The sequence below is a fragment of the Amycolatopsis sp. NPDC004772 genome (assembly GCF_053601215.1).
This window is the reverse complement of record NZ_JBSGBK010000023.1, coordinates 1-55333: the sequence shown is the minus strand read 5'-3', so window position 1 is coordinate 55333 and position 55333 is coordinate 1. Positions and strand designations below refer to the sequence as shown.

57 protein-coding genes (1 of these 57 cut by a window edge) are annotated in these 55333 nt (G+C 71.6%); 32 read left to right on the top strand and 25 right to left on the bottom strand.

The window, feature by feature from the left end:
- The 3 genes from ACWEF6_RS16580 to ACWEF6_RS16570 form a co-directional block, all read right to left on the bottom strand.
- On the bottom strand, positions 1–942 hold the 5' portion of the coding sequence (locus ACWEF6_RS16580) for a DUF2786 domain-containing protein (protein ID WP_449683706.1). It extends 213 nt beyond the left edge of the window; only the first 942 of its 1155 coding nucleotides appear in the window; the start codon lies at positions 940–942; its stop codon lies off the left edge, out of view.
- A 94-nt stretch (positions 943–1036) separates the two neighbouring features.
- On the bottom strand, positions 1037–1525 hold the full coding sequence (locus ACWEF6_RS16575; protein WP_449678024.1) for a MarR family winged helix-turn-helix transcriptional regulator: 489 nt from the start codon (positions 1523–1525) through the stop codon (positions 1037–1039).
- 97 nt (positions 1526–1622) lie between these two features.
- Positions 1623–2942 carry a PucR family transcriptional regulator gene (locus tag ACWEF6_RS16570; RefSeq protein ID WP_449683705.1) on the bottom strand — a complete coding sequence of 440 codons (1320 nt, stop codon included), beginning with the start codon at positions 2940–2942 and terminating at the stop codon, positions 1623–1625.
- A 122-nt stretch (positions 2943–3064) separates the two neighbouring features.
- Between ACWEF6_RS16570 and ACWEF6_RS16565 the strand changes: the two genes are divergently transcribed.
- Genes ACWEF6_RS16565 through pucD form a run of 4 tightly spaced genes read left to right on the top strand, consistent with a single transcriptional unit; the run spans position 3065 to position 7981 of the window.
- Positions 3065–3928: an FAD binding domain-containing protein gene (locus ACWEF6_RS16565; protein WP_449683704.1), complete on the top strand. Its 864-nt coding sequence runs from the start codon at positions 3065–3067 to the stop codon at positions 3926–3928.
- A complete protein-coding gene (locus ACWEF6_RS16560) occupies positions 3919–4386 on the top strand; it encodes a (2Fe-2S)-binding protein (RefSeq protein WP_003102989.1) in 468 nt (155 codons plus the stop codon). The genes ACWEF6_RS16565 and ACWEF6_RS16560 overlap by 10 nt, the downstream gene beginning before the upstream one ends.
- Positions 4383–5723, top strand: coding sequence for an 8-oxoguanine deaminase (locus ACWEF6_RS16555; RefSeq protein WP_449683703.1), 1341 nt, complete (start codon positions 4383–4385; stop codon positions 5721–5723). Before ACWEF6_RS16560 ends, ACWEF6_RS16555 begins: the two co-directional genes overlap by 4 nt.
- Complete coding sequence (gene pucD / locus ACWEF6_RS16550) at positions 5720–7981, top strand: xanthine dehydrogenase subunit D (RefSeq protein WP_449683702.1); 2262 nt, start codon at positions 5720–5722, stop codon at positions 7979–7981. Before ACWEF6_RS16555 ends, pucD begins: the two co-directional genes overlap by 4 nt.
- On the opposite strand, the gene ACWEF6_RS16545 is transcribed toward pucD, so the two are convergent.
- The 6 genes from ACWEF6_RS16545 to ACWEF6_RS16520 all read right to left on the bottom strand — a co-directional run bounded on the left by ACWEF6_RS16545 (position 7968) and on the right by ACWEF6_RS16520 (position 12628).
- A complete protein-coding gene (locus tag ACWEF6_RS16545) occupies positions 7968–9521 on the bottom strand; it encodes a glycoside hydrolase family 27 protein (RefSeq protein ID WP_449683701.1) in 1554 nt (517 codons plus the stop codon). The genes pucD and ACWEF6_RS16545 overlap by 14 nt on opposite strands.
- 105 nt (positions 9522–9626) lie before the next feature.
- Entirely contained in the window at positions 9627–10211 is a 585-nt protein-coding gene (locus tag ACWEF6_RS16540; protein ID WP_449683700.1) for a TetR/AcrR family transcriptional regulator, read from the bottom strand.
- Between the two features lie 237 nt (positions 10212–10448).
- Positions 10449–11330, bottom strand: a complete 882-nt coding sequence (gene pucL / locus ACWEF6_RS16535) for a factor-independent urate hydroxylase (RefSeq protein ID WP_449683699.1) — start codon at positions 11328–11330, stop codon at positions 10449–10451.
- Between the two features lie 2 nt (positions 11331–11332).
- Positions 11333–11650, bottom strand: coding sequence for a hydroxyisourate hydrolase (gene uraH / locus ACWEF6_RS16530; protein WP_449683698.1), 318 nt, complete (start codon positions 11648–11650; stop codon positions 11333–11335).
- Positions 11647–12096 (bottom strand): 2-oxo-4-hydroxy-4-carboxy-5-ureidoimidazoline decarboxylase, encoded by a 450-nt coding sequence (gene uraD, locus ACWEF6_RS16525; protein WP_449683697.1) that lies wholly within the window; start codon positions 12094–12096, stop codon positions 11647–11649. The genes uraH and uraD overlap by 4 nt, the downstream gene beginning before the upstream one ends.
- Positions 12097–12151: 55 nt before the next feature.
- Positions 12152–12628, bottom strand: a complete 477-nt coding sequence (locus tag ACWEF6_RS16520) for a helix-turn-helix domain-containing protein (RefSeq protein WP_086837781.1) — start codon at positions 12626–12628, stop codon at positions 12152–12154.
- Positions 12629–12755: 127 nt separating this feature from the next.
- Here ACWEF6_RS16520 and allB point away from each other — a divergent pair, with 127 nt between their 5' ends.
- Entirely contained in the window at positions 12756–14084 is a 1329-nt protein-coding gene (allB, locus tag ACWEF6_RS16515) for an allantoinase AllB (protein WP_449683696.1), read from the top strand.
- Between the two features lies 1 nt (position 14085).
- Entirely contained in the window at positions 14086–15099 is a 1014-nt protein-coding gene (gene alc / locus ACWEF6_RS16510; protein ID WP_310974467.1) for an allantoicase, read from the top strand.
- A 39-nt stretch (positions 15100–15138) separates the two neighbouring features.
- Here the strand turns inward: alc and ACWEF6_RS16505 are convergent, their stop codons facing one another.
- The 7 genes from ACWEF6_RS16505 to ACWEF6_RS16475 all read right to left on the bottom strand — a co-directional run bounded on the left by ACWEF6_RS16505 (position 15139) and on the right by ACWEF6_RS16475 (position 21071).
- Positions 15139–15312 (bottom strand): hypothetical protein, encoded by a 174-nt coding sequence (locus ACWEF6_RS16505; RefSeq protein ID WP_310974466.1) that lies wholly within the window; start codon positions 15310–15312, stop codon positions 15139–15141.
- Positions 15313–15413: 101 nt separating this feature from the next.
- The gene (locus ACWEF6_RS16500) at positions 15414–16163 is read right to left on the bottom strand and encodes an MBL fold metallo-hydrolase (protein WP_449683695.1); all 750 of its coding nucleotides are present in this window, start codon (positions 16161–16163) and stop codon (positions 15414–15416) included.
- 35 nt (positions 16164–16198) lie between these two features.
- The gene (locus ACWEF6_RS16495; RefSeq protein ID WP_449683694.1) at positions 16199–16675 is read right to left on the bottom strand and encodes a CoA-binding protein; all 477 of its coding nucleotides are present in this window, start codon (positions 16673–16675) and stop codon (positions 16199–16201) included.
- Positions 16672–17958: an O-acetylhomoserine aminocarboxypropyltransferase/cysteine synthase family protein gene (locus ACWEF6_RS16490; protein ID WP_449683693.1), complete on the bottom strand. Its 1287-nt coding sequence runs from the start codon at positions 17956–17958 to the stop codon at positions 16672–16674. The genes ACWEF6_RS16495 and ACWEF6_RS16490 overlap by 4 nt, the downstream gene beginning before the upstream one ends.
- Positions 17959–18014: 56 nt before the next feature.
- Positions 18015–19391 carry a Clp protease N-terminal domain-containing protein gene (locus ACWEF6_RS16485; RefSeq protein ID WP_449683692.1) on the bottom strand — a complete coding sequence of 459 codons (1377 nt, stop codon included), beginning with the start codon at positions 19389–19391 and terminating at the stop codon, positions 18015–18017.
- Positions 19384–20718, bottom strand: coding sequence for a caspase, EACC1-associated type (locus tag ACWEF6_RS16480; RefSeq protein WP_449683691.1), 1335 nt, complete (start codon positions 20716–20718; stop codon positions 19384–19386). The genes ACWEF6_RS16485 and ACWEF6_RS16480 overlap by 8 nt, the downstream gene beginning before the upstream one ends.
- Positions 20715–21071 (bottom strand): effector-associated constant component EACC1, encoded by a 357-nt coding sequence (locus ACWEF6_RS16475; protein ID WP_449683690.1) that lies wholly within the window; start codon positions 21069–21071, stop codon positions 20715–20717. Before ACWEF6_RS16475 ends, ACWEF6_RS16480 begins: the two co-directional genes overlap by 4 nt.
- Before the next feature lie 111 nt (positions 21072–21182).
- Between ACWEF6_RS16475 and ACWEF6_RS16470 the strand changes: the two genes are divergently transcribed.
- Positions 21183–21620, top strand: coding sequence for a VOC family protein (locus ACWEF6_RS16470; RefSeq protein WP_449683689.1), 438 nt, complete (start codon positions 21183–21185; stop codon positions 21618–21620).
- Between the two features lies 1 nt (position 21621).
- Here ACWEF6_RS16470 and ACWEF6_RS16465 read toward each other — a convergent pair whose 3' ends face one another.
- The gene (locus ACWEF6_RS16465; protein WP_449683688.1) at positions 21622–22440 is read right to left on the bottom strand and encodes an SDR family NAD(P)-dependent oxidoreductase; all 819 of its coding nucleotides are present in this window, start codon (positions 22438–22440) and stop codon (positions 21622–21624) included.
- A 70-nt stretch (positions 22441–22510) separates the two neighbouring features.
- Between ACWEF6_RS16465 and ACWEF6_RS16460 the strand changes: the two genes are divergently transcribed.
- Both ACWEF6_RS16460 and ACWEF6_RS16455 read left to right on the top strand, forming a co-directional pair.
- Positions 22511–23416: a LysR family transcriptional regulator gene (locus tag ACWEF6_RS16460; RefSeq protein WP_449683751.1), complete on the top strand. Its 906-nt coding sequence runs from the start codon at positions 22511–22513 to the stop codon at positions 23414–23416.
- A gap of 82 nt (positions 23417–23498) precedes the next feature.
- On the top strand, positions 23499–24353 hold the full coding sequence (locus tag ACWEF6_RS16455) for a sigma-70 family RNA polymerase sigma factor (RefSeq protein ID WP_449683687.1): 855 nt from the start codon (positions 23499–23501) through the stop codon (positions 24351–24353).
- Here the strand turns inward: ACWEF6_RS16455 and ACWEF6_RS16450 are convergent.
- Positions 24350–24976 carry a (2Fe-2S)-binding protein gene (locus ACWEF6_RS16450; protein ID WP_449683686.1) on the bottom strand — a complete coding sequence of 209 codons (627 nt, stop codon included), beginning with the start codon at positions 24974–24976 and terminating at the stop codon, positions 24350–24352. The genes ACWEF6_RS16455 and ACWEF6_RS16450 overlap by 4 nt on opposite strands.
- An 18-nt stretch (positions 24977–24994) precedes the next feature.
- A complete protein-coding gene (locus tag ACWEF6_RS16445) occupies positions 24995–25843 on the bottom strand; it encodes a putative RNA methyltransferase (protein ID WP_449683685.1) in 849 nt (282 codons plus the stop codon).
- Positions 25844–26016: 173 nt separating this feature from the next.
- Between ACWEF6_RS16445 and ACWEF6_RS16440 the strand changes: the two genes are divergently transcribed.
- From ACWEF6_RS16440 to ACWEF6_RS16430, 3 genes are read left to right on the top strand one after another with little or no spacing between them, the layout of a single operon-like run.
- Positions 26017–27405, top strand: coding sequence for an ammonium transporter (locus tag ACWEF6_RS16440; RefSeq protein WP_449683684.1), 1389 nt, complete (start codon positions 26017–26019; stop codon positions 27403–27405).
- Positions 27402–27740 (top strand): P-II family nitrogen regulator, encoded by a 339-nt coding sequence (locus ACWEF6_RS16435; protein WP_013223833.1) that lies wholly within the window; start codon positions 27402–27404, stop codon positions 27738–27740. Before ACWEF6_RS16440 ends, ACWEF6_RS16435 begins: the two co-directional genes overlap by 4 nt.
- Before the next feature lie 10 nt (positions 27741–27750).
- Positions 27751–30060 (top strand): [protein-PII] uridylyltransferase, encoded by a 2310-nt coding sequence (locus tag ACWEF6_RS16430; RefSeq protein WP_449683683.1) that lies wholly within the window; start codon positions 27751–27753, stop codon positions 30058–30060.
- Here the strand turns inward: ACWEF6_RS16430 and ACWEF6_RS16425 are convergent.
- From ACWEF6_RS16425 to ACWEF6_RS16415, 3 genes are all read right to left on the bottom strand, one after another.
- Positions 30057–31361 carry a GGDEF domain-containing protein gene (locus ACWEF6_RS16425; RefSeq protein WP_449683682.1) on the bottom strand — a complete coding sequence of 435 codons (1305 nt, stop codon included), beginning with the start codon at positions 31359–31361 and terminating at the stop codon, positions 30057–30059. The genes ACWEF6_RS16430 and ACWEF6_RS16425 overlap by 4 nt on opposite strands.
- Before the next feature lie 651 nt (positions 31362–32012).
- Positions 32013–32765: a glucose 1-dehydrogenase gene (locus ACWEF6_RS16420; protein WP_449683681.1), complete on the bottom strand. Its 753-nt coding sequence runs from the start codon at positions 32763–32765 to the stop codon at positions 32013–32015.
- Positions 32766–32788: 23 nt separating this feature from the next.
- On the bottom strand, positions 32789–33376 hold the full coding sequence (locus tag ACWEF6_RS16415; RefSeq protein WP_449683680.1) for a TetR/AcrR family transcriptional regulator: 588 nt from the start codon (positions 33374–33376) through the stop codon (positions 32789–32791).
- A 121-nt stretch (positions 33377–33497) separates the two neighbouring features.
- On the opposite strand from ACWEF6_RS16415, the gene ACWEF6_RS16410 reads away from it, so the two are divergent.
- Together ACWEF6_RS16410 and ku are read left to right on the top strand one after the other, a co-directional pair.
- On the top strand, positions 33498–33860 hold the full coding sequence (locus ACWEF6_RS16410; protein ID WP_449683679.1) for a hypothetical protein: 363 nt from the start codon (positions 33498–33500) through the stop codon (positions 33858–33860).
- Positions 33861–33913: 53 nt separating this feature from the next.
- Entirely contained in the window at positions 33914–34792 is an 879-nt protein-coding gene (gene ku / locus ACWEF6_RS16405) for a non-homologous end joining protein Ku (protein WP_449683678.1), read from the top strand.
- A 280-nt stretch (positions 34793–35072) separates the two neighbouring features.
- Here the strand turns inward: ku and ACWEF6_RS16400 are convergent, their stop codons facing one another.
- Positions 35073–35552: a MarR family winged helix-turn-helix transcriptional regulator gene (locus ACWEF6_RS16400; RefSeq protein WP_449683677.1), complete on the bottom strand. Its 480-nt coding sequence runs from the start codon at positions 35550–35552 to the stop codon at positions 35073–35075.
- Between the two features lie 9 nt (positions 35553–35561).
- Entirely contained in the window at positions 35562–37334 is a 1773-nt protein-coding gene (locus tag ACWEF6_RS16395; RefSeq protein WP_449683676.1) for an ABC transporter ATP-binding protein, read from the bottom strand.
- Between the two features lie 196 nt (positions 37335–37530).
- Between ACWEF6_RS16395 and ffh the strand changes: the two genes are divergently transcribed.
- From ffh to ACWEF6_RS16310, 17 genes are all read left to right on the top strand, one after another.
- Positions 37531–39066 (top strand): signal recognition particle protein, encoded by a 1536-nt coding sequence (gene ffh / locus ACWEF6_RS16390; protein ID WP_449683675.1) that lies wholly within the window; start codon positions 37531–37533, stop codon positions 39064–39066.
- Positions 39063–40139 (top strand): amidohydrolase family protein, encoded by a 1077-nt coding sequence (locus ACWEF6_RS16385; RefSeq protein WP_449683674.1) that lies wholly within the window; start codon positions 39063–39065, stop codon positions 40137–40139. The genes ffh and ACWEF6_RS16385 overlap by 4 nt, the downstream gene beginning before the upstream one ends.
- 45 nt (positions 40140–40184) lie before the next feature.
- Positions 40185–40910, top strand: coding sequence for a CPBP family intramembrane glutamic endopeptidase (locus tag ACWEF6_RS16380; RefSeq protein ID WP_310974444.1), 726 nt, complete (start codon positions 40185–40187; stop codon positions 40908–40910).
- A 101-nt stretch (positions 40911–41011) separates the two neighbouring features.
- Positions 41012–41815, top strand: a complete 804-nt coding sequence (locus ACWEF6_RS16375; protein ID WP_310974443.1) for a CPBP family intramembrane glutamic endopeptidase — start codon at positions 41012–41014, stop codon at positions 41813–41815.
- 159 nt (positions 41816–41974) lie between these two features.
- A complete protein-coding gene (rpsP, locus tag ACWEF6_RS16370) occupies positions 41975–42418 on the top strand; it encodes a 30S ribosomal protein S16 (protein WP_043780385.1) in 444 nt (147 codons plus the stop codon).
- Entirely contained in the window at positions 42415–42654 is a 240-nt protein-coding gene (locus ACWEF6_RS16365) for an RNA-binding protein (protein WP_003103110.1), read from the top strand. The genes rpsP and ACWEF6_RS16365 overlap by 4 nt, the downstream gene beginning before the upstream one ends.
- 22 nt (positions 42655–42676) lie before the next feature.
- A complete protein-coding gene (gene rimM / locus ACWEF6_RS16360; RefSeq protein WP_310974442.1) occupies positions 42677–43189 on the top strand; it encodes a ribosome maturation factor RimM in 513 nt (170 codons plus the stop codon).
- A 1-nt stretch (position 43190) separates the two neighbouring features.
- A complete protein-coding gene (trmD, locus tag ACWEF6_RS16355; protein ID WP_449683673.1) occupies positions 43191–43970 on the top strand; it encodes a tRNA (guanosine(37)-N1)-methyltransferase TrmD in 780 nt (259 codons plus the stop codon).
- A gap of 133 nt (positions 43971–44103) precedes the next feature.
- Positions 44104–44472, top strand: coding sequence for a 50S ribosomal protein L19 (gene rplS / locus ACWEF6_RS16350; RefSeq protein ID WP_091306793.1), 369 nt, complete (start codon positions 44104–44106; stop codon positions 44470–44472).
- Between the two features lie 31 nt (positions 44473–44503).
- Entirely contained in the window at positions 44504–45442 is a 939-nt protein-coding gene (lepB, locus tag ACWEF6_RS16345) for a signal peptidase I (protein ID WP_310974440.1), read from the top strand.
- Positions 45443–45525: 83 nt separating this feature from the next.
- Positions 45526–46368, top strand: a complete 843-nt coding sequence (locus ACWEF6_RS16340) for a ribonuclease HII (protein ID WP_449683750.1) — start codon at positions 45526–45528, stop codon at positions 46366–46368.
- On the top strand, positions 46365–46688 hold the full coding sequence (locus tag ACWEF6_RS16335) for a DUF2469 domain-containing protein (protein ID WP_003096226.1): 324 nt from the start codon (positions 46365–46367) through the stop codon (positions 46686–46688). Before ACWEF6_RS16340 ends, ACWEF6_RS16335 begins: the two co-directional genes overlap by 4 nt.
- 232 nt (positions 46689–46920) lie before the next feature.
- On the top strand, positions 46921–47298 hold the full coding sequence (locus ACWEF6_RS16330) for a YraN family protein (RefSeq protein WP_449683672.1): 378 nt from the start codon (positions 46921–46923) through the stop codon (positions 47296–47298).
- Positions 47298–48809, top strand: coding sequence for a YifB family Mg chelatase-like AAA ATPase (locus ACWEF6_RS16325; protein WP_449683671.1), 1512 nt, complete (start codon positions 47298–47300; stop codon positions 48807–48809). Before ACWEF6_RS16330 ends, ACWEF6_RS16325 begins: the two co-directional genes overlap by 1 nt.
- Positions 48810–49494: 685 nt before the next feature.
- Positions 49495–50637 carry a DNA-processing protein DprA gene (gene dprA / locus ACWEF6_RS16320; RefSeq protein ID WP_449683670.1) on the top strand — a complete coding sequence of 381 codons (1143 nt, stop codon included), beginning with the start codon at positions 49495–49497 and terminating at the stop codon, positions 50635–50637.
- Between the two features lie 103 nt (positions 50638–50740).
- On the top strand, positions 50741–51721 hold the full coding sequence (locus ACWEF6_RS16315) for a tyrosine recombinase XerC (protein ID WP_449683669.1): 981 nt from the start codon (positions 50741–50743) through the stop codon (positions 51719–51721).
- 109 nt (positions 51722–51830) lie between these two features.
- A complete protein-coding gene (locus ACWEF6_RS16310; protein WP_449683668.1) occupies positions 51831–52679 on the top strand; it encodes a FliA/WhiG family RNA polymerase sigma factor in 849 nt (282 codons plus the stop codon).
- Here ACWEF6_RS16310 and ACWEF6_RS16305 read toward each other — a convergent pair whose 3' ends face one another.
- Positions 52680–53165, bottom strand: coding sequence for a M23 family metallopeptidase (locus tag ACWEF6_RS16305; RefSeq protein ID WP_449683749.1), 486 nt, complete (start codon positions 53163–53165; stop codon positions 52680–52682).
- A 1164-nt stretch (positions 53166–54329) separates the two neighbouring features.
- On the opposite strand from ACWEF6_RS16305, the gene rpsB reads away from it, so the two are divergent.
- Positions 54330–55190: a 30S ribosomal protein S2 gene (gene rpsB / locus ACWEF6_RS16300; protein ID WP_449675088.1), complete on the top strand. Its 861-nt coding sequence runs from the start codon at positions 54330–54332 to the stop codon at positions 55188–55190.
- The last annotated feature ends 143 nt before the right edge of the window (positions 55191–55333 follow it).

Sequence of the window (55333 nt, the reverse complement as noted above, 5' to 3'; positions counted from 1 at the left end):
GGCGTAAGAGACGAGGAAGGACTTCCGGAAATCCCGGGACCGGCCCGCCGGGTCGGCGATCATCGCCCGCGTCGCCTGGACCAGCAGCGACGTGGTGAGCAGCTCGACGGCGTCCAGGTCGTCTTCGTCGCCGACGACGGTCACGAAGTCCCAGCGCGAGTCGAAGACCGCTCGGCCGCGGTTGGCCTGCGCGACCACGTGGACCAGCAGCGACTTCGCGTCGGTGTACGGCGTGTCCAGCCAGATCCGGCGGGCCGCGGGCCGCTCGGGTGCGGCCTCGGTGGCCTCGACCAGCACGCGGTCGAGAGCGTGGCGGGTCATCAGCTCCTGCGCCTTCGCCGAGAGGGTTTCCGCTTCCTCCGGGAAGGTGCTCGACTCGGCCTTGGCGAGCAGCGCGCGGACCCGGCTCAGCTTCTTGTCGTCGACGTGGTGCCGCGCCGGCGACGCGAGCGGGGTTCCCGGCGTGGGCAGGACGACGGTCACCGCGGGCAGGGTCGCCAGCAGGCCGAGGGCCTCGATCACCGCCGCCACCGCTTCGGACGGCGTCAGGATGTGCTTCGCCGCCCACTGCGGCAGGTGCGGCTCGGTCTCCGTCCACCAGCGGGTGGCGCCCACCGCGTCGAGCTGGGCCAGCCAGTCCGGGTGCACGGCGGTGAACTGCCCGGCGTAGGCGGCGAGCGCGTCGAGGACGTACGAGCCCGCGAACTCGTCCAGGTGCCGCCGCGCGGCCTGGTGGAGGTCTTCGGGCAGCCAGCCACCTCGGCACGCCCGGGCCACCAGTTGCCGGGCGATCCGATCGGCGGCCGAGACGAGCTCGGCCGGCAGCGTGAAGCCCGGCGCCAGCCGCTCGGCGTCGCCCGGAGCGGCCGTCAGCAGCGCCTCGCCGAACTTTTCGTCCGTCGTCGGCGGCGGGCCGACGCGGACCTGCTTCCGCTTGCCCACCCGGTCAGTCTGCCGCAGCGAGCGACTGAGGCGTCGGGTGCTCCGAGATCGTCACGACGTTCGCGCTCCTGTTCGGCGTGGCGCCGGTCGCGGCTCAGCGCAGCCGCGGGAGGGCGTCGCGGGCGAAGTGGCTCAGCGTCCGCAGGTCGTCGGCGAACCGCGCGCGGTGGTCCTCGGGCAGCGGCCGGAAGAAGAACTGCTCGACGTTCTCCACGTGCAGCCGGCTGGCCCGCACGGTCGTCTCCTCGCCGAACGAGGTCAGCCGGACGAGCTGGACGCGCTTGTCGCTCGGGGACGCCGTGCGGGTCACCAGCCCGAGCGCCTCCATCCGGTCGACCAGCCGGGTCGCGCCGCCGGTGGTGAGGACCTGCTCCTGGGCGATGGAGCGCATGGTCAGCCCGTCCGCGCCGGTGCGGCCCACGATCAGCAGGACCTCGTACATCAGGTGGGTGATCCCGCATTCGCGTTCCAGGGCCCGCCCGAGCAGGTAGCCGAGCCGGTGCGCCGCGCCTTGCAGCCGCCCGAAGGCCAGCACGCGGGCGTCGTCCGCCGCCTGCCGGGCCGAGGTGATTTCGGGGTCCACCCGCTCATCCTCCCCCTTGCCCCCGGTCACGCAACGCGAGACGGCGGCCGGTGGGGTGCGAGGTCTTCCCCCTGCGCCGAGCGGGCGAGCGGGCGTTCTAGTCGCCGGCTCGCAAGGCCAGGTACACGTCCAGCTGGTCGGTGAACTCCGTCAGGTCCGCGCCCAGCAGCTCACCCGCTCGCCCGATCCGGTAGCGCAGCGTGTTCACGTGGACGTGCAACGCCTTCGCCGCCCGGGTCGGGGAGCCCGAGCACTCCAGGAACACGCGGACCGTGTGCACCAGGTCCGTGTGCTGCTCCGCGTCGTAGGCCAGCAACGGCCCGAGCACCCGGCGGCGCACGGCCGCGCGCACCCCGTCCGGCGCGCCGGCCAGCAGCAGCTCGTGCACCGCCACGTCACCGGTCCGGACCACCGCCACCCGGCCCGGCCGCCGCGCCGCCACCTCCACGGCGTAGCGCGCACTCTCCACGGCCTCGGCCACCCGGCCCGGATCGCTGACCCCGCAGAGGATCCGGGAAGCCCGCAGCAGCGGCTCCACAGTGGACAATCCGGCCAGCGAAGGCGTGGCCACCGCCGCGTACGACGTGTCCCCCGGCGAGTCGAGCAGCGCCGCGTCCGGTAGCAACTCGTCCAGGACGTCCCGGCTCTCGTCGCTGCCTTCGGTCCGCAACGCGACAACGCACACGTCCTCGGGCAGCGACACCTCCGGGCGTGACCTGCGGGCCCGCGTGACTCCGACCAGCCCCGCCACCTCCTCGGCCAGCTCGGCCTGCGCGGTGCTCAACGGCCCCCCGGCCGCGATCAGCCACGGCACCGCGTGCCGCCCCTCGACCGGGAGCACCGTCAGCGGCCCCGGCTCGCGGGCCGCGTACCGGCGGACGACGTCCTCCGGCGGCATCGGCAGCGGGGCCGTCCCCGCGATCAGCCGGCCCAGGCCCGACAGCACCCAGCACGGCAGCCCCAGTTCCGCCGAAGCCCGCTCCACCAGCGTCTCGACCGGCGCCTCCGCCGCGGCCTGCAAACGTTTGCGGGCGCTGTCCGACGCGGCCGCCAACGCCAGCACCACCTGCTCGGTGATCACCGAAAACGACAGGTCGGCGGGCACTTCGAGGAGCGGGATCCGGTGCCGGACGCAGGCGTCGACGACGTCGTCCGGGATGCCGCCCGAGTCCGCACCGGACGCGGCCAGCGCCGCCGCGCCCGAGCGGGCCAGCGCCGCCACGAACGGCTCGGCGTCACCCGGCTCGTGCCACCAGAGCAGGCCGGAAAGCACCAGCTCACCGGCCGACAGGTACCGTCCGGGGTCGGACAGCTCCGTGACGTAGATGCGCGTCACCGGCCGGTCGAGCAGGTCGGTCCCGGCGCGCGGGCGCAGCCGCAGCGCCGGCAGCCCCAGCAGAGTTTTCACGGTCGTCATGAGGCTTGTAGGAAAGCACAACCGGCCCCGCGTCCGCTGCGGTGCGTTTCATGCGTGGTGCCGTTGCCGCCCGGCCGTGATCCGTCGTCTACTGGTCTATCGCCCTCACGAAGGAGCAGCCCGTGGAGTTCCTGCGTCCCACGACGCTCGCCGAGGCCCTCGCCCTGAAGGCCGAGCGGCCCGGCGCCGTGCCGATCGCCGGCGGCACCGACGTCATGGTCGAACTCAACTTCGACCACCGGCGCCCGGACGCCCTCCTGGACCTGACCACCGTCGGGGAACTGACGGAGTGCTCCACTGTGGACGGCACGGTCCGGCTCGGCGCCGGCGTCCCGTACTCCCGCGTCATCGCCGAACTGGGTGAATCCGTCCCGGCGCTGGCCATGGCGTCGCGCACGGTCGGGTCCCCGCAGATCCGCAACCGCGGCACGGTCGGCGGCAACCTCGGCGCCGCCTCGCCCGCCGGCGACACCCACCCGGTGCTGCTCGCCTTGGACGCGCGGATCGAGGTGGCCTCCGTCCGGGGGACCCGTGTCCTCCGCGCGGAGGATTTCTACGTCGGCGTGAAACGCCACGCCCTCGAGCCGGACGAGCTGATCACCGCCGTCCACCTGCCCGCGCACGCCGGGCCGCAGCAGTTCGCCAAGGTCGGCACGCGCAACGCCATGGTCATCGCGGTCTGCTCCTTCGCGCTGTCGCTGCAGAACGGCCGGGCCGGCGCCGCGATCGGGTCCGCCGCCCCGACCCCGCGCCGCGCCCGCGAGGCCGAGGACTTCCTGGCCGCCGAACTGCCGTGGGGCTCGCCGGAAGCCCTGCCCGACTCGCTGAAGCGGCGCTTCGGCGACCTGGTGGCCGCGGCGACGTCCCCGATCGACGACGTCCGGGGCAGCGCCGCGTATCGGAAGCACGCTCTCGGGGTACTGGCACGGCGTACGTTGACCTGGGCCTGGGACGAACACCGGACGGGGGAGCGCGCATGCGCCTGAACGTCACGATCAACGGCGAGCCGCGGCAGGCGGACGATGTCTGGGAAGGCGAGAGCCTGCTCTACGTGCTGCGCGAGCGGCTCGGCCTGCCGGGCTCGAAGAACGCCTGCGAGCAGGGCGAATGCGGCTCCTGCACGGTCTACCTCGACGACCTCCCGGTGTGCGCCTGCCTGGTCGCGGCCGGGCAGGCCGAGGGCCGCGTGGTCCGCACGGTCGAGGGACTGGCCGACGGCGACACCCTCGACCCGGTCCAGCAGTCCTTTGTGGACGCGGGTGCGGTCCAGTGCGGGTTCTGCACGCCGGGCCTGGTCGTCGCCGCCCACGACCTGCTGAACCGCGTCCCCGACCCGTCCGACGAGGAGATCCGCGAGGCACTGGCCGGCAACCTCTGCCGGTGCACCGGCTACGAGAAGATCCTCGACGCGGTCCGCGCGGCCGCGAAGGGAGGCGTGGCGTGAAGACGCTCATCGCGAACGCGGCCATCGCCACCGTCACCGGCGAGGAGTACGCGAGCGGGCACGTCGTCATCGAGAACGACCGGATCGCCGCGGTCGGCGAAGGCGTCTACACCGGCGAGTTCGACGAGCGCGTCGACGCCGCCGGCTGCCTGGTCACGCCGGGGCTGATCAACACCCACCACCACCTCTACCAGTGGGCGACCCGCGGCCTGGCCGCCGACCACACGCTCTTCGAATGGCTGGTCGCGCTCTACCCGGTCTGGAGCCGCCTCGACGACGAGATCACGCACGCCGCGGGCACCGCCGGGATGGCCCGGCTGGCCCTGACCGGCTGCACCACGGTCGCCGACCACCACTACGTCTTCCCGCGCGACGGCGGCGACCAGGTCGCGGCGCTGGCCGCGGCCCGTCAGCGCATCGGCGTCCGGCTGCACGTGGTCCGCGGGTCGATGGACCGCGGCGAGTCCGACGGCGGCCTGCCGCCGGACAACCTGGTCGAGCCGACCGAGGACGCGCTGGCCGGCACCGAAGCGGCGATCGACCGCTTCCACGACGACTCCGCGGGCGCCCACCTGCAGATCGCCGCGGGCCCGTGCTCGCCGTTCTCGGTCACCGAACGGCTGATGTCCGGCGCGGCCGAGCTGGCCCGGCGCAAGGGCGTCCGCCTGCACACCCACCTCGCCGAAACCGTCGACGAGGAGAAGCAGTGCCTCGCCGAGGCCGGCTGCACCCCGGCCGAATACGCCGACAAGCTCGGCTGGCTCGCCGACGACGTCTGGCTCGCGCACACGATCCACCTCGCGCCCGAGGCGATCCGCCGGTTCGGCGCGACCGGCACCGGCTCGGCGCACTGCCCGACGTCCAACGGCCGCATCGGCGCCGGCATCGCCCCGGTCCGCGACCTCCTCGACGCCGGGGTCGCGGTCGGCCTGGGTGCCGACGGCGCGGCGTCCAACGAGTCCGGTGGCCTCGGCGAAGAGCTCCACCAGTCGCTGCTGCAGGCCCGCCAGCGCGGCGGCCCGCGCGGGCTGACCACGCGGGAAGCCCTGTGGATGGGCACGATGGGCGGCGCCCGCTGCCTCGGCCGCGGGGACGACCTCGGCTCGATCGAGCCCGGCAAGCTCGCCGACCTCGCCGTCTGGAACCTGACCGGGCTGAACTACGCCGGCATCGCCGACCCGGTCGCGGCCCTGGTGCTCGGCACCACGCCGCCGCTGCGCCGCCTGTTCGTCGGCGGCAAGGCCGTCGTCGAGGACGGCACCCTGCGCGAAGCCGACGAGTCCGCCATCGCCCGCGAGCTGGCCGCCGCGAGCGCCCGGTTGCGGGAGGGCCGATGACCAGCACCACCTCCGTCACGACGACGACCGCGAACGGCGTCGGCACTTCGCCGCGGCGCCCCGACGGCACGGTGAAGGTCCGCGGCGAGTTCGCCTACTCCTCGGACCTCTGGCACGAGGACATGGTGTGGGGCGTGACGCTGCGCAGCCCGCACCCGTACGCCCGGATCACCGGCATCGACATCGCGGAAGCCCTGGCCGTGCCGGGCGTGTACGCGGTCCTCACCCACGACGACGTCCCGGGCGTGAACCGCTACGGCCTCGAGCACGCCGACCAGCCGGTGCTCGCCTCCGAAGTCGTCCGCTACCAGGGCGAACCGGTGGCGCTGGTCGCCGCCGACCACCCGGAGACCGCGCGCCGCGCGATGAAGCGGATCAAGGTCGCCTACGAGGAACTGGAGCCGGTGACGGACTCCGAAGCCGCCGTCGCGGGCGAAGGGCCTTCGCTGCACGAAGGCGGCAACGTCGTCCGGCACGTGAAGATCCGCCGCGGCCCGCAGGACCTCGACGCCGACATCGTCGTCGCCGGCGTCTACGAGGTCGGCATGCAGGACCAGGCGTTCCTCGGCCCCGAGTCCGGCCTCGCCGTGCCGGACACCGAAGGCGGCGTCGACCTCTACGTCGCGACGCAGTGGCTGCACGTCGACCAGCAGCAGATCGTCGCCGCGCTGGGGTTGCCGGCCGAGAAGGTGCGGCTGACCCTCGGTGGCGTCGGCGGCGCGTTCGGCGGCCGGGAAGACCTGTCGATGCAGGTGCACGCCTGCCTTCTCGCACTGCACACCGGCAAGCCGGTGAAGATGGTCTACAACCGCGAAGAGTCCTTCTACGGCCACGTCCACCGCCACCCGGCGAAGATGTACTACGAGCACGGCGCCACCCGCGACGGTCGGCTCGTCTACGTGAAGACGCGCCTGTACCTCGACGGCGGCGCGTACGCGTCCTCGACCGGGGCGGTGGTCGCGAACGCCGCCACACTCGGCGTCGGGCCGTACAAAGTGGACAGTGTCTCGGTGGACTGCTGGGGCACCTACACCAACAACCCGCCGTGCGGCGCGATGCGCGGCTTCGGCGCGGTGCAGGCCGCGTTCGGCTACGAGTCCCAGATGGACAAGCTCGCTCTCGCGTGCGGCTTGGACCCGGTCGAGATCCGCGTCCGCAACGCGATGAGCGAGGGCGACCTGATGCCGACCGGCCAGGTCGTCGACGCCGAAGCGCCGGTCGCGGAGCTGCTGAACCGGGTGCGGGACATGCCGCTGCCGCCGGACCGGCCGTTCGACCTGCGGCACATGCCGGGCGGGGTGTCCAACACGACCCACGGCGAGGGTGTCGTCCGCGGCGTCGGGTACGCCGTCGGGATCAAGAACGTCTGCTTCTCCGAAGGCTTCGACGACTACTCGACGGCCCGCGTGCGCCTGCAGCTGGTCGGCGGCGAGCCGGCCGCGACCGTGCACACCGCGGCCTGCGAGGTCGGCCAGGGCCTGGTGACGATCATGCAGCAGATCGTCCGCACCGAGCTCGGCGTCGAGCAGGTGACGATCCTGCCGATGGACACCTCGATCGGCAACGGCGGCTCGACGTCGGCGTCGCGCCAGACCTACGTCACCGGCGGCGCGGTGCAGGCCGCGTGCGTGGCGGTGCGGGCGCGGCTGCTGTCCCGGTTCGACACCAGGACGCGGGTCGTCGGCGGCAAGCTCGTCGCGGCCGACGGCCAGGTGCTCGCCGACCTGGTCGACGTGCTCGGCGACGACGTCTACGACGAAACGATCGAGTGGCGGCACCGGCCCACTGCGGGGCTGGACCCGGAGACCGGGCAGGGGACCGCGCACGTGCAGTACGCGTTCGCCGCGCACCGGGCGGTCGTCGACGTCGACACCGAACTCGGCTTGGTCAAGGTGGTCGCGCTGGACTGCGCCCAGGACGTCGGCAAGGCGCTGAACCCCCAGGCCGTGCTGGGCCAGATCCAGGGTGGTTCGGCGCAGGGGCTCGGGCTGGCGGTGATGGAGGAGATCCAGACCTCCGGCGGGAAGATCCGGAACCCCTCCTTCACCGACTACCTGATCCCGACCGTGCTCGACATGCCGCCGATGAGCATCGACGTCCTCGAACGCCCGGACCCGCACGCGCCGTACGGCCTGCGCGGGGTCGGCGAGCCGCCGACGATCTCCTCGACCCCGGCGATCGTGGCGGCGATCCGGGCCGCGACCGGGCTCGCGCTCACCCGCGTCCCGGTGCGGCCGGAGCACCTCACCGGGACTTGAGCGCCCAGTTCTGGTTGGCGTCGTCGTTGCAGCCCCAGAGTTCGAGCTGGACGCCGTTGACGTTGCCGGCGGGCTTGTCGCCGCCGGTGACGTCGACGCAGAGGCCGGCCTGGGTGATCGAGCCGTCGGCCGCCAGCTTGAACTTCTGGTTCGCGCCGCCGTGGCAGGTCCAGGCGAGGAGCTTGGTCCCGGCGGTCGTGGCGCCCTTCTCGGCGTCCAGGCACCGGCCGTCGGCCTTGAGCTCGCCGTCGCCGGTGAACGTCCAGGCCTGGTCGGTGCCGCCGTCGCAGTCCCAGATGTCGGCGATCGTGTCGTTGATGTCGAGGCAGCGCGCCGACGACGCGCCCTGGATCGGCTGGGTGGTGCCGATGCTGGAGCCGGACCCCGGTGCGACGCGGTAGATCACGGTGCTGTGCGAGGGAACGGCGGCGCTGATCGTGCCGTCGCTGGTGGTGAGTTCCTTCGACCACAGGTTGGTCAGCCGGTAGCTCGCCGCGGCGGGCAGCCCGGCCGCGGCGGCCGTCGTCGAGATGGTCTGCGTGGTGCTGTTTTCGTTGAACAGCACGACCGCGACGGCACCGTCCTGGAGCGGTTTGGCGAGGACGTCCAGGCCGTTCCCGGTGGCGATCCGGGTGGCCTGCTTGCCGAGCGGGTCCTGGTCGACGGCGATGACGTCCGGGTTCAGGTAGGTCGAGAAGGTGGCGACACTGGCCGAGCGCAGGTCGGCACCGGCGATCAGCGGCGCGGCCATCGCCGCCCAGAGCGTGAAGTGCGCGCGGTCCTCCTGGAAGTCCATGCCGTCGCCGACCTCGAGCATGTCCGGGTCGTTCCAGGCGCCCGGTTTCGCGGCGGCGGCGAGCCCGACGTTCTGCCGGTAGATGCCGTCGACGCTGCCCCAGTTGTTGGTGATGTCCCCGGTGGTGCGCCACAGGTTGCCGACGTCCGCGGCCCAGGTCGCGGGGTCGAAGTAGCCCCATTCGCAGATGCTGTAGGTGATCGGGCGGCCGGTGGCCTGCAGCGCGTCGCGCATCGCCGAGTAGCGCCGGATGTAGTCCTGCTGGGTGGAGCTGTCGTTGTGGCAGTTGTCGTACTTGAGGTAGTCGACACCCCAGCTCGCGAAGAGGTTCGCGTCGGCCTGTTCGTGTCCGAGGCTGCCGGGGTAGCCCTGGCAGGTCATCGTGCCGGCGTCTTCGTAGATCCCGAACTTCATGCCGCGGGCGTGGATGTAGTCGCCGAGCGCCTTGAGGCCGCTGGGGAACTTGGCGGGATCGGCGACGAGGTTCCCGCTCGCGTCCCGGGACCAGGTCATCCAGCAGTCGTCGAGGTTGACGTAGGTGTAGCCGCGGTCGCGCATCCCGGAGCTCACCATCAGGTCGGTGGTCTGCTTGACGAGCGTCTCGTTGATGTTGCACTCGAAGGTGTTCCAGGTGTTCCAGCCCATCGGCGGGGTGCGGGCGAGGCCGTTTTCGAGGGCGTGGGCGGGGGTGGGGACGGCCGCGACCACGGCAGCGGCGGCGACGACGGCGAGGACACGGCGCATGGCGACTCCAACCGAACGACGGTGTGAGGCAGGAGGACTAGACCAATACGCTGTTGCTTGCTGCGCGGTCAAGCGCCATGTTGGTGATTTGTGTTCGATTACCGACTAAAGTTGCGAGTTTTCCTGGAGAAGCCGCCGCGCAACGTCGACCGTGGCGGCTCCGGCGACGGCCATCGCTTCGGTGTCCCGCAGCGAGCGGCAGAGGACGAAGGCGCCTTCGAGGTTGTTGACGGCGGTGATGGTGAGGGTCCGGGCGGCTTCCCGGCTCAGCCCGAACTTCGCGAACTTCCCGGTCCCGGCGTCGATCCACGCGGTGAAGACGTCGGCGGTGGCCTTCCGCAGCGGCTCGTTGGTGGAGGCGACCTCGAGGGCCACGGTCGCAATCGGGCACCCTTCGACGTAGTCGGTGGCTTCGAGCGTCGCGATCCCGGCGGCGAAGAAGGCTTCGATGCCGCTGACGACGTCGTCCGCCGGCGCGATGAAGAGGTCGAAAAGGGCGATGTAGGCGAGCCCGGAGGTGCGGATGACCTCCTCGCCGAGCTGCTCCTTGCCGCCGGGGAAGAAGTGGTAGAGGGACCCGAAGGGCGCGCTGGCCTCGGCGACGATCTGCTTCAGGCCGGTACCGGCGTAACCGTTGCGCCGGAAGAGCTCGGCGCCGGCGGCCATGATGCGTTCCTTCGTCCCTGCCATGGCATCGAGGATACGTGCTTGCTAGAGCGTTCTATCCAACCCGGCTCGGGTGCCCACCACCCCGAAGCCGCGATTGTCACTACGGACGGTGGTACCGCGTCAAGGCGGGAAAGCGTGCCTTGACCCGGCACCACCGGCCGTGTTTGGGCTTCGGATCGGGGTGGTGGGGGAGGTCTGGGTGGGGTGCCGGTCTGGGCGTCCGCGTCTCGTTCGGGCCGTTGAGGTACCCGCCCTGAGTCAGTGGATGTCCCAGGCCGGGCCCGGGTCCTCGGCGTCGTCGCGCAGGATTGTGCCCTCGATCAGGCCGTACGGCCGGTCCGCCGCGTAGAACACTTCGTTGTCGTTCTTCAGCCCGAACGGGCTCAGGTCCACCAGGAAGTGGTGCTTGTTCGGCAGGGACAGTCGCACTTCGGCGACCTCGGGCCGCTTTTCGAGCACCGACTCGCCCATGGCGTACAGCGTCTGCTGCAGCGAAAGGCTGTGCTTGGTCGCGAACGTCTCCAGCATCAGCCGCCGGATCTCGCGGTGGCTCTCCGCCCAGTCGAGGTTCTCGCCCTGGTAGCGCCACTTCGCCGTGACCGCCGTCGCCAGGATCCGGTCGTTCGTCTCGGCGAGGGTCGTGTACCGGTCTCGCGGGAAGCCGTGGAACTCCGAGCCCGTCGACTTCAGCAGCGTCAGGCCGTCGATGCCGGAGACCACCCAGGCGCGGTCGCCCTGGACCGTCACCGCCGTCGTGCGGCGCTCGTCGCCGGAGCGGCTGAACGCGTGGTCGTGCGGCTCGCCGGCGACGGCGATCCGGTCCCAGCCGTGCTCCTCGAGCTTGATCCGCGCGCCGGTGATGTTCTCCTGCGAGCCGGCGAAGTGGCGGGCCAGCCGCAGGCCGAAGTCCTCGATCTCGCCGACCGGCGCCTCCTTCGCGAAGGCGTACACCGTGTTCTTCTGCGTGTCGGTCGCCAGCACGCCGGCGTTGTCACCGGTCAGGTGCGTCGCGGCCAGCTCGCCGCGCAGCGACGTCGACACGGTCAGGTCCTTCAGGTGGTGCACCGGGCCGTCGCGGCGCACCGTCACCAGGCGGACCTCCGCCTTGCCGTACTGGTTGGGGCCCAGGGTGATGGCCACGGTCAACTCCCTCGGTAGGTCGAATAGGCGAACGGGCTGAGCAGGAGCGGCACGTGGTGGTGCGCGATGCCGTCGGCGATCCGGAAGGTCAGGGTGACCTCCGGGAAGAAGGCGTCCGGGCCCAGGTAGGCGCCGGTGGCGAAGACCAGCCGGTAGGCGCCCGGCGCCAGGGTTTCCGGGCCGAGGTCGCGGATGCGGCCGTCGTCGTCGGTGCGGCCCTCGGCGATCGGCTTCCCGTCGGCGGTCTCGAAGCGGACGCCGATTCCCGCGGCCGGGCGTCCGGCCGCCGTGTCGAGGACGTGGGTGGTCACGAGGCTCACGCGGTCACCGCTTTCGCGAGTCGGAGTTCGGCGATCTTCAGCAGCTCACGGCCGGCGACGGCGAGCTCGGTGGCCGGGTCGTTGGTCAGCCGTTCGCGCAGGATCCCCAGGAGTTCGTCGCCGCTGCGGCCGCTCGCGCAGACCAGGTAGACGTGCCCGAACTTGGCTTCGTACTCGGCATTCGCGGCGGCGAACGCGGCGGGATTGTCCACACCGGACTGTTCGGACCGGGCGAAGCCGCCCGCCGGTTTCTCGCCGATCCGCGGGTGCGCGGCCATCGCCTGCCGGATCTCGTCGCTGCTCAACGGCAGCTCGGCGGCGGCCTTCAGCGCGTCGAGGTCGGCGTACGGCCGCCCGGCGGCCACGGCCTCGACCCACCGTGGCACGGCGAGGCAGTCCGTCAGCAGCGGGCGGACGTCGGTGGTGTTGAACTCGGAGAGCAGCACGGACCGACCGTACGTCGGCGCCGAAGTTACGTCAACATTTTGTTGAAAGCGCTGGTCAGTCGGCTTCCCGGTTGAGGTAGTTGTAGACGGTGAAGCGCGTGACGCCCAGCGCGTCGGCCACCGAAGAGACGGATTTCCGGAGCCCGAAGGCGCCGCGTTCGCGCAGCAGCCGCACCGCCCGCTGCTTGCCCGCGCGGTCGAGTTCGCCCAGCTTGGCGCCCAGTTCCCGCTCGACGTCGGCGATCAGCCGGGCGAGGGCGTCGTTCAGCTCGACGACGGGGGCGCTGCCCGGATCGTCGGCCCGGCGCAGTTGCAGCGTGACGCGCGTGGCGCCGCCGTCCAAGGCCGCCTTCGCGATCGCCGGGAGGGCTTCGAGCAGCTCCTTCGCCTCGCCGCGGGCGAGCGTGCCGAGCGGGCCGAAATCGGTGTCCAGCCCGGCTTCCGCGGCGGCGTCGCGCGCGGCGACGGCGTGCTCGGGCGGCGAACCCTCGCCGTGGAACGGTTCGCTGGTGAACTCCGCTTCTAGCCGCACGAAGATGACCGTAACGCGCGACGTCCGTCGTTGACGAGCGGCGCGCGCCGTGGTTACTGTCGTTGTGCGAAACCGCCGTTCCGTACTGTGAAATCGGCGGGTCATTCCTCCCGACGAAGGGCTTCGGATGGATCTTGTGGTGCGCGCCGCCCGGGCCGTGACACGCGAGGGTGAGGTCCCGGCGACCATCGGTGTCGACGGCGGCCGGATCGTCGCCGTCGAACCCGGCGGCGCCTCGCTGACCGGCGACCGGGTCCTCGACCTCGGTGACGACGTCGTCCTGCTGCCGGGACTGGTCGACACGCACGTCCACGTCAACGACCCCGGCCGCGCCGAGTGGGAAGGCTTCGAGACGGCGACCCGCGCGGCCGCGGCGGGCGGGGTGACCACGATCGTGGACATGCCGCTGAACAGCCTGCCGCCGACGGTCGACGTCGCGGCCCTGGAGGTCAAGCGCACGGCGGCGACCGGCCGGGTGCACGTCGACGTCGGCTTCTGGGGCGGCGCGATCCCGGGCAACGCGGGGGACTTGCGCGGCCTGCACGACGCCGGGGTGTTCGGCTTCAAGTGCTTCCTGCTGCACTCCGGCGTCGACGAGTTCCCGCCGCTCGACCCGGCCGGGCTCGACGAAGCGTTGCGGGAGCTGGGTTCCTTCGACGCGCTGATGATCGTCCACGCCGAGGACGCCCACGAGATCGACGCGGCCCCAGAGCCGCACGGCGGTCGCTATGTCGACTTCCTGCACTCGCGGCCGCGGCAGGCGGAGAACCTCGCGATCTCCCACGTCATCGAGGCGGCCCGCCGGAACGACGCGCGAGCGCACATCCTGCACCTGTCCTCTTCGGACGCTCTGCCGCTGATCGCTTCCGCGCGCCGCGACGGCGTGGCGTTGACAGCGGAGACCTGCCCGCACTACCTGAGTTTCGTCGCCGAGGAGATCCGCGACGGCGCCACGCAGTTCAAGTGCTGCCCGCCGATCCGCGAGGCGGCCAACCGCGAGCTGCTCTGGCGGGGCCTCGCCGACGGCGTGATCGACACGATCGTCAGCGACCATTCGCCGTGCACGCCGGAGCTGAAACGCTTCGACAGCGGCGACTTCGGCCAGGCGTGGGGCGGGATTTCCAGCCTGCAGCTGGGGCTGCCGGCGATCTGGACGCAGGCGCGGCAGCGCGGGTTCGCGCTCACCGACGTCGTCCGCTGGATGGCCGAGCGCCCGGCGGCGCTGGCCGGGATGCGCCGCAAGGGCCACCTGGCGGCGGGGTACGACGCGGACTTCTGCGTGTTCGCGCCGGACGAGGCGTTCGTGGTCGACGTCGCGAAACTGAAGCACCGCAACCCGGTCAGCGCCTACGACCGGCGGCCGCTCGCCGGCGTCGTGCGCTCGACGTGGCTGCGGGGCACCGAGATCACCGGCGACGAGCCGCGCGGCGCGCTGCTGACCCGGGGGAACTGCTGAAATGGAGGCGCTGGTGTCCGACCGTCCGGAGTGGACAGAACTGCCCGACCTCGCGTCCCGCCGCTTCGGCGGCACGGTGATGTGGGCGACCGACGAGCTGTTCGCCGAAAAGGAGAACCTGGTCAACCCGTGGGTGCCGGCGCACCGCGCGGAGACGTTCGGCCCCAAGGGCCAGGTCTACGACGGCTGGGAGACCCGCCGCCACCGCGAACCGGGCGACGACCAGGCGATCGTCCGCCTCGGCCTGGCCGGCACGATCACCGGCGTCATCGTCGACACGGCGTTCTTCAAGGGCAATTACCCCCCGTTCGTCTCGGTGGAAGCGACGTCGCTCCCGGGCTACCCGTCGGCGGCGGAGGTGGCCGCGGCCGAGTGGGACGTCCTGGTCGACCGCGCGCCGGCCGCGGGCCACACGGAGAACTTCTACGCGGTCAACGGTTCCCGGCGGTACACGCACGTCCGGCTGACGCAGCACCCGGACGGGGGAGTGGCCCGCCTGCGCGTCCACGGCGCACCGATCCCGGACCCGGCGCTGCTGGACGTGGACGCGCTCGACCTGGCGGCGCTCGAGAACGGCGCGATCGTCACGGGCTGCAGCAACCGGTTCTATTCGTCGCCCAACAACATCCTCTCGCCGGGCTTGGCGGCCCACCAGGCGGAGGGCTGGGAGACGGCCCGCCGCCGCGACGCGGGCAACGACTGGGTGACGCTCCGGCTGGCGGGCGCCGGGATCGTCCGGTTCGTGGAGCTGGACACGAGCAACCTGAAGGGCAACGCGCCGGGCTGGGCCTCGGTGAGCGGCCGGGAGACGTACGGCGAGTGGGTCCCGTTGCTGCCGAAGACGCGGTTGCAGCCGGACACCCGGCACCGGTTCGCGCTCCCGGACGGCCCGGAGGTGACGGAGGCGCGCCTCGACATCTACCCGGACGGCGGCCTGGCCCGGTTGCGCCTGTTCGGCCGGCTCACGGAGGCGGGCCGGACGAACCTGAAGGCCCGGTTCGACAAGACGCGCTGACCGGACCGCGGGCCGCCGCATCCCGCGGGCGGCTCGCGGTCAGTTCGCGTCGGGGCGGTTGAGGTAGGCGGAGGCCAGCGACAGGACGCAGGCGCAGCCGATGATCGCGCTGACCCACCACGGCATGCCCGCGACGATGCTCCACACGAAGCCGGCGGCCGCGAGGGCGGCCACGAGGAGGTTCCGGAACTGCAGCGGGGTCGGCTTGGCCATGCCGCCAGCCTCTCACGGCCCCCCGCCGGACCCGCTCTCGCACCCTAGGCTTAATTGCCACATCGATGAGGCATTTAGGCCTAGGGTCACGACCAGGCTCGTCACACCTCCGCGCGCTCCCCGGGCTCGAGCAGCACGAGCCGGTCCGCCAGCCCGGCCGCCTCGAAGGCCTCCCGCAGCGTCTCCGGCCCCTCGCTGAAGTGCCCCCAGCCGCGGAAATGCAGCGGAACCACCTTCCGCGCGCCCAGCACCTTCGCCGCGTCGGCCGCGTCCGCGCTGGTCAGGGTCAGCGGTGCCCCGTCGAACAGCGGCGTCCGGGCCGCGCCGGCGAACAGCACCGCGATCTCCACCCGGAACCGCGCCGCGATCTCGCGGACCACGTCCACCGACGCGTTGTCACCGCTCACGTACACCGTCGGCAGCTCGTCGCCGGTCAGCACGAAGCCCGTGACGTCCCCGGTGAGCCGCGTGGCCCCGTGCGGCCCGTGCAGCGCCGGGACCGCCGTGACGGTCAGCGGGCCCACCTGCGTCGATTCCCACGGCTCCAGGCCCCGCGCCGTCCCGCCGAGCCGCGCGGCGCCGCTGGGCGTGATCAGTGTCAGCGGCACCGTCGCGAGGTACGCGCGGCCGCGGTCGTCGAGGTTGTCGGGGTGCTGGTCGTGCGACAGCAGGACGGCGTCCACCACCCCGGCCGCCTCTTCGGTCAGCACCGAATCCTCGGTCTTGACCAGCACGCGCTCACCGCTCGGGTGGTCGCCGGGCGCGTCGAAGGTCGGGTCGGTGAGCAGCCGGACGCCGCCCAGCTCCAGGAGGGCGGTCGGGCCGCCGGAGAACGTGATCCCCAAGGTCATACCCGAGCCAACAGCGGCCGCCGCCGTGGTCTTCCCTACGGCGCCGACTGCCGCCGCGAGCTGATCACGCCGGTGTTGAACCCGGCCAGGTGCAGCCCGCCGGCGAAGCGCGCGTGCTCGATCTTCACGCACCGGTTCATCACGACGTCCAGACCCGCTTCGCGCGCCCGGTCGGCCACCGGTTCGTGCCACAACCCGAGTTGCAGCCACAGCGTCCGCGCGCCGGCGTCGATGACCTCCTCGGCGACCTGCGGCAGGTCGTCGTGCTTGCGGAACACGCTGACCAGGTCCGGTTCGCCCGGGACGTCCTTCAGCGACGCGTACACCGGCTTCCCGAACAGGGTGTCCAGGCGCGGGTTGACGAAGTCGACCTCGTAGCGCGTCGACGAAAGCAGGTAGGTCGCGACGAAGTAGCTGGGCCGCGCCGGGTTGGCCGACGCGCCGACCAGCGTCACCGACCGCGTCCGCCGCAGGATCGCGCGCCGCTCGGCGGCGCTGATCTCGTGAGTCATCCGGCCACCGCCTTGCCGAGGGCCTGGTCGAGGTCCCAGAGGATGTCGTCGAGGTCTTCCAGCCCGACCGACAGGCGGATCAGGTCGGGCCCGACGCCCGCGGCGGCGAGCTGCTCCTCCGACAGCTGCGCGTGTGTGGTCGAGGCCGGGTGGATGACGAGCGTCCGCGCGTCCCCGACGTTCGCCAGGTGCGACAGCAGCTCCACCGATTCGACGAACTTCTCGCCGGCCGCACGGCCGCCGTCGATGCCGAAGGAGAACACCGCGCCCGGCCCGGCGGGGAGGTACCGGCGGGCCAGGTCGTGGTGCGGGTGCGACGGCAGCCCGGCATAGGACACCCAGGCCACGCGCGGGTCGGCTTCGAGGTACTCGGCGACCGCCCGGGCGTTCGCCACGTGCGCGTCCATCCGCTGGGGGAGCGTCTCGACGCCCTGCAGCAGCAGGAAGGCCGAGTGCGGCGAGAGGACCGCGCCGATGTCCCGCAGCTGCTCGGCGCGCAGCCGGGTGCAGAACGCGTACTCGCCGAAGTTCTCCCAGTACCGGAGGCCGCCGTAGCTGTCGACGGTCTCGGTCATCCGCGGGAACTTCCCGTTGCCCCAGTCGAACTTCCCGGACTCGACGACGATCCCGCCGAGTGTGGTCCCGTGCCCGCCGAGGAACTTCGTCGCCGAGTGCAGCACGATGTCGGCGCCGTGCTCGATCGGGCGGCACAGGTACGGCGTGGCGAGGGTGGCGTCGACGACCAGCGGGATGTCGTGGGCGTGCGCCAGGTCCGCCAGCGCGGCGAGGTCGGCGATGCCGCCGCCGGGGTTGCCGATGACCTCGGTGTAGAGCAGCCGCGTCCGATCGGTGACGGCGGCGGCGTAGTCGTCGATGCCGCCGCTGACGAACGTGGTCTCGACGCCGAAGCGCCGGAGCGTGCCGGTGAGCTGGGTGACGGTCCCGCCGTAGAGGCCGCTCGCGGAGACGATGTGGTCGCCGGCCTCGGTGAGCGAGCTGAAGGTGAGAAACTCCGCGGCCTGCCCGCTGGCGGCGGCCACCCCGCCGATGGCCCCTTCGAGACTGGCGATCCGCTCTTCGAAGGCGGCGACGGTCGGATTCCCGATCCGGCTGTAGACGTTCCCGTACTTCTGCAGCGCGAAGAGGTTCGCGGCATCGGCGGCGTCTTCGAAGACGAAGCTCGTGGTCTGGTAGATCGGCACGGCCCGCGCCCCGGTCGCCGGGTCGGGCGTGCCGCCCGCGTGCAGGGCGCGGGTGCGGAAGCCCCAGCTGCGTTCACTCATCGCAGCCCACGGTACGGGCGGGCTCGAGGCGTTGCCATCCGTTCCGGCGAGTGGGCTCAGCCGATCCGCCAGATCTCGGTGTCCACACCACCGTAGACCTGCAGGAACGCCTCCGGCGCAGAGTGTGTGGGCGGCCCGCCCGAGACGGGTTGGAGTCCACCGAGGAGTTGCGCTTCCACTCTCCACTCATTCCGCAGATCCTGCATGGTCCTGCTCAGATCCGCCTCGCCGAGGCTCTGTGCCCCGGCGCTGCGCGCGCAGGCTTCGTCGATCAGATCGATCGCGCTTCTCGGCAGCCGGTGCTGCCTGTTGTAGCGCGCAGACAGCTCGACGGCCGCGGCCAGCGCTTCGTCCTCGATGACGAGGTGGTGGTGATCGGCGAGCCGGCTGCGCATGACGCGCAAGACCTCCACTGCCGAGTCGGTGGACATCTCTGCCACCTGGATCGGCTGGAAGAGCTGCGTCAGAGCGGGGCTATCGGCCATGACGGCGCGGTAGCTCGCGGGTGTCGCGGTGCACCCGACGAGGATGTCGCCGTGGAGCACTGCCGCGCCGAACACCTCGGCGTGACCGCCGTGGAACAGTTCGGAGATGTCGTCGAGCAGCAGGATGACGTCCTTGCGCGCCCTGACTTCGGCCAGCGCTTCCCGCAGGCGGCCGCTTTCGCGGCCGCCGTGCTCGAGCGAATGGATCTCCCGGCCTTTCAGCTGCTCCGGCACGTCGCCGGCGACGATCCGCTGCGCCAGACCGTCGAAGACGGCTGTCTTGCCGACACCGTGTTCGCCGACGAGGACCGGATTGTGCCGGGTCCGACGGGACAGGACCTGTACGACCCGATCGATTTCCTTGGTCCGCCCGACGGTGGGGACCAGCGCTTCGTCCCGGGCCAGCCGGGTGAGGTTCCGCCCGAGCTGATCCAGCGACGACGGCCGCGCCCGAGCGGCAGGGGAAGGGGACTCAGCGCGTTCCCGGTCGTCCGGGAGCGTCGCTCCTTCCCTGCCCTCGGCAACGAGCTTCACCGTGAATTTGCGTAGTTCACCGAGCTGGACGCCCCGCTTGACCAGGACTTGCACGCCGACCCCCTCGCCTTCGCGGATCAGGCCGAGCAGAAGGTGTTCGGTCGCGATGTAGGTGTGGCCGAGTTGCAGAGATTCCCGCAAGGCGAGCTCGAGCACCTTCTTCACGCGCGGGGTGAAGGGAATGTGCCCTTCCGGCTGGTGGGAGCCGGACCCGATGACCTCGACCACGTCCTGATGGATCGAGTCGTGGGTCACGCCGGCGGTTTGGAGTGCGTACGCCGCGCCGGCTTCACCTTCGCCGGACAGTGCCAGGAGGAGGTGCTCGGTTCCGATGTAATTGTGGTTCAGCATCCTGGCTTCTTCTTGAGCCAGGACGACGACCCGTCGTGCCCGGGCGGTGAAGCGCTCAAACAAAGTCGTCGTCCTCCGGCATCGGTGGTTCGCTTCCCAGGAGCGTCAGATCCCGCCGGATCCGCAGGACTTCGGCGGCGTCAGAACTCTGCGGGATCTCCTGCAGAGCCAAGTTCTCCCTCAGGAGAGCCACGCTTTCGTCCGTGTGCCCGAGCAGGGCGAGGTTGATGGCGAGCACGTGGTGTGTGCGCAGCGCGTCCGGAGCGCGGTGCCCCAGTATCCGCCGGACTTCTGGCAGAAGGGCGCGAAGCATGCCGACCGCTTCTTCCCGTAGTCCCGATTCACCGAGGTTCACCGCGAGCAGATGCCGTGACCGCAGCGTGTCGGTGTGCTCGTCGCCGAGCTCGGCGGACTGCCGGGCGAGCAGGTTCCGCAGCCGGTCGACCGCTGCCGAAGGGTCGCCGCCTTCGCCGATCGCGTGGGCGACGAGCTGCTCGGTGCGCCAAACCTTCGCGTGCCGGTCGCCGAGGATTGCCTGCTGGCGGGCCAGGATCTTCTGCAGGTCGGGCAGCTGCTGCTGCCAGCTCACGGCCCGGCCCCGCCGGACGACTTCGGTGATCCGCCTGTCCAGGTCCTCTTCGTTCTCCGCCGAGATGGCGTGGTTGCGCGCGATCCGGAACCGGCCCGAGTTCTGGCTGCCGCGCTTCTGCGGCCGAGGCAGTCCGGCGGCCGTCATCGTGGCCGACAGGTGCTGGAAGACGTCGTCGACCGTCAGGTATTCGCCCGCTTCCGGGATCCCCGTCTTCAGCACTCGCAGCAGCCGGCCGGTGAACGCGGTGTGCGGCTCGCCGTCGAGCACCAGGGCGACCTGGTCGCGCTGGGCGGACGTCATCAGGTAGGTCCCGTCGATGTCGAGCTGGCCGACGACCGCCCCGACCGGGTCCGCGAGCGTTTCACCCATCGCCCGGCCCGAATAGCAGGAGTCCAGGATGACGACTTTCGTGCGCGCCGGGCTGTCCAGGATCTGGTCTCGCAGCGCGTCGTAGGACAAGGACCCGAATGTCGGATGTTCGAGGTCGCTGTCGGGCAGGCCGAGGTACAGCTCGTGCCGTCGGCCGATGATGCCGTGGCCGACGAAGTAGACGACCAGGAGACCCGTCGCGCCCGCCATCGCCTCACGGATCCGCCGCCCCAGCTGGGCGATGTCCGGTTCGTCGAGCAGGACCGTGCAGTGCTCGCCCTGGACGAGGCCGTGGTCCGGATCCGTGAAGACCTCCCGCATGTCGTGCAGGCACTGTTCGACGACGGGAATGGGCGGAAGGCGCTCGTCGGTGTATTGGGACGTGCCGATGAGCACGACGCGCGATTCGCCTCGGACCGCGGGCGTCATGCCGATTCGTCCTCCCGGAACAAGCGGTCGAGGATCGCTTCGAGGTCGTCCGGGCCGATTCGGTCGGCGTCGATTTCCGTGGTCTGCTCACCGTGTTCGCCACGGCTCACCCGGAGGACGACGTGCCGGCCACGGGGCCGCTGAACCCACGCCTTCAACGCGGAGGCGAGAACGGTCAGGGCTCCGCCGCTGCCGACCGAAATGACCAGCGCGTCCGCGATCGTTCCCAGTTCGCCCGGCTTCGGCGCCTCGAAACGTTTCTTCACCACCGGCCGCAAGTCGGGGTCGCCGCGCAGCCAGTCGAGCAACGACTCCTGCAGCGCTGGATCGTTCACGGAAATGGCGATGTCCATTCGGCTGTTCGCCCACCCTCTCGGCCGGTACAACGTGCCGGGAAAGTCGTGACCGCGATGCGTCTTGTTACGCGCGGTGCAGCGAGCCTCTTGCGGCTACGCTCCACTCTCGTGACGGTGCGCTGGAGCGTGACGATCGACTGCGCGGAACCCCGCGTGCTGGCGAGGTTCTGGGCGGTGGCCCTCGGCTACATCGAGCGCCCGCCCCCGGCGGGGTTCGCGAGCTGGGAGGCGTGGTTCGCCGACAACGGCGTGCCCGAGGACGAGTGGGACGACGGCGCGTACCTGACCGACCCGGAGGGCGTCCTGCCGAGCCTGAGCTTCCTCAAGGTGCCCGAAGCCAAGGTCGCGAAGAACCGCCTCCACCTGGACGTCCAGGCCGGCGGCGGCCGCGAGGTGCCGTGGGAGACCCGCTGGGAGCGGGTGGTGGAGGCGATCGCCCGCCTGACCGCCGCGGGCGCGACCGTCCTGCGCGAGGACAAGCTGGACGGCCGGCCCGACCACTTCGTGCTGGCGGATCCCGAGGGCAACGAGTTCTGCGTGCTGTGAATCAGCTCCGCCAGGGCAGCACCCGCCCGAACCGCACCAGTTCGCCGTAGGTCGCCGGGTCCACGTCGGCGAACACCAGGTCCAGCACCGCCCGCGCCGCCTCGTCCGGGGTCTGGGCCTGGCTGAAGTCGCTGAACCACGGCCGCGACGCCCGGGTGTCGATCAACCCCGGGCAGACCGCCGCCAGCAGGGTGCCGGCCGCGAGGTCGGCCTCCCGGCGGCGAGCCGCCACCGCGCGGACCGCCGCGACCTGCGCCACCTTCGACGGCACGTTGATCCACTCCGGCCAGCCCGCCGCGGCGGCCGTGCCGTCGTGGATCGCCGCGCGCCAGTCCTCGACCGCCTTCTCCACCTCGTCCAGGGAGACGCCGTCGAAGCGTGCCCGCAGCGGCTCGGGCAGGTGGTCCAGGGTGCCCAGCGAGCTGGCCACGACCAGCAGCCGCCCGCCCGGCCGCAGGACCGGGCCGAACGACCGCAGCACCGCGTGGGTGCCGCCGTTCGCGACGTCGATGAAGACGTCCGCCTGCTCGGCCTGCGGGCGGCCCGGGTCGAGCGGGCCGACGGCGTTCGAGAGCACGATGTCGACCGGCGCGGCGAATCGCGCCACCGCGGCCGGGTCGGAGACGTCGAGGACGCGCCCCTCGACCCGGCTGCGCGTCGCCGGGTCGGCGGCGACCCTCGAAACGGCCGCAGCCACCCGCCCGGCGTCGCGGCCGGTGAGCAGGACGAGGTCTTCGGGAGCGAGGCGGGCGGCGAGCCCGCGGACGAGGGCGAAGCCGAGGCCCTGGTTGGCCCCGGTCACCACAGCAGTGCGTGTCATACCGCCACGCTAAGAGCGCGAATGCCATGCGGAAAGCGAGAATCAAGCAAGCCTGGTATGCGTGGACGTCATGGACTTCGGTGACGTCTCCCTGGTCGCCCTGCGCGTGTTCCGCGAGGTCGCCGAGCGCGGCACGCTCACGGCGGCCGCCCAAGCGCTCGGGTACACGCAGTCCGCGGTGTCGCGGCAGATCGCGTCCCTCGAACGGGTGGCCCGGACACCCGTGCTGGAACGCAGGCCCGACGGCGTCCGCCTCACCGCCGCCGGGGCCGTCGTGCTGCGCCACGCCATCGCGGTGCTCGACGAGATCGCCGCCGCCGGGCGCGAGCTGGCCGGGCTGCCCGCCGACGCCGGCACGGTCCGCCTGGGCTGGTTCCCCAGCGCGGGCGCGGTCCTGGTGCCCCGCGCGGTCGCCGAACTCCGGCGCACGCACCCCGCCATCACCGCGGTCACCCGGGAAGGCACGACGCCGGTCCTCGTCCGGGCCCTGCGCGCGGGCACGATCGACCTCGCCGTTCTCGGCTCGGTCCCGCCGTTCCGCCCGCCCGACGCCGAAACGCCGGCACTGCACCTGGAGACGCTCGCCGAACGCAGCCTCCGCCTCGCCGTGCCCGCGGGCCACCCGCTGGCCGGCGCCGGCCCGGTCGACGTCGCCGAACTGCGCGGGCAGCGCTGGATCGCCGGGCCGTCGTCGGGGGAGGACACGCTGATGGGCGTCTGGCCGGGCCTCGACGAGCGGCCCGAGATCGCCCACACCGCCCGCGACTGGCTGGCCAAACTGAACCTGGTCGCCGCCGGCTGCGGGCTGACGACGTTGCCCGCGTCGCTCGCCGACGCCGTGCCGCCGGGCGTGCGGGTGCTGGACGTGCGCGGCGGCCCGGCGGAGCGGCGGCGGGTGCTGCTGGCGCGCCTCCCGGGGCCGCTGTCCGAGCCCGCGGCCCTGCTGGCCGGCGTCCTGCGCCGCACCGCCGGATGACGCGGATCACGTTCATTCCGGTCACATCGCCCGCCGCCGCGGGGTCTACTGCTACGAGCGGCGACGGAAGGGACCAGACACAGTGGACGCGCTGACCGAGCGGTTCGAACGGGAGCGGCCGCGGCTGCGGGCGGTCGCCTACCGCATGCTGGGCTCGGCCGCCGAAGCCGACGACGCCGTCCAGGAGGCGTGGCTGCGGTTCCACCGCACCGACACCGGCGAGATCGACAACCTGCCCGCGTGGCTGACCACCGTGGTCGCCCGGGTGTGCCTGTCCCTGCTGCGCACGCGCCGCAACCACCGCGAAGAGCCCCTGGAGGCCCAGCCCGAGCCGGACGACGACCGCCGCGACCCCGGGCAGGAGGCCGAGCTGGCCGACACCGTCGGGCTCGCGCTGCTGGTGGTGCTCGACGCGCTGGGGCCGGCCGAGCGCGTCGCGTTCGTGCTGCACGACATGTTCGCGGTGCCCTTCGACGAGATCGCGCCGGTGATCGGCAAGACCCCGGCCGCCACCCGGCAGCTCGCGAGCCGCGCCCGCCGCCGGGTGAAGGGCGGCGAGGCGGCGGACGCGGACCTGCCCCGGCGGCGCAAGGTCGTCGAAGCGTTCCTGGCGGCCTCGCGCGGCGGCGACTTCGAAGCGCTGCTGTCCCTGCTCGACCCGGACGTGGTGCTGCACGCCGACCGGTTCGTCGGCCCCAGCCCGGCGCCGATCGAGCTGCGCGGTGCCGAGAGCGTCCGCCGCGGCGCGATCCTGGCGTCCGAGCGGGCGCGGGCGAGCGAACTCGTCCTGGTCGACGGCGCCCCCGGCCTGCTCATGGTGCGCGACGGGCGGCTGGCCGTCGTCCTGGCGTTCCGCGTCGACGGCGACCGCATCACCGGCATCGAGGTCATCGCCGATCCCGAGCGGCTGGCGGCGTTGGAACTGGCGGTGCTCTAACCCAGGGCGGCGCGAAGGCGGGCTTCGCGCTCTGACGGCGTCTGGCGCGGGCAGCTCACGCACTTGGGGTTGCCGACTTCGTAGATCAGGCAGCACGAAGCACGCCGTACGGCCGGGGTGCGGCCGACGCGCACGAAGCGCGGCTTCGGCAGGTCCAGGCCGATCGCGGCGACGAGGGGTTCGGCGAGGGCCATCGCGCGCTCCGGATCCGGCGTCCACAGCAGCCGGTTGCCGATGGAGTCGGTGGCGATCGCGCCGAGCGCGCGTTCCCGCGCCCCGCTGACGGCCGCGATGGTGCTGATCGCGGTGCCGAGAGCATCGGTGAGGGCGGCGCCCACCGCGGGGAGGCCACCGTCCAGCGGACGGGTCGATCGGGCGCCGAGGAACCGCCCGTCGGCGACGAGGTCGAGCTCCACGGCGGCCAACGAAGGATCGACCGGCGCTCCGGCCACCAGGCCCTCCATGGCCGGGGCCACGAGGACCGACGACAGCGAGTACCACCAGATCGTCCCGAGCACCTCGGGGCGCGCGCAGCCGTACAGCTTCGCGGCGCCGCCGATGCGGGCCCGCACCCACTCCGCGTCCGCGAGCCGGGTCGCGGACGCGGTCCAGTCGGGCTTCACGCCTTCACCCTTCCAGACTCAGCGCGGCCGGTACGTGGAGACCGTGAACGAGATCGTCACCACCTGGGACTCGCTCAGCGCGTCCAGGCGCTCGCGGCGGCCGTCGCGGTCCAGGTGGAACCCGGCGGGCCCCATCTCGACCGCCTGGCGCACCTGCCGTGGCGTCAGCTCGACCTCGCGCCGGACCTCCGTGCGGCCGGTGCGCGTGAAGTGCTCGCCGAGGGTGGCGTCCAGGCGCTCGTCCTTGCGCTCGTCGACGGCCAGCACGAGGTCGCCCAGCTCGCGGAGGTGGTCCGGGGCCGGCGCGGCGACGACCAGCAGGCCGCCGGGACGCAGCACGCGGTGGAACTCCGGCCCGTTGCGCGGCGCGAAGACGTTCAGCACGACCGACGCCACGCCGTCGCCCACCGGCCACGGCTCCCACAGGTTCCACACCGCCGCGCCCAGCCGCGGGTGGGCCCGCGCCGCGCGCCGCAGCGCGACCGCCGAGACGTCCAGCGCGAGGCCGAACGCCTCCGACCCGTCCAGCACCCGCGCGAGGTAGTACCCCGTGCCCGCGCCGGCGTCGACCACCAGCCCGCCGGCCGACGCGCAGACACGGGCCAGCTCGTCGGCGAGGGGCTCGTACGCGCCCGAGGCGAGGAAGTCCGCGCGCGCCGCGACCATCGGTGCGGTGTCCGCCGTCCCGGCCGGGATTCGCGCGTGCAACAGGTTCACGTAACCCTGCCGGGCTAGATCGAAAGAGTGGCGATTCCCGCAACGCAGCGTGCGTCCCGCTGCGCCGATCGGGTCACCGCACACCGAACACCGCAGGGCCGCGACGACCGGGGGTGGCAGTGGGTCATTCCCGTGGTCGGCCGGTGTCATGGGGATATTCGACCACGACGTTTCGCAACCGGACACTCCAGGAGGGGTCGCGGGAAACCTGGCCGTAACAACCGGGCGCGGACAGTTCACGCGGGCGAAACCTCGCGCGCCGCCCCGTGAAACACCGCGCGCCAAAACTGCCAACGCACGAACCCAGGGCACGGGAGGACGATGTGCTGAACGCAGGAGACACCGCGTGGGTATTGGCCAGCGCCGCGCTGGTCATGCTCATGACCCCAGGACTGGCGTTTTTCTATGGCGGCATGGTCCGCGCGAAGAGCGTCCTGAACATGCTGATGATGAACTTCATCGCGCTGGCCGTGGTGGGGGTGCTGTGGGCCCTGTACGGCTTCTCGATGTCGTTCGGCGACGACGCTTTCGGAGGTTTCCTCGGTAACTTCCACTTCGCCGGCCTCGAAAACACCTTCGGGAAGCTCGCCGGGTTCGCGGTCGCCGCCACCGACACCACGCCGGCGGTCGCCTGGCCCGGTTCGGACGCGCTGCCGGTGCTCGCGTTCGTGATGTTCCAGCTGATGTTCGCGATCATCACGCCCGCGCTGATCTCCGGCGCCATCGCCGACCGCGCGAAGTTCTGGGGCTGGACGCTGTTCGTCGTCATCTGGGTGACGGTCGTGTACTTCCCGGTCGCGCACTGGGTGTTCTCCTTCAACGGCTTCATCGGCGAGAACGCCGTCGGCGGCTGGATCGCCAACAACCTCAAGGCACTCGACTTCGCCGGTGGTACCGCGGTCCACATCAACGCCGGTGCCGCGGGTCTCGCCCTCGCCATCGTGCTCGGCAAGCGCAAGGGCTGGCCGAAGGACACCGGGCGCCCGCACAACGTCCCGTTCGTGCTCCTCGGTGCGTCGCTGCTGTGGTTCGGCTGGTACGGCTTCAACGCCGGTTCGGCGCTGGCCGCCAACGACCTCGCCGCGGTCGCGTTCACCAACACCACCGTCGCCACCGCCGCCGCCGTCCTCGGCTGGCTGCTGGTGGAGCAGCTCAAGTTCGGCAAGCCGACCACCCTCGGCGCGGCTTCGGGCGCGGTCGCCGGCCTGGTCGCCGTCACCCCGGCGTGTGGTTTCGTGAGCCCGATCGGGGCCATTGCGATCGGCCTCATCGCCGGTGCGGTCTGCGCGCTCGCCATCTCGCTCAAGTTCAAGTTCGGCTTCGACGACTCCCTCGACGTCGTCGGCGTCCACCTGGTCGGCGGCATCGTCGGCACGCTGCTGATCGGCTTCTTCGGCACCACCAGCGTCAACGCGCTCGGTGCGGACGGCCTGTTCTACGGCGGCGGGTTCACCCAGCTGGGGCGCCAGGCCGCGGCCGCCGGTGCGGTGCTCGCGTACTCCTTCGTGCTGTCCTTCATCATCGGCTTCGTGATCAAGAAGGCCGGCGGCTTCCGCGTCAGCACCGAGGACGAGGTCAGCGGCATCGACGAAGCCCAGCACGCGGAAAGCGCGTACGACTTCACCGGCTCCGGCGGTGGCCTCGGCCAGCCGACGACCATCCCGGTCAAGTCCGCCACCCCGGCCGCGAAACTCGAGGAGAGCAAGGCATGAAGCTCATCACGGCGATTGTCAAGCCGTTCACGCTCGACGACGTCCGCTCCGCGCTGGAGCAGCTGGGCGTGCTGGGCATGACGGTCAGCGAAGTCCAGGGCTACGGCCGGCAGAAGGGCCACACCGAGGTCTACCGCGGCGCGGAGTACTCGGTGGACTTCGTGGCCAAGCTGAAGGTCGAGGTCGTCACCGACGACACCAACGTGGAGAAGGTCCTCGAGGCCATCACCACGGCCGCGCACACCGGCAAGATCGGTGACGGCAAGGTGTGGGTGACGCCGGTGGAGACCGTCATCCGGGTACGGACCGGCGAGCGCGGCACGGACGCCCTATAAGGCGTCTGGGATGGCCGACGGGGGCGAACTGGTCAAGGCCACCGAGCGACTGCTCGAGGGCAGGCACGGGAGGCTGGGGGCGTCCGCTTTGCGGGCGGCCCTGGTCGACCTCTACGAGTTCTGGCTGGGCAGGGGAGCCTCGGCGGCCGGCGTCGACACCGCGGAACCGGGTGTCGCGCTGGTCGCCGTGGGCGGGCTCGGCCGCCGGGAACTGGTGCCGTTCTCCGATCTCGACCTGCTGCTGGTGCACAACGGCAACAGCGGTGTCGGCGAGATCGCGGACGCGCTCTGGTATCCGTTGTGGGACGCGAAAGTCGGGCTCGACCACTCGGTCCGCACGCCGGGTGAGGCGCTGAAGGTCGCTTCGGAGGACCTGCGCGTGGCCATGGGCCTGCTCGACGCCCGGCACCTCGCCGGGGACGCCGAGCTGAGCGGCCGCCTGGCGTCCGCGGCGCGCGACCAGTGGCGCCGTACGGCGCGCAAGCAGATCCCGGACTTGACGGCGTCGGTCCGGCAGCGCTGGGCCCGCAGCGGCGAAATCGCGCAGTCCGCCGAACCGGACCTCAAGCACGGCCGGGGCGGCCTGCGGGACTTCGCCGTGCTGGAAGCCCTCGCCGCGGCGCAGCTCACCGCGCGTCCGGGCGAGGAACTCCTGGAAGCGAAAGGACTTCTCCTCGACGTCCGCACGGAGCTACGGCGCGAGATCAGGCGTGAACGGGACGTCCTGTCCGCGCCGGAGGCCGAACTGGTCGCGGCCGAGCTCGGCTTCGGCGACCGGTTCACGTTGGCCCGCAAGCTGTCCGGAGCGGGCCGCACGATCGCGTACGCGCTGGACGTGGCACTGCGGTCCACTGTGGAGCCACCCCGGTCGCGCTTCGGGCGACGCCCGTCGCGGACGCCGCTCGCGGAAAACGTGGTGCTGCACGGCAACGAGGTGGCGCTGGCCCGTGACGCCGTCCCGGCCCGCGACCCGGCGCTGCTCCTGCGGGTCGCGGCGGCGTCGGCGCGCACGGGCAAGCCGATCGCGCTCGGCACGCTCAAAGCGCTGGCCGAGTCGGCGCCGGAGCTGCGCGCACCGTGGCCGGCCGAGGCGCTCAACGCGCTGGTCGAGCTCCTGGGCGCGGGCGAAGGCCTGGTCGACGCGGTCGAGTCCCTGGACCGGACGGGCCTGTGGTCCCGCCTGTTCCCGGAGTGGGGCGCGGTCCGCGACCTGCCGCCGCGTTCGCCGGTGCACCAGTGGACGGTCGACCGGCACCTGGTCCGCACGTGCGTCGAGGCGGCCAAGCTGACGACCACGGTGTCCCGCCCGGACCTGCTGCTGATCGGCGCGCTCCTGCACGACATCGGCAAGGGCCGCGACGCCGATCATTCGGAGCTGGGCGCCAAGATCTCGGCCCAGGTCGCGACCAGGCTGGGCCTCACCCCGGCCGACGTCGCCACGGTGTCGGCAATGGTCCGCCACCACCTCCTGCTGCCGCACACGGCAACCCGGCGCGACATCAGCGAGCCGGCCACGGTGGCCCGCGTGGTGAAGACCCTGGACAGCGACATCGTCCTGGTCGAGTTGTTGCACGCCCTGACCCAGGCCGACTCGCTGGCAACAGGCCCCGGGGTGTGGACGGACTGGAAGGCACGCCTGCTGGCGGAGCTGGTGTCGGGCTGCGAAGAAGTGTTGCATGGCAAGGGTTTCACGGCCCCCTCGCCGATGGACGATGAACAACGCGAGCTCGTCGCATCGGCGGTGGCCTCGGGCACGGGAGAGATCCGCATCAGCTCGCATGGGAAGGTGGTCACGGTCCTGCTGGCGGTCCCGGCCAGGGCGGAGCTCCTGGCCCCGGCGGCGGGCGTGCTGGCCCTGAACTCCCTGGAGGTCCATTCGGCGGTCCTGCGCGGCCACAACGGCGGCCGCGCGGGGGTGTTCACGGCCTCGCCGAAGTTCGGGTCGCTCCCGGACGCGACATTGCTGCGGGAGCAGTTCGCCCGAGCGGTGGCGGGCACGTTGCCGCTGACGCAGCGCCTGGCGGCGAAGGAGCGTGACTACGGGTCGCCGGCGCCGGTGGCGCCCAAGGTGCTCTGGTTCGACGACGAGACATCGGGCCCGGACACGGTGGTCCTGGAACTGCGCGCGGCCGACCGCATCGGGTTGCTGTTCCGCGTGGCGGGAGCGCTGCGCCGCTGTGACGCGGAGGTCCGCTGGGCCAAGGCATCGACCCTGGGCGGAGCGGTGGTGGACTCGTTCGCGGTGACCCCGAGGAGCGGCCGCATCGAGCCGGGGTGGCGCCGCGAGGTGGAGCAGGCCGTCCTCGCCGCGGCGTCCTAGGCGATCGCCGTGCCGTCGACCACCTGGTTGCGGCCCGCGTCCTTGGCTCGGTAGAGGGCCTTGTCCGCGGCCTGCAGCAGGCGGTCGACGGCCGTTCCGCCGTCCGGGTAGGTGGCGACGCCGATGGAGGCGGACAGGCCGCCGATCGCGCGGGTGCCCGTGCCGTCCTCGTACTCGACGCGCAGGGACTCGATCGCCGAACGGATGCGCTCGGCCACCGCCAGGACCGCCGCCGGTCCGATGTCCGGCAGCAGGACGACGAACTCCTCGCCGCCGAAGCGGCCGACCGAGTCGTAGTCGCGGACGGCGCTCTTGATCGTCGCCGCGACCGCGCGCAGCACCGTGTCGCCCGCCAGGTGGCCGTGCTCGTCGTTGATCAGCTTGAAGTAGTCCAGGTCGATCATCAGCACGCCGAACGTGCTGCGCGTGCTCCGCTGGGCGCGCGCCAGCTCGCGTGAAGCGAGCAAGTGCCACCCGGTCGTGTTGAACAGGCCGGTCTTCTCGTCGGTCGTCGCGGCGATCTCCAGCTGCTTGATGAGCACCGCCCGGTGCAGCACCAGCAGCGGCGGCACGATCGCGACGGCGAGCGCGGGCAGCGTCGCCAGCGTCAACGCCGTGAGCAGGCCCAGGCAGAGCGTCGCGACCTCGAGGAGGTTGTCGCCGAGGCCGCCGAAGAACGCCTTGATCGTGCGCTTGGTGATGGTCAGCGCCGGGACGATGGTGATCGCCGCGACCAGGAAGTACGTGACGGCGGCCAGCGTGATGGCCGTGACGCCGCGCCAGCCCGCCGTCAGCGCGGCGTACATGTCCGGGACACCGAGACGGCTCAGGACGAGTTCGGCCGAGTAGCAGGTGATGACGACCAGCGTCGCGTTCAGCGTCGTCCGGAACGGCGGGACGCGCTTGATCTTCGCGAGGCTGCGCGTCGCCAGGTGCAGGTAGAGGACGGCGATCAGCGCGGTGACCAAGGCGGGCGGCAGGAGCAGCACGCCGGCGAACGTCCAGACCGACGTCAGGTTGATGTGCGGGGTGTCGGACACCAGACGTCGGACGCGTTCGATCTTCCGGCCCAGCTCGGCCTGCAGCACCCCGAGGCCCGCGAGGACGCCGAAGACGGCCACGTCCCACCCGCGCGCGGGGACTTCCACGGCGCTCCAGGTGGTGGCCACGAGCGCCACGGACTCGACGAGGAAGCAGTAGAAGATCAGCGACCCGCGCTGCCGCCAGAGGGTCCAGTGAGCAGGATTCAGCGCCCCACGGATCCGTCCCGCGCGGGGTTGGGCCGGACGGGCGCCGTCCATACTCAAGGCGGTGCAACTCCCCTGGGTGATCCGACGATCCGCATCCACCCCACCACACCGGGCGGCCGCGATCGATGATTGCCACACGTTCGGAGCAGTGAAGGGAGGCCGCCGCCATGCGCAACCGCGAGTCCTGAGGCCCCCGAGCCCCGAAGTCCGCGCGAACCGCCGGAGGGAGGCCGTCATGCGCAACCGCGAATCCTGAGCCGCTGTGCCCCTCGTCCGCCCGTGCTTGAGAGGAGCTGTCGTGCGCAATCGCGAGTCCTGAGCTCTGCCGTGCCCCTCGTCCGCCTGCGCTTGAGAGGAGCTGTCGTGCGTAACCGCGAGTCCTGAGCTTCGCCGTGACCCCCGTCCGCCTGCGCTTGGGAGGAGAGCCGACATGCGCAATCGCGAGTCCTGAGTCGCCATGACCCCCGTTCACCTGCGTTTGGGAGGAGACCTGTCGTGCGCAACCGCGAGTCCTGAACCGAAGCCCCAGCCCACCCGAGCCGGAAGGAGCAGCGCCGTGCGCAACCGCGAGTCCTGACCCAGCCGTGCACCCCGTCCGTTCCCGTCCGAGAGAGGAATCGTCACCATGCGCGACCGTGAGTCGTGAATTCGCGCCGGAGGAGGATCCGGCCCGCCCTCATCCGCGGGCCCGGGTGGGGCCGCTCAGGCGGTCGCGCCGCCGTCGACCACCAGGTCGTGCCCCACGGTGAACGCGGCTTCGTCCGAAGCCAGCCACAGCACCGCGGCGGCCACTTCGGCGGTGGCACCCACCCGGCCCAGCGGAATCGCGCCCTTCAGCCGCTCGGCGCGATCGGCGTCCGTCTCGCCGGGACGCCGGGACATGTCCGTGTCGGTCGCGCCCGGGCTGACGGCGTTGATGCGGACACCGTCGGCGATGTGGTCGCGCGCCGCCGTCCTGGTCAGCGCGCTCACCGCGGCCTTCGACGCCGCGTAGGCCGCCATATTCGGCAGCCGGCCGTGCGCGCCGATGTTCGACGCCATGTTGACGATCGCGCCGCCGCCGTGCGCCCGCATGTGCGCGACCTCGTGCTTCAGGCACAGCCACGTCCCGGTGACGTTCGTGTCCAGCACCGCACCGAAGTCGTCCTCGCCGAGGTCGGCGGCCGGGGCCGGCGACCCGAGGATGCCCGCGTTGTTGAACGCGACGTCCAGCCCGCCGTGCCGCGCGACGATCGTCGCCACCATCCGCGCCACGTCCGCGGAGTCGGTCACGTCGACCGTCACCGCGCTCGCGTCGCCGCCGAGTTCCCGCACTGCCGACTCGAGCCGCTGTCCGTCCCGCCCGGCCACGACCACCGTCGCGCCTTCGTCCGCGAACGCCTGCGCCGCCGCCCGCCCGATGCCCGAGCCGCCGCCTGTCACCAGGACGACCTTGCCCGCAAAACGTGCCCCCATCGTGGCCCTTCTTTCTGGTCCGATCAGTCTTGTATAAGCAGGCGCAGCGCCTGGGAGACGGCCGCGTTCACCCGGCTCGCCGTGTCGGTGCCCTTGCCCAGGACGCGCAGTCCCTGCAGCACGGTGAGCAGGAAACGCGCCAGCGTCGCCGGGTCGCTGCCGGCGGCGAGTTCGTCCTGGGTCTTCGCTCGTTCCAACGCCATCGTGAGGGCGACCTCGAGGGTGTTCCAGCTGCGCTCCACCACCCGCGCGACTTCGGGATCGTGGGGGAGCAGCTCGATCGCCGCGTTCACGACGAAGCAGCCCATTCTCGTCTCGTCATCCAGGATTTCCGCGGTGTACCCGTCGAACAGCCGGCGGACGGCGGCCACTCCGGAACCCGGCTCCGACAACTGGGCCATCACCCGTGCGTCGGTTCGTTCGGCGTAGCGCTTCAACGCCGTGACGTAGAGGTCGTGCTTCGTGCCGAAAGTGGCGTACAGGCTGGCCTTGGCGACGCCGAGGTGGGTGACGAGGTCGCTGACCGACGTCGCCTCGTACCCCTGCCGCCGGAAGAGCGTGAGCGCGCCGTCGCAGGCTTCGCCGACGTCGAACTCCTTGACCCGGGACATGATCGAAAGCCTAGCCGTATCGAGAACGCTCGGTCAAATATGCGGGCGGCGGTGTGTCGCGTCCGGTCACGCCGCGTGCGGTGGCACTATGGCTGCTTCGACCGGCCCGAGGGGGTGAGCGATGCAGGATCGGCTGACGCTGCCGCCGACCGTCGTCGCCACCCACCTGCGGTCCTGCGCCGAGGAGCTCGCCGCCGGACTGCGCTGCGGCGGCCCCGGCGCGACGACGGCCGAGCTCACCGACGTCGTCGCCCAGCTGGTCGCCGGGCAAGAGGCCATTTCCCACGCGCTCGCCGGCCTCGCCGCCCGGGTCGAAGGCGGTTCGGCCGCCCTCGCCGCGGCGCCGCCGCTGGACGTCGAGGTGGTCACCGAGGTGCTTCGCGCGGCCGCGATCGCCTCCCGGTGCTCGGCGGAGGCGCTCGACGAGGTCACGCCGTCGTTCGAATGTGTGAGCGAATCCGTCTCGCCTGACACCCATTTGTAGCTGTCGATCCGCCGCAGCCGCTGTCTAGCCTGGGAGCTGCGGAGGTGGCACGGATGCGCGCAGTGTGGACCGGCACGATCGGGTTCGGCGGTTACGCCATCCCGGTGAAGGCGTACAGCGCCACCGAGGAGCGGGAAATCCCGCTGCACCAGGTGCACGAGTCCGACGGCGGCCGCATCCGGGTCAGACGCGTGTGCGAGGTCGACGGCGCCGAGGTGCCGCCCGAGGAGATGGTCCGCGGCTATCCCGTCCCCGGCGGTGACGTCGTCCTGCTGTCCGACCACGAGCTCGCGTCGCTCCCGATGGCGGGCCGCACGATCGCCATCCGCGGGTTCGCGCCGGCCCCCGACGTCGATCCGCTCTGGTTCGCCAAGAGCTACTACCTCGAACCCGAACCCGCGGGCACGAAGCCGTACGTGCTGTTCAGCGAGGCACTCCAGCAGTCGGGCCGGCTCGCACTGGTCACCGTCGCGCTCCGCCGCCGCGAGACGCTCGGCGCGCTACGGGTGCGCGACCAGGTGATCGTGCTGGAGACGATGCGCTGGCCCGACGAAGTGCGCACCCCCGACTTCCCGTTCCAGCACGCCGACGTCGACATCCGCCCCGGCGAGCTCCGGCGCGCGGTGAACCTGATCGAGGAGCTGACCGGTGAGTTCGACCCCGGCCGCTACCCCGACCGTTACCGCGAGGCCTTCGAAGCGTTGGTCCAGGCGAAGATCGACGGCGCCGAGGTCGTCCAGCCGACAGCCGCGGAGCAGGCCGAAGGAGTAACCCGCCTGCTGGCGGCGTTGCAGGAGAGCGCCGCCGAAGCGGAGGACGCGCGCAACGCGGCCGTCACCAAGGCCAAGGCGGCTGCTTCGCGGGCCGCGAAGGCGCGTACGACGGCGAAGCGGGCCGCGACGCGCAGCCGTGGCCGCACGAAGACGTCTTGAGTATTACTACCCACGGGTAATTGAGGGTTCTCACACTCAACCCGCCACCCCTCGGCGCGGCAGACTTCCTTCTGCCAGCGAGTACCGGATCGCCGGCGAGGGGGGAAGTCCGGACGGCCCCTGGGGAGGTGAGCCGTCCAGACGCCAGGGTTCCGGGGCGGGCCGGAGGAGGAGCGGCCCGTTTCCGGAACCCGTCCCGCACCGCGGGGAGGCGGCGCGGGACACCAAGGGGGTGTCCGAAAGCTGCCGTGGAGGGATCGAGGGGTCTCCACGGCAGCTTTCAGGCGTCCGCGACCCGGATCAGCAGGTCGGCGGCCAGCCGGAGCAGCTGCTGCTCGGTCGGCGAGAGCGTCGATTCGATGGCCCCGGCCAGCCAGCGTTCGCGCTGGGTGCTGTACCGGCGCAGGACGGCGAGGCCCTCATCGGTGATGCTGACCCGCGAACGGCGTCCGTCGTCGGGGTCCGGCGTCCGCTCGATGTGGCCGCGGAGGTCCAGCGACGCCAGGATGCGGGTGAGCGACTGCGGCTGCAGCCGTTCCGCTTCGGCCAGCTCGGTCGGCGTCTGCGTGCCCGCGCGGTAGAGCCGGCTCAGGACCGCGAGCACCGCCGGCCCCGGGATGTGCCGGTCCGCCTCCGCGCGCATCCGCCAGTTCAGCCGCCCGACGCCTTCGCGCACCCGCCGGGACAGGTCGGCGAGTTCGGCGTCGGCGGTGACCCGCGCGGCGGTCTCGTCAAGGATCCGGGCCGGTTCCGTGTGCATGGACCCACATTAGGTGTTCCCTCGGACCAGCCGGGCATAACGCCCACCGCGCGTCAGCAGCTCGTCGTGCGTGCCGCGTTCCACGATCCGGCCCTCGTGCAGCACCACGATCTGGTCCGCGTGCTCCACAGTGGACAGCCGGTGCGCGATCGTCAGCGTCGTGCGGCCGGCGGCGAGCCTGTCCAGCTCGGCCTGCACCGAGCGTTCGGTGCGGTTGTCGAGCGCGCTGGTCGCCTCGTCGAGGATGAGCACCGGTGGGCTGCGCAGCATCACCCGGGCGATGGCGATCCGCTGCTTCTCCCCGCCGGAGAACCGGTAGCCGCGCTGGCCCACGACCGTGTCGTACCCCTCCGGCAGCCCGGCCAGGGTGTCGTGGATGTGCGCGGCCTTCGCCGCCCGTTCGATCTCGTCGTCCGTCGCGTCCGGCTTGGCGAAGCGCAGGTTCTCCCGCACCGTGTCGTGGAAGAGGTACGTCTCCTGCGACACCAGCCCGACTCCGGCCGCGAGCGACGCCAGCGTGACGTCCCGGACGTCGGTGCCGTCGATCGTCACCGAGCCGCCGCTCACCTCGTACAACCGGGCGACGAGGTACGCCAGCGTCGTCTTGCCCGAGCCTGTCGAGCCGACCAAAGCCGTCGTGGTCCCGGCCGGCACATCGAGGTCGATGTCCCGCAGCGTCGGCGGGCCGTCTTCGGCGTAGCGGAACGAGACGCCCCGCATCGAGACGTCACCGCGGCGCACCTCCAGCTCCCGCGCGCCGGGCTTGTCCGCGATCTCCACCGGCAGGTCCAGGACCTCGAAGATGCGGCCGAACAGCGCTTTTGACGTCGCCACGTTCTGCCCGATGGTCTGCATCGCGCTCGCCGGCGCGACCAGCCGGTTGAGCATGCTGGTGAACGCCACGACGGTGCCGAGCGAGATCGGCGACGCACCGCCCGCCAGCGCCAGCCCGGCGATCCAGTAGACCAGGGCCGGGATCACCGTCAGGCTCATCGCCCGCGACGCGATCTGCCAGCGGCCGGCCAGTGCGGCCGCTCGTTCCAGCGAAGCGATCTCCCGCGACTCCGCCGCGAAACGCTCGCGCATCGCTCGCTCGTTGCCCATGGTCTTGGCGAGCAGCACCCCGGTGACCGACAGGGACTCTTCGACCATCGTCGTCAGCCGGGCCATCCGGCGGGTCCGGCCGCGGGCGAGAGTCCGCCGCTTCTTGCCCAGCCGCAGCGTGAACAGCAGGAACAACGGCACCACGATCAACGACAGCGCCGCGAGCTGCCAATCCAGCAGGACCAGGGCCACCGCGATGGCGATCGTCGTGGTCGCGTTCTGGACCATCGACCCGGCCGTCGTGGTGATCACGTTGTCCACTCCGCCGATGTCGTTGAACACCCGCGAGAGCACCTCGCCGCTCTTCGTCCGCGTGAAGAACCCGAGCGACATCCGCTGGAAGTGGCCGTACACCGAGACGCGCAGCTCGTTCATGACCCGCTGCCCGATGGTGTTGGACAGCCCGGTCGTGGCGACGCCGAGGGAGGCGCTGCCGGCCGCGCAGACGATCATCCCGGCCGCCAGGAGGCTGATCAGCAGCGTGTCGCGGTGCGGGAGGGCGTCGTCGAGGATCTCGCGCAGCAGGAACGGCGACACCACGCCGAGGCCGGCTTGCACAACGATCAGCGCGAACAGTGCGGCGAGCGGCCCCCGGTGCGGGCGGAACAGCCCGGCGATCCGCCGCAGCGGGACGGGTGCGTCGGCGTCGGTGGCCGGTTCGCTCAGGACAGCGGTCATGCACCTATGTTTACCAAAATTCGCGGTCGACGCCACCGTTTTCCGCGAAGTCACACGAAAGTGGGCCTGCACACTGTTTAACGTATGCGTACGAACGCGCGCACACCCGCGAAGAGAAGGAGCGGGAGCGACTACCCTCGACAGAGCCGGCCGCGTCCGGCGCGCCACCATCGACCCAGCTGGAGCGTGCACACCCGTGTTCGACACCCTCTCCGATCGGCTCACCGCCGCCCTGCAGACGCTCACGCGCAAGGGCAAGCTGTCCGACGCCGACATCGACGCCACCGCGCGCGAAATCCGCATCGCGCTGCTGGAGGCCGACGTCGCCCTCGGCGTGGTCAAGACCTTCATCGCGAGGATCAAGGAGCGGGCGAAGGGTGCCGAGGTCTCCCAGGCGCTCAACCCCGCCCAGCAGGTCATCAAGATCGTCAACGAGGAGCTCGTCGGGATCCTCGGCGGCGAGACGCGCCGGCTGAACCTGGCCAAGACCCCGCCGACCGTGATCATGCTCGCCGGTCTGCAGGGTGCGGGTAAGACGACGCTCGCCGGCAAGCTCGCGATGTGGCTGAAGAAGCAGGGCCACGCGCCGATGCTGGTCGCCTGCGACCTCCAGCGCCCGAACGCCGTCACGCAGCTGCAGGTCGTCGGCGAGCGCGCCGGTGTCGTCACCTTCGCCCCCGAGCCCGGCAACGGCGTCGGCGACCCGGTCGACGTCGCCCGCCGCGCCATCGCCGAGGCCAAGCACGCGCAGCACGACGTCGTCGTGGTCGACACCGCGGGCCGCCTGGGTGTCGACGAAGAGCTGATGAAGCAGGCCGCCGACATCCGCGACGCGGTCGAGCCGGACGAGGTCCTGTTCGTCGTCGACGCGATGATCGGCCAGGACGCCGTGACCACGGCCGAGGCGTTCCGCGACGGCGTCGGGTTCACCGGTGTCGTGCTCACGAAGCTGGACGGCGACGCGCGCGGTGGTGCCGCGCTGTCCGTCCGCGAGGTCACCGGCCAGCCGATCCTCTTCGCCTCCAACGGCGAAAAGCTCGAGGACTTCGACACTTTCCACCCGGACCGGATGGCGTCGCGGATCCTCGGCATGGGTGACGTGCTCACCCTGATCGAGCAGGCCGAGCAGGCCTTCGACCAGAAGCAGGCGGAGAAGGCCGCGGAGAAGCTCTCCAGCGGCCAGCTCACCCTGGAGGACTTCCTCGAGCAGATGCTCGCGGTCCGCAAGATGGGCCCGATCGGGAACCTGCTCGGCATGCTCCCGGGTGCCGGGCAGATGAAGGACCAGCTGGCCCAGGTCGACGACAAGCACCTGGACAAGCTGCAGGCGATCATCCGCGGCATGACCCCGGCCGAGCGCGAAGACCCGAAGATGATCAACGGGTCCCGGCGGCTGCGCATCGCCAACGGCTCCGGCGTCACCGTTCGCGAAGTCAACGACCTGGTCAACCGGTTCTTCGAGGCCCGCAAGATGATGGCCCAGATGGCCGGCCGGTTCGGCTTCGGCGGCGGGGGCGGCTCGAAGTCCCGCAAGGGCAAGAAGGGCAAGAAGGGCCGCGGCCCCACGCCTCCCAAGGTCCGCGGCGGCTTCCCCGGCGGCATGCCGATGCTGCCCCCGGGTGGCGGGATGCCGGGCGGCATGCCCGACCTGTCGCAGCTGGGCGGCATGAACGACGTCCCGGGCTTCGACCCGTCGAAGTTCAAGCTGCCGAAGAACCCCAAGGACAATTGAGCACCGCGCTGCACGCCGCCGGGGTGATCCTGCCCGGCGGTGAGCCGGGGGAGCTGTGGATCACCGGCGGCCGGATCTCGTTCGAGCCGGTGCCGGACGCCGAGACCCTGGGCCGGGACGTCTTCCTCGTGCCCGGCCTGGTCGACGCGCACTGCCACCCCGGCATCGGCGTCGGCGGGCCCGTGTCGCTCGACGAGGCGGCCGAGCAGGCGATCACCGACCGGAACGCCGGGACGCTGCTCATCCGCGACTGCGGGCTTCCCATCGACGTCCGGCCGCTGCAGCAGCGGGCCGACCTGCCGACGATCATCCGTGCCGGGCGGCACCTCGCCCTGGTCAAGCGCTATATCCCGGGCCTCGGCATCGAGCTCGAGGACCCGGAGCAGCTGCCGGACGCGGTCGCCGAGCAGGCGCGGGACGGCGACGGCTGGGTCAAGCTCGTCGGCGACTGGATCGACCGCGGCGTGGGCGACCTGGCCCCGCTGTGGCCGGACGACGTCCTGGGCGAAGCCGTCAAGGTGGCGCACGACCACGGCGCCCGCGTCACCGCGCACGTGTTCGGCGAAGCGGCGTTGCCGGGGCTGATCGCGTCCGGCATCGACTGCCTCGAACACGGCACCGGCCTGAGCGCCGACCAGCTGGCCGAGCTGGCGCGGCACGACGTCGCCCTGGTCCCGACGCTGATCAACATCGAGAACTTCCCGGGCATCGCGGACAAGGCGGGCAAGTACCCGACGTACGCCGCGCACATGCGCGCGCTGCATGCGGGCGTGGGCGAGATGGTCGCTTCGGCCATCGAAGCCGGCGTACGCGTCTTCGCGGGCAGCGACGCCGGCGGGATGGTCGAGCACGGCAGGCTCGTCGACGAGATCGAGGCGCTCCACCGCGCCGGCCTGACCCGCGAGCAGGCCCTCGCGAGCGCGTCCTGGGCCGCCCGCGACTGGCTCGGCCACCCCGGAATCGCCGACGGCGCGCCCGCCGACCTGCTCGTCTACCCAGGCGATCCGCGCGAGGACCTGGGCGTCCTGCGGCATCCGTCGCACATCGTGCTCGGCGGCGTCGTCCACGCGTAGACCCCGCTGATTCCGTTGCGGGGTCGGCACTTTAGCGTGGGAGACGTGACGGACGACGACGGCGCACGGCGCGTGCTGGGAGCGCACTGGTGTTTCGTGGCGTTCTTCGCGGGCATCGCCGGTTACTACCTGGCCAACCTGATCATCGCCGCGGCGGTCAACCGCAACGTCGGCGAGTTCGACCCCCTCGAGCTGCACGACATCGGCCCGCTCCTGCTCCTGGCGTTCGTGCCGAACCTCCTGCTCGGCCTCGGCCCGGCGGTGGGCTCGTGGCGCTGGGGACAGGGGCTGCGCGCCGACTTCGGCCTCAAGCCGACCTGGCGCGACGTCCGGATCGGTCTCGCCTGCGGGGTACTCGCGCTGGTCGTCGGCTACCTGCTCAACCTGATGCTGATCGCGGTCTACGGCGCCGACGACGTCTCCGACAGCCCGCTGACCGACCTCGCCGACACCTTCGACGGCGACACGGTGTGGCTGGTGCTCGCGGCGGTGATCGTCATCGCCGGCGCGCCGATCACCGAAGAACTGCTGGTCCGCGGCACGTTGTGGAACGCGCTGTCGGTCCACCGGATCCCGCCGTGGGTGGTGCTCGTGCTCACCTCGCTCGTGTTCGCCCAGCTGCACGGCGAGCCGACCCGCACCATCGCCCTGTTCGGCCAGGGCATCGCGATGGGATTGGCCCGGCACCTGTCCGGCCGGGTCAGCGCCGGGGTGATCGCCCACGCGGCCAACAACCTGCCGCCCGCGGTGCTCCTGTTCGTCGCGCACTGACCGTTGCGAAGTTCGATGGACAGTAGCTGGACGGATACTGTGAGATCACATCGCGGCGGCTAGGCTCGACCTCTGGAGCCGACCGACGCGGAGGGCAAGGCGTGACCACTTCCCAGCCCCGGGACCCGGCTGCCGACGCCACGCCGTTCCCCGAGCCCGAGGAGCCCGCCGCGACCGCCTTCCTGCCGCCGGCGCCGCGGCACCGGTGGGGCTTCGGCGCCTTCCTGCTCGTCGAGGCCGTGCTGCTGGCCTCGGCGGCCTTCGTGTCCGTCCTCGTCGGCGACACCGGTCCCGGCCCGCTGCCGATGCGCGTCGTGCTGCTCGGCACCATGCTGCCGACGATGATCGCGGCCGGCGTCGCGGTGCTGATCACCTTCGTCCGCGGCAACGGGCCCGTGTCCGACCTGCGGCTCGAGTGGCGCTGGGCCGACGTGAAGACCGGGCTGCGCTACGGCTGCGTCGGGCTCGTCTTCACCACCCTCGCCGCCTACCTGTGGACGCAGCTGGTCGGCGACGCGAACGCGACGTCGGCGATCAGCGCGCTGGTCGAGGACCGCCGGATGTCGATCTCCGCGGCCCTGGTGATGTTCGTCTACCTCTGGCTGCTCGGCCCGATCTGCGAGGAGATCATCTACCGCGGCCTGCTCTGGGGTGCCGCGGAACAGCTGCAGTGGCGCAGTGAGCGGTGGGGCCGGGTCGCGGCCTTCCTGCTGTCGACGGCGGTCTTCGCAGCCAGCCACCTCGAGCCCCTGCGGACGACGTTGCTGCTGGTCATCGCGGTGCCGATCGGCCTGGTGCGGCTGGTCACCGGCCGCCTGCCGGGCAGCATCGTCGCGCACCAGGTGAACAACTTCCTCCCGGCGCTGACCATCCTGCTCGGGGCGCTCGGGGTGGCCTCTTTCTAAGGGCGCGGGTGCCGTCTGGCAGAATGGGTCACTGCCTGCTTCCGCCGGACCCTCTCACCGTGCGAAAGCTCCTGACCTTCGGGTGCCCGCGTCCGTGTCCCCACTCGGCCCGCGTGCGCCCAGCCCAGCACCAGAGAGATTCGAGGAGAACCCACACCCGTGGCCGTCAAGATCAAGCTGCAGCGCCTCGGCAAGATCCGTGCGCCGTACTACCGCATCATCGTCGCCGACGCGCGCACCCGCCGGGACGGCAAGGCCATCGAGACGATCGGCAAGTACCACCCGAAGGAAGAGCCGAGCCTGATCGAGGTCGTCTCCGAGCGCGCCCAGTACTGGCTGGGTGTCGGCGCGCAGCCGACCGAGCCGGTCCAGCGCCTGCTGGAGATCACCGGTGACTGGCAGAAGTTCAAGGGCCTGCCGGGCGCCGAGGGCACCCTGAAGGTGGCCGAGCCGAAGCCGTCCAAGCAGGACCTGTTCAACGCGGCGCTGGCCGCGGCCGGCGAGGAGCCCTCCACCGAGGCCACCACGCCGAAGAAGAAGTCCGCCCCGAAGAAGGCCGAGGCCGAGAAGGCGGAGGCCGCTGAGGGCGAGAAGTCCGAGTGAGTTTCCTCGCGGACTCCCTCGAGCACCTGGTGCGCGGGATCGTCGACAACCCGGACGAGGTCCGGGTCGAGCTGCTGACCACGCGCCGTGGCCGCACGCTCGAGGTGCACGTGCACCCCGACGACCTCGGCAAGGTGATCGGCCGGGGTGGTCGCACGGCGACCGCTCTGCGCACCGTCATGGGCGGCATCGGTGGCCGCGGCGTCCGCGTGGACGTCGTCGACACCGACCGCTGAGCCTTCACGAAAAACGGTCAGGATGGACGTCGTAGTCGGCCGCATCGCGAAGGCGCACGGCATCCGCGGAGAACTCGCGGTGGACGTGCGCACGGACTCGCCGGAAGAGCGGTTCAAGATCGGTGCGGCCGTCACGACGAAGCTGCGTGACGGCAGCAAAAGGGAACTCACCATCGCAGCCGCCCGCGAACACAGCGGGCGGCTGCTGGTGCGTTTCGAGGAGGTCCTGACCCGCGACGTCGCCGAGACGCTGCGAGGCGCGCTGCTGGTGGCCGACACGGCCACGCTGCCGCCCACGTCGGACCCGGACGAGTTCTACGACCACGAGCTGGCCGGCCTGCGGGCCGAGCTCGCCGACGGCACGGTCGTCGGCAAGGTCGTCGAGGTCGTCCACTCGCCGGCGGGCGAGCTCCTGGAGCTCGACGTCGAGGGCCGGGACGTGCTGGTGCCGTTCGTCCGCGCGATCGTCCCCACGGTGGACGTCGCCGGCGGCCGGGTCGTGCTCGACCCGCCGGAAGGGCTCCTGGACGCCTGACATGCGGATCGACGTCGTCACGATCTTCCCCGAGTACCTCGACCCGCTGCGCGCCGCGCTGCTGGGCCGGGCGATCGACCGCGGCCTCATCGAGGTCGGCGTGCACGACCTGCGCGACTGGACGCACGACGTGCACCGCGCGGTCGACGACGCGCCGTACGGCGGCGGCCCCGGCATGGTGATGAAGCCGCAGATCTGGGGCCCGGCACTCGACGACGTCTGCACGTCCGAGACGCGGCTCGTCGTCCCGACGCCGGCCGGGCGGCCGTTCACGCAGGAGCTGGCCCACGCCTACGCGTCGGAAAAGCACCTGGTGTTCGCCTGCGGCCGGTACGAGGGCATCGACCAGCGGGTCGTCGACGACGCCGCCCGCCGGATGCCGGTCGACGAGGTGTCGATCGGCGACTACGTGCTGGTCGGCGGCGAGGCGGCGGTGCTGGTCATGGTCGAGGCCGTCGTCCGGCTGCTGCCCGGGGTGCTCGGCAACGCGCGTTCGGCCGCGGAGGACTCGTTCTCCGACGGCCTGCTCGAAGGGCCCAGCTACACGCGCCCGGAGGTGTGGCGGGAGCTGGCCGTGCCGGACGTGCTGCGGTCGGGCAACCACGCGCTGATCGACCGCTGGCGGCGTGACCAGGCCCTCGAGCGCACCGCCCGCCGCCGCCCCGATCTCCTGGCGGCGCTGCCGGAAGGTAGTCTCGACAAGCACGATCGCGGGGTCCTCGAGGGCTTGGACCCCGAGCAGGCCGAGGGCCGGTTCTCCCGGCCCGATCCCGGTCTGTAATACTTGACAGGTTGGCGTGAGTGGACCTCCTCGTCCACGAGCCCGCCATCAGCCCCCCGGGTCGCCCGCAGCGGCACCGTTGCGCGCCCGGGATCTGTACGCAAGCCATACCGAAGACGAGGACGGACCACCGATGAACACCCTGGACGCGCTGGACAAGCAGTCGCTGCGTTCCGACATCCCGGACTTCCGCCCGGGCGACACGCTCAAGGTGAGTGTCCGCGTCATCGAGGGCAACCGCGAGCGCAACCAGGTCTTCCAGGGCGTGGTCATCCGCCGTCAGGGCGGTGGCATCCGGGAGACCTTCACCGTGCGCAAGGTTTCGTTCGGCGTCGGCGTCGAGCGCACCTTCCCGGTGCACTCGCCGAACCTCGCCGAGATCGAGGTCCACAAGCGCGGTGACGTGCGGCGCGCGAAGCTGTACTACCTGCGCGACCTCCGCGGCAAGAAGGCCAAGATCAAGGAGCGTCGCGAGAACCGCGAGACGGCGTCGGCTAACTGAGTCACCACCCCGTTACCGGTAGCCTGACGACGTGGCCGAACCCGTGTCCCAGAACGCTCCCGAGGATGACCCCGATCGCTCCGAGGAGGACAAGCCCAGGCTGTCCCGCTCCGAGGAGCGCGGGGGATCCCGCCGGCGGCGAGCCAAGCCCGCCAAGAAACGGTCGTTCTGGAAGGAACTGCCGATCCTGCTCGTGATCGCCCTGGTGCTCACGATCCTGATCCAGACATTCCTCGCGAAGGTCTTCATGATCCCTTCGGGCTCCATGGAGGCCACCCTGCACGGGTGCCCCGGGTGCACCGGGGACCGGATCCTCGTCGATCGGGTCACCTACGACTTCACCGAGCCCGCCCCGGGTGACGTGATCGTGTTCAAGGGCCCGCAGGCGTGGATCAACAACGAGATCGCGCCGCAGGAGTCGGGCAACATCATCGTCCAGGGCCTGCGGGGTCTCGGCTCGCTGGTCGGGTTCGCCCCGCCGGACGAGCGCGACTTCGTCAAGCGGGTGATCGCCGTCGGCGGCCAGACCGTCCAGTGCTGCGACCCGCAGGGCCGGATGATCGTGGACGGCAAGGCGCTCGACGAGCCGTACATCCACTGGGAAGACCCGGCTGTCCAAGAGCAGAAGACCTTCGAGCCGGTCAAGGTCCCCGCCGGGATGCTCTGGGTCCAGGGCGACAACCGCAACAACTCCGACGACTCCCGGTTCCAGGGGGGCGGCGGCGTGAACGGCGCGGTCCCGGTGGAGAACGTCATCGGCAAGGCACGGATCATCGTCCTGCCGCCGAGCCGGTGGGGCGGCATCTCCGACCACAACCCGCAGGAAGCGGCGCAGCCGGTGGCCCTGGGCGCGCCGGCCTGGCAGAGCGGGCTCCCGCTCGGCGCCGGGATCGCGGCGGCGTGGCCGGCGTTGTTCCTCGGTCGCAAACTCAAGTCCGGACTGCGCCGGGCGGCCGGGCGGAAGCCCTAGCCCCTTGCCGGCAGACGGGTGATCCAGCTTTGACACTTCCCGTTCCCCTGACGGCGGCCGAACCGATCCGGCCGCCGCGAGCCGTGGTGCGCGGCGACCTCTTCTGGGGTCTGCAAGGCGCGCTCGACCGCCGTGGTCTCGGCCCGGTCGCCGGCGTGGACGAAGCCGGCGCCGGCGCGTGCGCGGGGCCGCTGGTGGTCGCGGCCTGCGTGCTCAAACAGGGCGACGCGGCGAAGCTCACCGAGCTGACGGACTCGAAGATGATGACGGCCAAGGCGCGCGACCGGGTCTACGACCTGGTCCTCGCCCGGGCCGTCGACTTCTCGGTGATCGTCATCCCGACCGAAGAGGTCGATCTCTACGGCATCCGGGTGATGAACCTGGAGGGCATGCGTCGCGCCGTGGCGGCCCTGCGGGTCCAGCCGGGCTACATCCTCACCGACGGCTTCCGCGTCCCCGGCCTGACGGCTCCGAACGCGGCGGTCATCAAGGGCGACCGTTCGGTGGCCTGCATCGCGGCCGCGTCGGTGCTGGCCAAGGTGACGCGAGACCGCATCATGGCGGGCTACCACGACGAATTCCCGCACTACGGGTTCGACGTCCACAAGGGGTACAGCACGTCCGATCACATGGCGGCGCTGCGCGAACACGGTCCCAGCGACGTCCACCGCTGGTCCTACACGAACGTGGCCACGGTGGCCGTCAAGCACGGCCTGCGGCCCGCGCGGCCGGTCCTGCTGACGTATGCGGCGCTGGAGAAGGCCATGGAGAACGGCGGCGGCGCGAGCCTGACGGCCGTCCTCGACGAAGCTTTGGAACCACAACTCAGCCTGCCGCTGCATGCCCCGGCCGCGGCTGTGGGTCACAATGAACGCTCCGCCGGCGGAGCAGCGGCACGATCCCGAGGAGGGGCGCGGATTTCATGAGCGCAGAGGATCTCGAGAAGTACGAGACCGAGATGGAGCTCTCGCTGTACCGCGAGTACCGCGACATAGTCGGCCAGTTCTCGTACGTGGTGGAGACCGAGCGTCGGTTCTACCTGGCGAACGCGGTGGACGTCCAGGTCCGCGACGGCGGCGGCGAGGTGTACTTCGAGGTCCGCATGTCCGACGCGTGGGTCTGGGACATGTACCGCCCGGCCCGCTTCGTCAAGCACGTCCGGGTCATCACGTTCAAGGACGTCAACGTGGAGGAGCTGGACAAGCCGGACCTCCGTCTTCCGGAAGACGGGCCGTTCTCGGGCTAGTCCCACCTGGAACCGACCGCGCCGGCTCACCCCGCTGGGTGAGTCGGCGCGGTTCTTTTTGCGCCTTGAGGGCGTGACGCGCGGGCCGGTTGTCCACAACACCCCAGTTGTCCACAGCTGCCCGATCCGGGTCTGGTGAGCCCCGCCCATCCGCTGGCATCGTCGAAGACACGCACCGTGATCACCGGGACCGCCCCGGTGACGGCTGCGCACCGACGAGGGGGCGAACACGATGACGGGCACCGACGAGCTCGCGAGACACCGCCGCGACCTGGGCGCCTGGGGCGAGGACATCGCCCTCGGCTACCTCCGGGAACGCGGCCTCGTCCTGCTGGCCCGCAACTGGCGCTGCCGCGAAGGCGAGCTGGACCTCGTCTTCACCGACCGCACCCGCGTCATCGTGTGCGAGGTGAAAACCCGCTCCGGCACCGAATTCGGCCTGCCGACGGAGACGGTCACGGAGGAGAAGGCCGGCCGCGTCCGCCGGGCGGCCCAGCGCTGGCTCCGCGAGTTCCGCCTCGGCTGGTGCCCCGTCCGCTACGACGTGATCACCGTCCTGGCGGAGCCGGGCACCCGCCCGCAGCTGCAGCACATCGAGGCGGCGTTCTGATGCCCATCGCCAAGGCGTGGTCGGCCGGTCTCGTCGGGATCAACGGCCGGGTGATCGAAATCGAAGCCGACCTCGGCGGCGGGCTGAGCCGGATCACCCTCGTGGGCCTGCCCGATGCGGGGCTGCGCGAGGCGAAGGACCGCGTCCGGTCCGCCGTCCGCAATTCCGGGCAGCCCTGGCCCGACGGCAAGGTCACGCTCGGCCTGTCCCCGGCGAACCTGCCCAAGATGGGGTCGGCCTTCGACCTCGGCATCGCGGCGGCGGTGCTCGCGGCGTCCGGTGCGGTCCCGGCCACCCGGCTGCTCGGCACGGTGCTGCTCGGCGAACTCGCCTTGGACGGCCGCATCCGCGCGGTCCGCGGCATCCTCCCGGGCCTCCTGGCGGCCCGGGAGGCAGGGTACGGACGAGCCGTGGTGCCGACGGACTCCCTCGTCGAGGCGGCGCTCGTGGACGGCATGGACGTCGCGGGCGCGCCTCATCTGCGGGACTTCGTGGCCTGGATGAAGCGTGAGGCCGAGCTGGTCCACCCGGAGCCGCCCGGGCCGGTAATCCCGCCGGAGGTGCCGGACCTCGCGGACGTCGTCGGCCAGCCGGAGGCCCGCTGGGCTCTGGAGGTCGCCGCGGCGGGCGGGCACCACCTCCTCCTGAGCGGGCCGCCGGGCGTGGGCAAGACGATGCTGGCGAAGCGCCTGCCGGGCCTCCTCCCGCACCTGACGTCGGAGGAGTCGTTGGAGGTCACCGCGGTCCACTCGGTCGACGGCTCGTTGTCGAAGTCCTCACCGCTGGTCACGGTTCCCCCGTTCGTCGCCCCGCACTATTCGATCTCGGTGCCGGCCCTGATCGGCGGCGGCAGCGGAGTCGCCTGCCCGGGTGCGATCAGCCGGGCCCACCGCGGCGTCCTGTTCCTGGACGAGGTCTGCGAGTTCGGCGGCCAGTGCCTCGAATCGCTCCGGACGGTTCTCGAAGAGGGCGAGGTGCGCATTTCCCGGGTCAAGGGCTCGGTCACCTACCCCGCGCGGTTCCAACTGGTCCTCGCAACCAACCCGTGTGCGTGCGCGCCGCCGAAGGATGCGGACTGCGTCTGCTCGCCGAACGCCCGCCGCCGCTACCTCGCCAAGCTGTCCGGCCCGCTCCTCGACCGCGTCGACCTGAGGGTCAGGCTGCGCCCTCTGAGCGCGATCAGCGCGCACGACACCAGCGCGGCGGAGCCATCGAAAGCCGTGCGCGAGCGGGTCCTCGCGGCCCGCGAGCGAGCAGCCCAACGCTGGAGCGAGCACGGCTGGCTGTCGAACTCGGAGGTACCGGGACCGGCGCTGCGCCGCGAGTTCGCCCTGCCACCGAACGCCACGGCGGTCCTGGACCGAGCGATGGACCGAGGAGCCCTGAGCGGCCGAGGAGCCGACCGTTGCTTGAGAATCGCCTGGACCTTGGCCGACCTGGACGGCGAACCCCGCCCGGGCGCCGAACAAGTCGGAGCGGCCCTGGCCTTCCGAGAGCGGGTGGCGGCATGAGCGGGGCTTACCTGCTGCAGGTGGCCAAGCCACCTGCGCCCACCTTCGTCGCCTTCGTCGCCGGGCACGGGCTCGCGGCTTCTCGAGAGCAGCTGCCATCAGCGCCCGGCGGCGCCACCGCTCACCACGAGCCGTCACGGCTACTGGCTGCAGGCAAGCGAGTGCCCGAGCCGTCAGCGCCCGCCGTGACCGCCTTCGCCATTGATTGCTTCTTCGTGGCTTTCCGGGCACAAGCAATCGAGCCCCTGGCGGCCGTAGCCACCCTCGCCACCGCGTACTCGCTGTCGGCTTCCTCACCGGGCAGAGGCCTGGGCACCGACGAGCTGCGGCGGCGGCGGGCCTACCCACCGCTCACGCCCAAGCCACCGGCGCCCGCCGTGGCTGCCCTAGCTGCCGGGCGCTCCCCGTCTGTTTGTCCAGCGGCCGGAAGCATGCGTGCCGATGAGTTGCGGCGGGCGTGGGCGTACCTACCGCCCGCGGCCGAACCACCGTCGACCGCCGGGGCCGCCTTCGTCGCTCGGCGTGAGCTGGTGACTTCCCGGGACCGGACAGGCGAGCCGCTGCGGGAGTCCAGGTCGGCTTTCGTCGTTGAGCGCGGGCTAGTCGCCTTTCAACCGGCCGAGTCCGGCATTGCGTTCATCGATGGTCGCGTGCCGATGCCTGTAGTTCGAGAGCGGGTGGCGGGATGAGCGTCGACGAGTTGCGGCAGGCCCGCGCCTACCTGCTGCGGGTGGCCGAGCCGCCGGCGCCCGCCGTCGTCGCCTTCGTTAGCGCACATGGGCCGATAGCGGCAGCCGCGCGTATCCGGCGTGGCGACTGCCCGGACGAAGTGCTCAAGGTGACCGAGGCACGAAGCGGCTACGACCTCGTCAGCCAGGACTTCGCCCGAGCCGCCGAGGCCGGCGCTCGCCTGGTCGTCCCCGAGGACGACGAGTGGCCCGCCTGGCCGCTGCACGCCATCGATGTTGCGGCTCAGTGTGGCGTCGCCGAAGCCGTGCAGCCACTGGCCCTGTGGGTTGTCGGCGACGTTGCGCTCGGCACGGCCGCCGATCGGGCCGTGGCCATTGTCGGTGCTCGCGCCGCGACCGACTACGGCGAACACCACGCCGCCGAGTTCGCGTACGGGCTGGCCAGCCGGAATGTGCCCGTGGTCTCCGGCGCCGCTTACGGCATCGACGGGGCAGCGCACCGCGGCGCGCTCGCTGCCGAGGGCATCACCGCGGCCGTGCTGGGATGCGCTGTCGACGCCGGCTATCCGGCCGGGCACGTCGCGATGCTGAAACGGGTCGTCCAATCCGGTGGCGCGGTCATCAGCGAGTACCCGCCTGGCACTTCGCCGGCGCGGCACCGCTTCCTCGTCCGCAATCGGCTCATTGCCGCCCTCACCGAAGGCACCTTGGTCGTCGAGGCGGGGCGGCGCAGCGGGGCCCGCAACACGGCCGGCACCGCCGGCGCCTTCGGCAAGGTGGTGATGGCGCTGCCGGGACCGGTGTCGTCGGGGATGTCCGTCGGCTGTCACGAACTGATCCGCGACGCCAAGGCGACGCTGGTCTCGACCGTGGACGAAGTCCTCGAGACCGTCGGACATTTCGGCATCGCCGAGGAGCCCGTCACGGGCCAGCTGAAACGGCGCACTGACCGGCTGGGGCCGGAGGCATTGCGCGCCTTCGAAGCACTGGTCGTGCGCGCCGACCGGTCCGATGCCGAGGTCGCGGCCGAATCCGGGCTCCCGTTGCGGCGGGTGCGGGCGCTGCTTCCCGAGCTGGAGATCGACGGATTCGCCGTCCGCGGGGAGTCCGGCTGGCGACGACGGAAGGAAAGCGCATGACGACGACGAAATCCGGGCGAAATCGTCGACGGCGTTCGGCCGGTCCGGTGGGGCCGCGTGGCGATCCTTGACCGGAGGCGGTTGTTCGCGCAGCGTGACATCCATGCCGCCACCACGCTCCGGCCGTGCTCGCCGTCCCGATCTGCGCGCGCTCCGGGCCGCCTTGCCCGAGCATGTTCGGGCGGTGGTCACCTCCTACGAACGGCACTTGGGGCTCGAACGCGGCCTGTCCGCGCACACTGTCCGGGCGTACGTCGGCGATGCGGTGTCACTGCTCGGGTTCGTCGTGGACGGTGGCAGTGACGTCGCGGAGCTGGACCTTGCCCGGCTACGCGCATGGCTCGCGGCCCAGCAATCCGGCGGGGCCAGCCGGACGACGCTCGCCCGGCGGGCGGCCTCGGCCCGGACGTTCACCGCCTGGGCGCACCGCACCGGCGTCCTGGCCACCGACCCGGGCGGGCGGCTCGCGGCGCCGCGAGCGCACCGGACTCTGCCGGGAGTGCTGCGTGCCGGGCAGGCGGGAGAGGTGATGCAGGCGTCGGCCGCCGGGGCGGCGCAACGCGATCCGGTCGCCCTGCGTGATCGCGCGATCGTCGAGCTGCTCTACGCCACCGGCATCCGGGTGTCAGAGTTGTGCGGGCTGGACGTCGGCGGGGCCGACTTCTCCCGTCGTGTCGTGACGGTGCTGGGGAAGGGCGGCAAGGAACGCGTTGTGCCCTTCGGCGTTCCGGCGGCGGAGGCGCTCGCCGACTGGATCGACGAGGGGCGACCGAAGATCATCGCCGAAAGCGGTGGTGAGAGCGCCGAGCCCGCGCTTTTCCTCGGTGTCCGGGGCAAACGCGTCGACCCGCGGGCGGTGCGGCGCGTCGTGCACGACGCCGTCACGGCGGTGCCCGGAGCACTCGACATGGGGCCCCACGGCCTGCGGCATTCCGCCGCGACGCATCTGCTCGAAGGGGGTGCCGATCTCAGGAGCGTTCAGGAACTGCTTGGTCACGCTACGCTTGCCACGACGCAGCTCTACACTCATGTGACCGTCGACCGGTTGAAAGCGATCCATGACCGAGCGCACCCCAGGGCCTGAGGCGGTCCGGGGAGGCTTGCCGGGGTCGTCACCAGCGGGCCCGGCGGCGCACGCGCATCCGCACGAGCACGGAGACGACACTGAGCCGCATGCCGAGAACGACTGTGCAATGACCGCAGGCCCGCACGTGACCGAAGCCGCCGGAGTGACCACTCACGGTGAGGCTGCCGCGCCCGCGGAGACCCGCGCCGGCTACGACGTCGACGCCGGGATCGCGGCTCTGTGGCAGCAGTTCGCCGACAGTCCGGACCAGGCGTCGCGCGATCGGCTCGTGCTGCACTACGCCCCGCTCGTCAAGTACGTCGCCGGCCGGGTCGGCACCGGGCTGCCCACCCACATCGACGTCGGCGACCTCGTCCAGTCGGGCATCTTCGGGCTCGTCGACGCGATCGAGAAGTTCGACCCCGAGCGTGGCCTGCGCTTCGAGACGTATGCGATGCAGCGCATTCGCGGCGCGATCCTCGACGACCTCCGTTCGCAGGACTGGGTGCCGCGTGCGGTGCGCAGCAAGGCCAAGGAGGCCGAGCGCGCGATGGAACGCCTCGGCGCCCGGCTGCACCGCACGCCGACCGACGCGGAGCTCGCCACCGAACTCGGCATCGGTCTCGACGACCTGCGTGACTTCTACGGCCAGCTGCAGCTCACCAGTGTCGTCGCGCTCGAGGACCTGGTGGCCGCGGGCAAGGACAGTGGCTCGCTGGTCGACACGCTGCCCGACGACGACGCCGTCGACCCGGTCGCGGTGCTCGTCGACCAGGACAACCGCCGCCAGCTCGCCCAGGCGATCGCGCAGCTCACCGAGCGGGACAAGATCGTGGTCAGCCTCTACTACTTCGAGAGCCTGACCCTCGCCGAGATCGGCAAGGTCCTCGGCGTCACGGAGTCGCGGGTGAGCCAGCTGCACACGCGGGCGGTCATGCGGCTGCGCGCCAAGCTGGTCGAGCAGACCGGCAGCTGATCATCGATCACCTCCCCACGGCTTGAGCCGGTATTCGCCCACCTCGCCGGTCAGCGCGAGGGGATCGATGTACTCGTCGCCCCGCCGGACGCCCCAATGCAGGCACGCTGCCACCGCGCAGCCGGGATGCCCGGGGAGGACGGTGCCGAGCACCTGGCCGCGGTAGACCTGGTCACCCACGGCCACCTTCGACACGACGGGCTCGTAGGTGGTGCGCAGCCCGCCGTCGTGATCGACGGACAGCACGGGCCGCCCGCCCACCAGGCCGGCGAAGACGACGACGCCTTGGTCGGCGGCCAGCACGTCTTGGCCGGGTACGGCGGCCAGGTCGACTCCGCGATGTCCTGGGCCGAAGGGCGTTTCGGGTGCGTCGAAGTACTTGGTGATCACCGGAACGGGTGACAGGGGCCACGAGAGCCGCGGTTGTCGCGCGGTGAGAGAACGACCGGTCGCGACCGACGGCGCCGGCGATGGCGGGACGGCCATGAGCGCGATCGCCCACGGCACGGCTGGGTTGGGCACTGCCACGGGGGCACTTGCGTGCGCCGCCGGTGTTGGGCGCGCGGTGCTTGTGAGCGGATCTGCGCCGGACACAGGTGCCGCCCCGGTTGGCCATCCGGCCGGTTCTGCTCCGGGCGAAGCGAGGTTGATCGCCTCAACCGTGGCCGACCCGGCGAGCCGGCCGGTCGCAGGCTTGGCCGGGACTGCCGTGCCAAGTCCGGCGCTCGGGTGCAGTGGTGCCCCGCGGCTGGTCCGCGAGGCCGCCTCGGCGAGCTTGGCGCCCGGAGGTGGCGGTGGTGACTTGGCGGATAGGGCGCCCGGTGGTGGCGGTGGCGGCTTGGCGGATAGGGCGCCCGGTGGTGGCGGTGGCGGCTTGGCGGATAGGGCGCCCGGAGGTGGCGGTGGTGACTTGGCGGGCTGGGCGCCTGGAGGTGGCGGTGGCGGCTTGGCGGGCAGGCCGCCCGGAGGTGGCGGTAGCGGCTTGGCGGGCAGGGCGCCGGGAGGTGGCGGTGGTGACTTGGCGGGCAGGGCGCCCAGGAGCGGTGCCAGGCCACTCGCCCACGGCTCCACCACCGCGTGCGGCGGCCGGGATTGATCCACACCGGCCGCGTCTATCCCCAGCGTCGCCGACGCCGTCACCTCCCCTCCCGAAGCCGCCGCTCCCGGCGCTCGGACACCCACTTCTCCGCCGACGAACACCCCTCCCAAAATCGCCATCACCAGGGCAAATGTGCCCAGCAACCACCCCGGCAGACGCCGTCGGACCTGCATGATCGACTCCATGGCTCCAGCGTGCGGCACCTGGGCGGGGCGTGGGGCGCGCGGGCCGAATCTGTGGATAACCGGACCCGATGTGGACAACCGGGTCGCGCAGCGGCCGCCGGTGGGGGAGGGGGTGGTGGGAGGGGGTAGAATCTTCTGCGCAGTCCGTTTCAGCGGGCTGACTTCGCGTGCACGTGCGCGTTCCCCCTTCTGGAAACAGCCGAGGGAGCGCACGGGGTCCGGCGGTCCTCGGGGTCCTTCACTCCCGGGGTCCGGACGCCGGCGCGGGCACCAGGGCGAACGGCCACCCGGCCGGGAGCGACCAACCGAGCAGCGCGTCCAGCGGAAGCAAGGCGCGCACTACACAGAAGAGGTGTGATTCCGGCAATGGCCGTCGTCACCATGAAGCAGCTGCTCGACAGCGGCGTGCACTTCGGGCACCAGACCCGCCGGTGGAACCCGAAGATGAAGCGCTACATCTTCACCGAGCGCAACGGCATCTACATCATCGACCTGCAGCAGACGCTGACCTACATCGACCGTGCGTACGAGTTCATCAAGGAAACCGTCGCGCACGGCGGCACCATCATGTTCGTCGGCACCAAGAAGCAGGCTCAGGAAGCCATCGCCAACGAGGCCGCGCGCGTGGGCATGCCCTACGTCAACCAGCGCTGGCTCGGCGGCATGCTGACCAACTTCCAGACCGTGCACAAGCGCCTCCTCCGCCTCAAGGAGCTCGAGGCCCAGGAGCAGACCGGTGGCTTCACCGGCCTCACCAAGCGCGAGATCCTGACGCTGACCCGCGAGAAGGAAAAGCTCGAGAAGACCCTCGGCGGTATCCGCGACATGGCCAAGGTGCCGAGCGCGGTGTGGATCGTCGACACCAAGAAGGAGCACATCGCCGTCGGCGAGGCTCGGAAGCTGAACATCCCGGTCGTCGCGATCCTGGACACCAACTGCGACCCGGACGAGGTCGACTACCCGATCCCGGGCAACGACGACGCCATCCGGTCCGCCGCGCTGCTGACCAAGGTCGTCGCCGAGGCCGCGGCCGCCGGTCTGATGGCGCGCTCCAGCCGCAACGGTGCGTCCGCCGACGCGAAGCCGGAGCCGGGCGTCGCCTCCGACGAGCCGCTGGCCGAGTGGGAGAAGGAGCTGCTCGCCGGCTCCGAGACCGCCGCCGCCGACGCGAACGAGGCCGCTGCCGCGACCGAGGCCGCCACCGAGCAGGCGACCGCCTCCTCCTGATGCTCCAACCGCCCGTGGGGGGGGGGGGCCCGGGGGGGGCGCCGCCGGGCGGGGGGGGCCGCCACCAGGCGCGCCACTCGGAGGCTGTATTTAGTTTTTCCATCAAAAAAAAAAAAACAACACAAAAAAAAAAAAAAAAAAAA

Excerpts from the sequence above, each read along its gene's own strand:
- ACWEF6_RS16570 (WP_449683705.1), bottom strand. The coding sequence starts at position 2,942 with ATGACGACCGTGAAAACTCTGCTGGGGCTGCCGGCGCTGCGGCTGCGC.
- ACWEF6_RS16560 (WP_003102989.1), top strand. The coding sequence starts at position 3,919 with ATGCGCCTGAACGTCACGATCAACGGCGAGCCGCGGCAGGCGGACGAT.
- pucD (WP_449683702.1), top strand. The coding sequence starts at position 5,720 with ATGACCAGCACCACCTCCGTCACGACGACGACCGCGAACGGCGTCGGC.
- ACWEF6_RS16545 (WP_449683701.1), bottom strand. The coding sequence starts at position 9,521 with ATGCGCCGTGTCCTCGCCGTCGTCGCCGCCGCTGCCGTGGTCGCGGCC.
- ACWEF6_RS16540 (WP_449683700.1), bottom strand. The coding sequence starts at position 10,211 with ATGGCAGGGACGAAGGAACGCATCATGGCCGCCGGCGCCGAGCTCTTC.
- allB (WP_449683696.1), top strand. The coding sequence starts at position 12,756 with ATGGATCTTGTGGTGCGCGCCGCCCGGGCCGTGACACGCGAGGGTGAG.
- alc (WP_310974467.1), top strand. The coding sequence starts at position 14,086 with ATGGAGGCGCTGGTGTCCGACCGTCCGGAGTGGACAGAACTGCCCGAC.
- ACWEF6_RS16505 (WP_310974466.1), bottom strand. The coding sequence starts at position 15,312 with ATGGCCAAGCCGACCCCGCTGCAGTTCCGGAACCTCCTCGTGGCCGCC.
- ACWEF6_RS16500 (WP_449683695.1), bottom strand. The coding sequence starts at position 16,163 with ATGACCTTGGGGATCACGTTCTCCGGCGGCCCGACCGCCCTCCTGGAG.
- ACWEF6_RS16495 (WP_449683694.1), bottom strand. The coding sequence starts at position 16,675 with ATGACTCACGAGATCAGCGCCGCCGAGCGGCGCGCGATCCTGCGGCGG.
- ACWEF6_RS16490 (WP_449683693.1), bottom strand. The coding sequence starts at position 17,958 with ATGAGTGAACGCAGCTGGGGCTTCCGCACCCGCGCCCTGCACGCGGGC.
- ACWEF6_RS16480 (WP_449683691.1), bottom strand. The coding sequence starts at position 20,718 with ATGACGCCCGCGGTCCGAGGCGAATCGCGCGTCGTGCTCATCGGCACG.
- ACWEF6_RS16475 (WP_449683690.1), bottom strand. The coding sequence starts at position 21,071 with ATGGACATCGCCATTTCCGTGAACGATCCAGCGCTGCAGGAGTCGTTG.
- ACWEF6_RS16465 (WP_449683688.1), bottom strand. The coding sequence starts at position 22,440 with ATGACACGCACTGCTGTGGTGACCGGGGCCAACCAGGGCCTCGGCTTC.
- ACWEF6_RS16460 (WP_449683751.1), top strand. The coding sequence starts at position 22,511 with ATGGACTTCGGTGACGTCTCCCTGGTCGCCCTGCGCGTGTTCCGCGAG.
- ACWEF6_RS16445 (WP_449683685.1), bottom strand. The coding sequence starts at position 25,843 with ATGACACCGGCCGACCACGGGAATGACCCACTGCCACCCCCGGTCGTC.
- ACWEF6_RS16435 (WP_013223833.1), top strand. The coding sequence starts at position 27,402 with ATGAAGCTCATCACGGCGATTGTCAAGCCGTTCACGCTCGACGACGTC.
- ACWEF6_RS16430 (WP_449683683.1), top strand. The coding sequence starts at position 27,751 with ATGGCCGACGGGGGCGAACTGGTCAAGGCCACCGAGCGACTGCTCGAG.
- ACWEF6_RS16425 (WP_449683682.1), bottom strand. The coding sequence starts at position 31,361 with ATGGACGGCGCCCGTCCGGCCCAACCCCGCGCGGGACGGATCCGTGGG.
- ACWEF6_RS16420 (WP_449683681.1), bottom strand. The coding sequence starts at position 32,765 with ATGGGGGCACGTTTTGCGGGCAAGGTCGTCCTGGTGACAGGCGGCGGC.
- ACWEF6_RS16415 (WP_449683680.1), bottom strand. The coding sequence starts at position 33,376 with ATGTCCCGGGTCAAGGAGTTCGACGTCGGCGAAGCCTGCGACGGCGCG.
- ACWEF6_RS16410 (WP_449683679.1), top strand. The coding sequence starts at position 33,498 with ATGCAGGATCGGCTGACGCTGCCGCCGACCGTCGTCGCCACCCACCTG.
- ku (WP_449683678.1), top strand. The coding sequence starts at position 33,914 with ATGCGCGCAGTGTGGACCGGCACGATCGGGTTCGGCGGTTACGCCATC.
- ACWEF6_RS16400 (WP_449683677.1), bottom strand. The coding sequence starts at position 35,552 with ATGCACACGGAACCGGCCCGGATCCTTGACGAGACCGCCGCGCGGGTC.
- ACWEF6_RS16395 (WP_449683676.1), bottom strand. The coding sequence starts at position 37,334 with ATGACCGCTGTCCTGAGCGAACCGGCCACCGACGCCGACGCACCCGTC.
- rimM (WP_310974442.1), top strand. The coding sequence starts at position 42,677 with ATGGACGTCGTAGTCGGCCGCATCGCGAAGGCGCACGGCATCCGCGGA.
- trmD (WP_449683673.1), top strand. The coding sequence starts at position 43,191 with ATGCGGATCGACGTCGTCACGATCTTCCCCGAGTACCTCGACCCGCTG.
- rplS (WP_091306793.1), top strand. The coding sequence starts at position 44,104 with ATGAACACCCTGGACGCGCTGGACAAGCAGTCGCTGCGTTCCGACATC.
- ACWEF6_RS16335 (WP_003096226.1), top strand. The coding sequence starts at position 46,365 with ATGAGCGCAGAGGATCTCGAGAAGTACGAGACCGAGATGGAGCTCTCG.
- ACWEF6_RS16330 (WP_449683672.1), top strand. The coding sequence starts at position 46,921 with ATGACGGGCACCGACGAGCTCGCGAGACACCGCCGCGACCTGGGCGCC.
- ACWEF6_RS16325 (WP_449683671.1), top strand. The coding sequence starts at position 47,298 with ATGCCCATCGCCAAGGCGTGGTCGGCCGGTCTCGTCGGGATCAACGGC.
- dprA (WP_449683670.1), top strand. The coding sequence starts at position 49,495 with ATGAGCGTCGACGAGTTGCGGCAGGCCCGCGCCTACCTGCTGCGGGTG.
- ACWEF6_RS16315 (WP_449683669.1), top strand. The coding sequence starts at position 50,741 with ATGCCGCCACCACGCTCCGGCCGTGCTCGCCGTCCCGATCTGCGCGCG.
- ACWEF6_RS16310 (WP_449683668.1), top strand. The coding sequence starts at position 51,831 with ATGACCGCAGGCCCGCACGTGACCGAAGCCGCCGGAGTGACCACTCAC.
- ACWEF6_RS16305 (WP_449683749.1), bottom strand. The coding sequence starts at position 53,165 with ATGGCCGTCCCGCCATCGCCGGCGCCGTCGGTCGCGACCGGTCGTTCT.
- rpsB (WP_449675088.1), top strand. The coding sequence starts at position 54,330 with ATGGCCGTCGTCACCATGAAGCAGCTGCTCGACAGCGGCGTGCACTTC.